Source organism: Nocardia sp. NPDC005366 (assembly GCF_040606855.1).
Taxonomy (GTDB): Bacteria; Actinomycetota; Actinomycetes; order Mycobacteriales; family Mycobacteriaceae; genus Nocardia.
The window spans coordinates 57157-108421 of the sequence record NZ_JBEXFQ010000027.1 but is presented as its reverse complement, the minus strand read 5'-3'; the positions used below and the strand labels follow the sequence as shown (position 1 = coordinate 108421).

The 51265-nt window shown below is 67.0% G+C and carries 50 protein-coding genes and 3 pseudogenes (1 of these 53 cut by a window edge); 18 read left to right on the top strand and 35 right to left on the bottom strand.

The genetic code is table 11. The features are described 5' to 3' along the window. The first annotated feature begins 201 nt into the window (after positions 1 to 201). The 3 genes from ABZS43_RS26955 to ABZS43_RS26945 all read left to right on the top strand — a co-directional run bounded on the left by ABZS43_RS26955 (position 202) and on the right by ABZS43_RS26945 (position 2913). On the top strand, positions 202 to 1170 hold the full coding sequence (locus ABZS43_RS26955) for an AraC family transcriptional regulator (protein ID WP_355038756.1): 969 nt from the start codon (positions 202 to 204) through the stop codon (positions 1168 to 1170). 146 nt (positions 1171 to 1316) lie between these two features. Beyond that, a complete protein-coding gene (locus ABZS43_RS26950) occupies positions 1317 to 1697 on the top strand; it encodes a peptidase inhibitor family I36 protein (RefSeq protein WP_355038755.1) in 381 nt (126 codons plus the stop codon). Between the two features lie 547 nt (positions 1698 to 2244). Beyond that, on the top strand, positions 2245 to 2913 hold the full coding sequence (locus ABZS43_RS26945; RefSeq protein WP_355038754.1) for a class I SAM-dependent methyltransferase: 669 nt from the start codon (positions 2245 to 2247) through the stop codon (positions 2911 to 2913). A 27-nt stretch (positions 2914 to 2940) separates the two neighbouring features. Here ABZS43_RS26945 and ABZS43_RS26940 read toward each other — a convergent pair whose 3' ends face one another. Next, positions 2941 to 4035, bottom strand: a complete 1095-nt coding sequence (locus ABZS43_RS26940; RefSeq protein WP_355038753.1) for a hypothetical protein — start codon at positions 4033 to 4035, stop codon at positions 2941 to 2943. Between the two features lie 298 nt (positions 4036 to 4333). On the opposite strand from ABZS43_RS26940, the gene ABZS43_RS26935 reads away from it, so the two are divergent. Then, entirely contained in the window at positions 4334 to 5131 is a 798-nt protein-coding gene (locus ABZS43_RS26935) for a DUF2470 domain-containing protein (protein WP_355038752.1), read from the top strand. Positions 5132 to 5163: 32 nt separating this feature from the next. Here ABZS43_RS26935 and ABZS43_RS26930 read toward each other — a convergent pair whose 3' ends face one another. From ABZS43_RS26930 to ABZS43_RS26915, 4 genes are all read right to left on the bottom strand, one after another. Further along, positions 5164 to 5550, bottom strand: coding sequence for a VOC family protein (locus ABZS43_RS26930; RefSeq protein WP_355038751.1), 387 nt, complete (start codon positions 5548 to 5550; stop codon positions 5164 to 5166). A 50-nt stretch (positions 5551 to 5600) separates the two neighbouring features. Beyond that, the gene (locus ABZS43_RS26925; protein ID WP_355038750.1) at positions 5601 to 6137 is read right to left on the bottom strand and encodes a hypothetical protein; all 537 of its coding nucleotides are present in this window, start codon (positions 6135 to 6137) and stop codon (positions 5601 to 5603) included. A 45-nt stretch (positions 6138 to 6182) separates the two neighbouring features. Beyond that, a complete protein-coding gene (locus ABZS43_RS26920; protein ID WP_355038749.1) occupies positions 6183 to 7535 on the bottom strand; it encodes a hypothetical protein in 1353 nt (450 codons plus the stop codon). 254 nt (positions 7536 to 7789) lie between these two features. Continuing rightward, positions 7790 to 8629 (bottom strand): hypothetical protein, encoded by an 840-nt coding sequence (locus ABZS43_RS26915; protein ID WP_355038748.1) that lies wholly within the window; start codon positions 8627 to 8629, stop codon positions 7790 to 7792. A gap of 355 nt (positions 8630 to 8984) precedes the next feature. On the opposite strand from ABZS43_RS26915, the gene ABZS43_RS26910 reads away from it, so the two are divergent. Next, positions 8985 to 9509, top strand: coding sequence for an OmpA family protein (locus ABZS43_RS26910; protein ID WP_355038747.1), 525 nt, complete (start codon positions 8985 to 8987; stop codon positions 9507 to 9509). A 16-nt stretch (positions 9510 to 9525) separates the two neighbouring features. Here the strand turns inward: ABZS43_RS26910 and ABZS43_RS26905 are convergent, their stop codons facing one another. Then, positions 9526 to 9723: a hypothetical protein gene (locus tag ABZS43_RS26905; protein WP_355038746.1), complete on the bottom strand. Its 198-nt coding sequence runs from the start codon at positions 9721 to 9723 to the stop codon at positions 9526 to 9528. 85 nt (positions 9724 to 9808) lie between these two features. Then, positions 9809 to 10456, bottom strand: coding sequence for a PadR family transcriptional regulator (locus ABZS43_RS26900; protein WP_355038745.1), 648 nt, complete (start codon positions 10454 to 10456; stop codon positions 9809 to 9811). Between the two features lie 90 nt (positions 10457 to 10546). Between ABZS43_RS26900 and ABZS43_RS26895 the strand changes: the two genes are divergently transcribed. Beyond that, positions 10547 to 10963, top strand: coding sequence for a nuclear transport factor 2 family protein (locus ABZS43_RS26895; protein ID WP_355038744.1), 417 nt, complete (start codon positions 10547 to 10549; stop codon positions 10961 to 10963). Here the strand turns inward: ABZS43_RS26895 and ABZS43_RS26890 are convergent. After that, entirely contained in the window at positions 10935 to 11588 is a 654-nt protein-coding gene (locus ABZS43_RS26890) for a TetR family transcriptional regulator (protein ID WP_355038743.1), read from the bottom strand. The two genes, ABZS43_RS26895 and ABZS43_RS26890, sit on opposite strands and share 29 nt — an antisense overlap. A 167-nt stretch (positions 11589 to 11755) precedes the next feature. On the opposite strand from ABZS43_RS26890, the gene ABZS43_RS26885 reads away from it, so the two are divergent. The 3 genes from ABZS43_RS26885 to ABZS43_RS26875 all read left to right on the top strand — a co-directional run bounded on the left by ABZS43_RS26885 (position 11756) and on the right by ABZS43_RS26875 (position 14396). After that, positions 11756 to 12262, top strand: a complete 507-nt coding sequence (locus tag ABZS43_RS26885; RefSeq protein ID WP_355038742.1) for a VOC family protein — start codon at positions 11756 to 11758, stop codon at positions 12260 to 12262. A gap of 89 nt (positions 12263 to 12351) precedes the next feature. Further along, complete coding sequence (locus tag ABZS43_RS26880; RefSeq protein WP_355038741.1) at positions 12352 to 13227, top strand: LLM class flavin-dependent oxidoreductase; 876 nt, start codon at positions 12352 to 12354, stop codon at positions 13225 to 13227. Between the two features lie 185 nt (positions 13228 to 13412). Then, positions 13413 to 14396 (top strand): fructosamine kinase family protein, encoded by a 984-nt coding sequence (locus tag ABZS43_RS26875; protein ID WP_355038740.1) that lies wholly within the window; start codon positions 13413 to 13415, stop codon positions 14394 to 14396. Positions 14397 to 14412: 16 nt separating this feature from the next. Here ABZS43_RS26875 and ABZS43_RS26870 read toward each other — a convergent pair whose 3' ends face one another. From ABZS43_RS26870 to hypA, 16 genes are all read right to left on the bottom strand, one after another. Beyond that, complete coding sequence (locus ABZS43_RS26870) at positions 14413 to 15192, bottom strand: helix-turn-helix transcriptional regulator (protein ID WP_355038739.1); 780 nt, start codon at positions 15190 to 15192, stop codon at positions 14413 to 14415. A gap of 57 nt (positions 15193 to 15249) precedes the next feature. Beyond that, positions 15250 to 15987 carry a DUF6390 family protein gene (locus tag ABZS43_RS26865; protein WP_355038738.1) on the bottom strand — a complete coding sequence of 246 codons (738 nt, stop codon included), beginning with the start codon at positions 15985 to 15987 and terminating at the stop codon, positions 15250 to 15252. An 8-nt stretch (positions 15988 to 15995) separates the two neighbouring features. Continuing rightward, positions 15996 to 17081, bottom strand: coding sequence for a hydrogenase expression/formation protein HypE (gene hypE, locus ABZS43_RS26860; RefSeq protein WP_355038737.1), 1086 nt, complete (start codon positions 17079 to 17081; stop codon positions 15996 to 15998). After that, positions 17074 to 18186, bottom strand: a complete 1113-nt coding sequence (hypD, locus tag ABZS43_RS26855) for a hydrogenase formation protein HypD (RefSeq protein ID WP_355038736.1) — start codon at positions 18184 to 18186, stop codon at positions 17074 to 17076. The genes hypE and hypD overlap by 8 nt, the downstream gene beginning before the upstream one ends. Continuing rightward, a complete protein-coding gene (locus tag ABZS43_RS26850; RefSeq protein WP_355038735.1) occupies positions 18183 to 18524 on the bottom strand; it encodes a HypC/HybG/HupF family hydrogenase formation chaperone in 342 nt (113 codons plus the stop codon). The genes hypD and ABZS43_RS26850 overlap by 4 nt, the downstream gene beginning before the upstream one ends. Before the next feature lie 15 nt (positions 18525 to 18539). Further along, entirely contained in the window at positions 18540 to 20813 is a 2274-nt protein-coding gene (gene hypF, locus ABZS43_RS26845; RefSeq protein WP_355038734.1) for a carbamoyltransferase HypF, read from the bottom strand. Beyond that, complete coding sequence (locus ABZS43_RS26840) at positions 20810 to 21052, bottom strand: HypC/HybG/HupF family hydrogenase formation chaperone (RefSeq protein ID WP_355038759.1); 243 nt, start codon at positions 21050 to 21052, stop codon at positions 20810 to 20812. Before ABZS43_RS26840 ends, hypF begins: the two co-directional genes overlap by 4 nt. A 2-nt stretch (positions 21053 to 21054) precedes the next feature. Beyond that, positions 21055 to 21558, bottom strand: coding sequence for a hydrogenase maturation protease (locus ABZS43_RS26835; RefSeq protein WP_355038733.1), 504 nt, complete (start codon positions 21556 to 21558; stop codon positions 21055 to 21057). A 135-nt stretch (positions 21559 to 21693) separates the two neighbouring features. After that, entirely contained in the window at positions 21694 to 23040 is a 1347-nt protein-coding gene (locus tag ABZS43_RS26830; protein ID WP_355038732.1) for a hypothetical protein, read from the bottom strand. After that, the gene (locus ABZS43_RS26825) at positions 23037 to 23696 is read right to left on the bottom strand and encodes a DUF6084 family protein (RefSeq protein ID WP_355038731.1); all 660 of its coding nucleotides are present in this window, start codon (positions 23694 to 23696) and stop codon (positions 23037 to 23039) included. The genes ABZS43_RS26830 and ABZS43_RS26825 overlap by 4 nt, the downstream gene beginning before the upstream one ends. Next, on the bottom strand, positions 23693 to 24328 hold the full coding sequence (locus tag ABZS43_RS26820; protein ID WP_355038730.1) for a DUF5947 family protein: 636 nt from the start codon (positions 24326 to 24328) through the stop codon (positions 23693 to 23695). Before ABZS43_RS26820 ends, ABZS43_RS26825 begins: the two co-directional genes overlap by 4 nt. Beyond that, a complete protein-coding gene (locus tag ABZS43_RS26815; RefSeq protein WP_355038729.1) occupies positions 24325 to 25323 on the bottom strand; it encodes a NifU family protein in 999 nt (332 codons plus the stop codon). Before ABZS43_RS26815 ends, ABZS43_RS26820 begins: the two co-directional genes overlap by 4 nt. A gap of 4 nt (positions 25324 to 25327) precedes the next feature. Further along, on the bottom strand, positions 25328 to 27124 hold the full coding sequence (locus tag ABZS43_RS26810; RefSeq protein WP_355038728.1) for a nickel-dependent hydrogenase large subunit: 1797 nt from the start codon (positions 27122 to 27124) through the stop codon (positions 25328 to 25330). An 11-nt stretch (positions 27125 to 27135) separates the two neighbouring features. Then, positions 27136 to 28191, bottom strand: coding sequence for a hydrogenase expression protein HypE (locus tag ABZS43_RS26805; protein ID WP_355038727.1), 1056 nt, complete (start codon positions 28189 to 28191; stop codon positions 27136 to 27138). Positions 28192 to 28279: 88 nt separating this feature from the next. Continuing rightward, the gene (gene hypB / locus ABZS43_RS26800; RefSeq protein WP_355038726.1) at positions 28280 to 29119 is read right to left on the bottom strand and encodes a hydrogenase nickel incorporation protein HypB; all 840 of its coding nucleotides are present in this window, start codon (positions 29117 to 29119) and stop codon (positions 28280 to 28282) included. After that, entirely contained in the window at positions 29077 to 29454 is a 378-nt protein-coding gene (hypA, locus tag ABZS43_RS26795; RefSeq protein WP_355038725.1) for a hydrogenase maturation nickel metallochaperone HypA, read from the bottom strand. The genes hypB and hypA overlap by 43 nt, the downstream gene beginning before the upstream one ends. 175 nt (positions 29455 to 29629) lie before the next feature. Here hypA and ABZS43_RS26790 point away from each other — a divergent pair, with 175 nt between their 5' ends. Then, a complete protein-coding gene (locus tag ABZS43_RS26790) occupies positions 29630 to 30430 on the top strand; it encodes a thioesterase family protein (protein WP_355038724.1) in 801 nt (266 codons plus the stop codon). Between the two features lie 23 nt (positions 30431 to 30453). Here the strand turns inward: ABZS43_RS26790 and ctaD are convergent, their stop codons facing one another. From ctaD to ABZS43_RS26770, 4 genes and pseudogenes are all read right to left on the bottom strand, one after another. Then, complete coding sequence (ctaD, locus tag ABZS43_RS26785) at positions 30454 to 32256, bottom strand: cytochrome c oxidase subunit I (protein ID WP_355038723.1); 1803 nt, start codon at positions 32254 to 32256, stop codon at positions 30454 to 30456. 292 nt (positions 32257 to 32548) lie between these two features. After that, positions 32549 to 32794: pseudogene (locus ABZS43_RS26780) on the bottom strand (DUF3099 domain-containing protein); the annotation flags it as partial. Between the two features lie 1512 nt (positions 32795 to 34306). Continuing rightward, positions 34307 to 34411 (bottom strand): annotated as a pseudogene (locus ABZS43_RS26775) (ABC transporter ATP-binding protein); the annotation flags it as partial. 1342 nt (positions 34412 to 35753) lie between these two features. Further along, positions 35754 to 36470 (bottom strand): annotated as a pseudogene (locus ABZS43_RS26770) (BTAD domain-containing putative transcriptional regulator); the annotation flags it as partial. A 109-nt stretch (positions 36471 to 36579) separates the two neighbouring features. Here ABZS43_RS26770 and ABZS43_RS26765 point away from each other — a divergent pair. Beyond that, complete coding sequence (locus tag ABZS43_RS26765; protein ID WP_355038722.1) at positions 36580 to 37587, top strand: NADP-dependent oxidoreductase; 1008 nt, start codon at positions 36580 to 36582, stop codon at positions 37585 to 37587. 17 nt (positions 37588 to 37604) lie between these two features. On the opposite strand, the gene ABZS43_RS26760 is transcribed toward ABZS43_RS26765, so the two are convergent. Continuing rightward, a complete protein-coding gene (locus ABZS43_RS26760; protein WP_355038721.1) occupies positions 37605 to 38492 on the bottom strand; it encodes an alpha/beta hydrolase in 888 nt (295 codons plus the stop codon). A 158-nt stretch (positions 38493 to 38650) separates the two neighbouring features. On the opposite strand from ABZS43_RS26760, the gene ABZS43_RS26755 reads away from it, so the two are divergent. Continuing rightward, entirely contained in the window at positions 38651 to 40840 is a 2190-nt protein-coding gene (locus ABZS43_RS26755; RefSeq protein WP_355038720.1) for a molybdopterin-dependent oxidoreductase, read from the top strand. Positions 40841 to 40853: 13 nt separating this feature from the next. Here the strand turns inward: ABZS43_RS26755 and ABZS43_RS26750 are convergent, their stop codons facing one another. Further along, positions 40854 to 41738: an alpha/beta hydrolase gene (locus ABZS43_RS26750; protein ID WP_355038719.1), complete on the bottom strand. Its 885-nt coding sequence runs from the start codon at positions 41736 to 41738 to the stop codon at positions 40854 to 40856. A 167-nt stretch (positions 41739 to 41905) separates the two neighbouring features. Between ABZS43_RS26750 and ABZS43_RS26745 the strand changes: the two genes are divergently transcribed. Then, positions 41906 to 43768 carry a Na+/H+ antiporter gene (locus ABZS43_RS26745; protein WP_355038718.1) on the top strand — a complete coding sequence of 621 codons (1863 nt, stop codon included), beginning with the start codon at positions 41906 to 41908 and terminating at the stop codon, positions 43766 to 43768. A gap of 42 nt (positions 43769 to 43810) precedes the next feature. Here the strand turns inward: ABZS43_RS26745 and ABZS43_RS26740 are convergent, their stop codons facing one another. Next, positions 43811 to 44359, bottom strand: coding sequence for a TetR/AcrR family transcriptional regulator (locus tag ABZS43_RS26740; RefSeq protein ID WP_355038717.1), 549 nt, complete (start codon positions 44357 to 44359; stop codon positions 43811 to 43813). Between the two features lie 202 nt (positions 44360 to 44561). Between ABZS43_RS26740 and ABZS43_RS26735 the strand changes: the two genes are divergently transcribed. The 3 genes from ABZS43_RS26735 (at position 44562) to ABZS43_RS26725 (ending at position 46593) form a co-directional block, all read left to right on the top strand. Continuing rightward, positions 44562 to 45170 (top strand): helix-turn-helix domain-containing protein, encoded by a 609-nt coding sequence (locus ABZS43_RS26735; RefSeq protein WP_355038716.1) that lies wholly within the window; start codon positions 44562 to 44564, stop codon positions 45168 to 45170. A gap of 53 nt (positions 45171 to 45223) precedes the next feature. Continuing rightward, positions 45224 to 45880, top strand: a complete 657-nt coding sequence (locus ABZS43_RS26730) for an enoyl-CoA hydratase-related protein (protein WP_355038715.1) — start codon at positions 45224 to 45226, stop codon at positions 45878 to 45880. A 224-nt stretch (positions 45881 to 46104) separates the two neighbouring features. Continuing rightward, positions 46105 to 46593 carry an FBP domain-containing protein gene (locus ABZS43_RS26725; RefSeq protein WP_355038714.1) on the top strand — a complete coding sequence of 163 codons (489 nt, stop codon included), beginning with the start codon at positions 46105 to 46107 and terminating at the stop codon, positions 46591 to 46593. 24 nt (positions 46594 to 46617) lie between these two features. Here the strand turns inward: ABZS43_RS26725 and ligD are convergent, their stop codons facing one another. After that, complete coding sequence (ligD, locus tag ABZS43_RS26720) at positions 46618 to 47637, bottom strand: non-homologous end-joining DNA ligase (RefSeq protein ID WP_355038713.1); 1020 nt, start codon at positions 47635 to 47637, stop codon at positions 46618 to 46620. Between the two features lie 85 nt (positions 47638 to 47722). On the opposite strand from ligD, the gene ABZS43_RS26715 reads away from it, so the two are divergent. Together ABZS43_RS26715 and ABZS43_RS26710 are read left to right on the top strand one after the other, a co-directional pair. Beyond that, complete coding sequence (locus tag ABZS43_RS26715; RefSeq protein WP_355038712.1) at positions 47723 to 47929, top strand: hypothetical protein; 207 nt, start codon at positions 47723 to 47725, stop codon at positions 47927 to 47929. Between the two features lie 90 nt (positions 47930 to 48019). Beyond that, the gene (locus tag ABZS43_RS26710; RefSeq protein WP_355038711.1) at positions 48020 to 48694 is read left to right on the top strand and encodes a GAP family protein; all 675 of its coding nucleotides are present in this window, start codon (positions 48020 to 48022) and stop codon (positions 48692 to 48694) included. Between the two features lie 78 nt (positions 48695 to 48772). Here ABZS43_RS26710 and mshC read toward each other — a convergent pair whose 3' ends face one another. The 3 genes from mshC to ABZS43_RS26695 all read right to left on the bottom strand — a co-directional run. Then, positions 48773 to 50008 (bottom strand): cysteine--1-D-myo-inosityl 2-amino-2-deoxy-alpha-D-glucopyranoside ligase, encoded by a 1236-nt coding sequence (gene mshC, locus ABZS43_RS26705; RefSeq protein ID WP_355038710.1) that lies wholly within the window; start codon positions 50006 to 50008, stop codon positions 48773 to 48775. Positions 50009 to 50276: 268 nt separating this feature from the next. Further along, positions 50277 to 51083 carry an SCO1664 family protein gene (locus ABZS43_RS26700; protein ID WP_355038758.1) on the bottom strand — a complete coding sequence of 269 codons (807 nt, stop codon included), beginning with the start codon at positions 51081 to 51083 and terminating at the stop codon, positions 50277 to 50279. A 37-nt stretch (positions 51084 to 51120) separates the two neighbouring features. After that, positions 51121 to 51265, bottom strand: the 3' portion of a protein-coding gene (locus ABZS43_RS26695) for a DUF3090 domain-containing protein (RefSeq protein WP_109525945.1). 440 nt of this gene lie beyond the right edge of the window; the window shows 145 of its 585 coding nt (coding positions 441-585); its start codon lies beyond the right edge, outside the window — the gene reads right to left on this strand; it ends in the stop codon at positions 51121 to 51123.

The window sequence follows — 51265 nt, the reverse complement described above, 5'->3', positions numbered from 1 at the left end:
CACACGGTATGACAAGTTGGCCATCACCTACCGCGCCGGAGTCGTCCTGGCCCTGATCGTGGAGTGGCTCAGGTCATTGGGAGACAGAACCTAGCGGAATGCGAAACCGATTGTGTGCCCGCAGGTGTCGACGGACAATACTTCGACATCCACTGATCCAGGCCCGTTCGCGCGGTGCCTGCTGCTTGGAGGGCAGTCGGAATGTTCGTTGAACCGCTGTCGGGGCATCGCTATTTTCGGACCGCTGACCCCGAGGTGGCCCGGGCGGGGATGAGCGGCATTCTGCGTGAGCACCGGCTCGACCCGGGCGCCTCCACCATGGAGGCCAGCTGCAATGTCGTCCGGTACGGCGATGTCGGCCTGGTCTACAAGCATTACGGGGTTCAGGTGCGGATCCGGACCGAACCCATCGAAACCTTCCGCCTGGTTCAAATACCGCTGACCGGGTGGGTCCGGGTGCTCAACGGGACCGCGGATATTGCCTCCGACCCGGCGGTGGCCTCGGTTCCGGACCCGGACGCGCCCCTGGACATGAACTGGCACGAGAGCAGCAGGCAACTCCTCGTCCGATTCGACCGTGCCGCGTTGGACGACCATTTGCGGCGGATGCTGGGCCGGCCGCCGGATCGTCCGCTGCGGATGGCCATCGCCATGCAATTGCGGTCACCGGCCGCCCGGACCTGGTTCGAATCGCTGCGCATGCTGCGGGCCGACGCCGAAGGCCCCGGCCTGTTCCTGGATCCGCGGCTGAGGCCGCAGGTCGAGCAGCTGATGATGTCCCAATTCCTGCTGGCCCAGCCGAACAGCTACTCGGAGCTCCTGCTCGACGGCGCCCCCGGAAAGTCGACGCCGCGTCCCATCCGCCTGGCCGAACAACTCATCACCGACCATGCGCACGAAATGCTCACCATCGCCGATATCGCAGAGGCAGTGGGACTTTCGGTGCGGACCCTGCAGGAGGGCTTCCGGCGATACCTCGACACCACACCGACGGCGCGATTGCGTGAAGCCCGGCTGGTGGGCGTGCACACCGCGCTGGCCGCCGCGGACCCCACCATGACCACGGTCGCCGCGGTGGCCGCAGACTGGGGGTTCTGGCATCTGGGCCGTTTTTCGGCCCTGTACCGGCGGCGATGGGGTGTGCCGCCATCGGTGACGCTGCGCGCCTGACCCGCCGCGCAGCGGCGAACCCGCCGCGCAGTCCGGACAGAACTCGCGCGAGGTGGATAGTCGCGGGTGGTCCGGTCCACCCATCATGAGTGCGGCGGATTTCCGCCGCACCGATACCCGATCCCATCGGCTTCGAAGGGTCAATCATGTTCTCACTCACACTGTTTCGCCGTCTCAGCGTCGCGGCGGCGGCCACCCTCGCGGTCGCCGGGTACGGCGCGGCCCTCGCGCCCGCGCCGGCGTCGGCGGCCTACGACTGCTCGGGCGGACTGTTCTGCGGCTACGACCACCGCGACGGCACCGGCATGTTCGTGCAGGTCGACAACAACTGTCTGTTGCACGACATCGGCAACGAAGGAAACGGAGATCGTCTGAGCTCGTACTGGAACCGCACGGGAAAGACGGTCGGCGTCTACAACTGGACCGGTCGGGAGTGGCAACTGCTCGTCTCGGTCCCCGACAACAGCAGGGGCAATGTGCCCGCCAACGGTGACAACAAGGCCGATGCCCTGTGGGTCTGCCACTGAGGGTTGCGGTACTCGGTAACCCCTCCCGGCGCGCAGCCGGGAGGGGTTCTGTCTGTCGGCGGATTCGATCCTGACGGAGCTGGCTGAGTCGAGTGCTGATCTAGCGCCGGAAACTCCTGTCTACGTGTGGTTTCCAGCGGAATCGGGAGACTCTGGGGTACAGGAGTATCGGGGAGAAGACGTGCGAGTCGGGTCAGTGATCAGGTCGGGTATGCCACTCCGGCCGCGGCGAGGCCGTCCAGAACTCGGGATCCGTGGCGCGAGAAGTCGCGCTGAGCCATCCTGTGCGGGTCGGATTGCCCGATTCGGTTGATCGATCACTGAGTATCACTGAGTATTGTTGCGGTGCTGATGATTTCACGAACGGCTGTGCGGGATGAGGTGCGGCGTCGGGGTATGGTCGGTTCCGAGCGTTGTCCCGGGTCGAGTTGGAGCGGTTCTTTCCATAGCCCGGCGAGGCGACACGGACTTCTTCGGCTTGCGCCCCTTGGAATTCCGCGCCACACCCTCCCACTCCGACGGCCCCGCATGGTCCTATCGTTGGCTGATGCCCGCACACGATATCGACCGCCCAGCTGATCTCGACGTGGTCCGTGAGTCCTACGACCGGGTGGCTGACAACTATGCCCACATGGTGGTGACGACGGGAATCGGCGACATTCGTCGCCATCCATGGCTCAAGGCATCCATCGACGCCTTCGCTGACACGGTGAGCGAACTCGGGCCGGTCCTCGACGTCGGCTGCGGCCCCGGCACGGTGACCGCCTACCTCGCCGAACGCGGACTCGACGTGTCCGGAGTCGATCTCTCACCCCGCATGATCGAGAACGCGCGCCGTCTTCATCCGCAATGCCGCTTCAGCGTCGCCTCTGCCACCGACCTCGACCTCGGTGAAGCGTCGCTCGGCGGCGTACTCGGGTGGTGGTCGCTGTTCAACCTCCCCCGCGATGTCCTTCCCCAGGTTCTCGCCCTGTTCGCGCGTGCCCTGAAGCCAGGTGGGCACTTCATCACCGCTACACACGTCGGCGACGAAGACACGGTGCTCACCCAGGCATACGGCGGTGTACCCGTTCGTTGGACGACCCACAAATGGCAGCCGGAGCGACTCGTGGACCTGATCGAGCAGGCCGGACTGCGCCCGGTCGCCGAACTTCGGCTCCCCGCAGATGAACACAGCGGACCGGGTCTGGTCGTCATGGCCCAGCGCCACGCCTGAGGACCAGGAGCGGTAGGCGGCACAAGGTCAGAACAGTTGGTCGGAGTGCGCTTCCGCTTCGGCGCGCACATCGATGGCGAACTGCTCCTCGATTTCGTCGTCCTCCCCCGCGCTGTGCACGGTGTACAGCAGCAGGCAGCCGCGGATGCCGTCGAGCAGATCTTCGAGCAGGTCGAGGGCGGGACGGACCGGGTCGAGCCTGCTTATCCGGAATTCGGCGAGCATCGCGGCGCGGGTGGTGCTGTCGACCTCGTATTTGCGTGCCTGCTCCTCGATTTCGGCGACCCGCGCGACAACGCCCCACGGTGAGGGCACATGTCCTTCGGACACCGCGATGGCTTCGGCGATGAGGTCGACGACGATCTCGGTGGGGCTCTCCCCCGCGACCGAGCGTTCCAGGACCAGGGTGGGGGTTTCGACCTGCAGCGCCTCGATATCGTCGGCTTCGACGACGACTTCGGCGGTCGGCACCTCGGCGAGTTCGGATGTCACTTCCGCGGCGGCGAACAGCCAGTGGGCGGCGGCGACCGACGCCGAGGCCGGGTCGAGTTCGGTGAACAGCTCGAGGGACCCGAGCGGGTCCGCGCGCAACAGTTCGTGGGCGGCCTGGACCTGGGCGGGGGAAACATCCGGGCGTGACATCTCGACCGCCTGCCTGGAGCGGCCGGACAGATCCCCCAGCTCGGCGGATTCGATGGCGGCCTGTTCCCGGCCGACCTCGGCGACGATGACGTCGGTCAGCGTGTCGACGTCGATGCCGTGCAGTGCGCGGCCGACCCGGTGCGCGGATTCGACGACACCGCTGTAGGAGACGATCAGTCCCTCTTCGGTGGGTAGGTGCGGGGCGCGTATCCCGGCCTCGACCTCCTTGAAGTTCCGGCGTTCCTCGGCCCGTCGCCATGCCTCGCTGTTGGGCACATCCGGATCGCCCGCGGCGCTGGCGGGATGGGTGTAGGTGCGCCATTGGAAGCGCGAGAGAGTGGTCAGATTCGACGCCAGACTCGTTGCCTGGTCCGAACTGACCGGCGGCAGCACGGCTACCGTCTCGGACAGGTCGCCGCGTCCGGTCGCCCAGATTGCGACGAGTGCGTTGCGGCCGGCATCGAATGCGTATCGGGTCACGCCGCTCAGTCTTGCCCATATACCGCCGCCGCGCCTGTGCAATACGTCCCATTTGCGACACGGCGCCGGGCGTTTTCGCATGCCACCTCGGCAAACCCCGCTGGGGACGCATTTTCGGTTACTCGCGCAAGGTACTGCCGGGTGGGGCGCTGGATGGGTCACATCGGTGTGGACGAGGCGGAGCAGACGATCCGACATACGGTATGCGCCGATGGCACCCACCGGGGCCGAGATGGACGCGGTGCGACAATCTACGCCAAGCGCCGGGCGTGTCCGCTCGGCGGGATAAGGATGTCAGATGACTCTCGATCACGGTGACCCGGGCGACGCGCCTTCGATCCCGGTACCGACGGCACCGGTCGTGAATCCGGCGCGACCCGCGGCGGCCGAGGAGGCCAGGACGATCGCGGCGTCGACGAATACCGCGACACTGGCGAGTCTGAGCGAGGACGGGACGCCGTGGGCGTCGTTCGTCACCTACGGCCTGCTCGACGGTCAGCCGGTGCTGTGTGTGTCGCGGATGGCCGAGCACGGACGCAATCTGGCGGGCGACCCGCGGGCCAGTGTGGCGGTGGTCGAGCCGAATCCGCCCGCCGATCCTCTGGCGGGATCGAGGATCACGTTGGCCGGGGTCGTCGAGTTGCCCGTCGGAGACGAGGCCGTCGCAGCGCGCGAGGCGCATCTGGCGGCGGTTCCCGCGGCAAAGCACTACATCGATTACAGCGATTTCTCGCTGTGGGTATTGCGGGTGCGGCGGGTGCGCTGGGTCGGCGGCTACGGGCGGATGGATTCGGCGAGCGCCGAGGATTACGCGGCTGCCGCACCTGATCCGGTCGTGCCGGACGCGGCGCGGGCGGTCGAACATCTCAATGTCGATCACGCGGATTCGCTGCTGTCCATGGCGCGGGTTCTCGGTGGCTATCCGGACGCTACGGTCGCCGAATGCGAGCGGGCCGACCGATACGGGCTCGATCTGCGGGTGGTGACCCCGCGCGGGGTCGCGCGCACCCGGGTCGGGTACGCGCAGCGGCTCGACAGTGTCGACCAACTCCGAGGCGCGACAGTGGAGTTGGCGCGCCGCTCGCGCGGGGCCTGAGCCTGGGCGGTGCCGCCCGAACCCGCGCCCGTTCAGATCTCGTACAGTTCCAACGGCAGGTCATCGGGATCGAAGAAGAAGGCCATCCTCTTGCCGGTGGCGTCGTCGGTGCGCAATTCCTCGGTGCGGACGCCGAGGGCGTCGAGTTCGGCCAACGCGGCGGCGACGTCGCGGACCGCGAACGCGAGATGCCGCAATCCCGATGCCTCCGGTCGCGTTCTCCGAGGCGGGGTCACCGGGAAGGAGAACAGCTCGAGACGACCGCCGCCGGGTACCGCGAGATCCAGTTTGTACGAGCCGCGTTCGGCGCGGTATTCCTCGGCGATCACCGCCAGGCCCAAAGTCCGCGTGTAGAACTCCTTCGATGCCAGGTAGTCCGAGGCGATGATCGCGACGTGGTGGATCCCGAGGAACTCCATGGGCGCAGACTGTATCGGAGGAGCTGACCGACGACCGGATTCACGACGAATCAGTGTGTGAGAACGATCTTCACGATGACCACGGTCGTGGCCATCGTGGTGAGCGACACGGCGGCGAGCACCGAACCTCGGGTGGGGCGGTCACCTTTCAACCGCCCGATGACGAAGACGATGCCCCCGATGCGGACGAGGATGGCGAATTCGGCGATAAGTTGCGCGGTCCTCGGTTCCAGCCACCCCACCAGGCCGGTGGCGAGGACGGCACAGGGCAGCACCGCGGAACTGAGGATCGGCACGGAGTTGCGCAGTCCACGCAATTTCTCGGCGCGGGTGGCGACGCCGCCGTCGCCCACACTGTGGCCGACCGCCTCGGCGAAGATGTGGGCGACGAAGGTGGACAGTGCCGTACCGAGCACGATCAGGATGCCGACGTGCACATCCGTCGTGACGACCGGAACCAGTGCCGCGAGCACGAGAATGTTCCCGTAGATGTAGGCGCTGATCCGGCTCGCGGCGTTCTTGCGGTCGAGCGGCGCACCGCGGGAGAACAGCGGACCGTGTAGCAGCGTATGCAGTTCGGTATCCATCCGACCTCATTCCGGCCACGCTCGGGCACACGCGGGAGCGGCGCGTCACGTCGTGCCGTGGTGCGCGGCGACAGCGGGCCGGGCGATCAACTCCACCAGCAGCAGTGCCGCGACCGCGATCAGCACGGTGACGATGACGACGAGTCCGGACGGGTATTTCCAGAACACGACGGTCATCGCGGCGATCGCGATGATGATCACGCGCAAGGCTGTTCGGTGGGTGGCGACGGCGATTTCGACGGGGCGCGGGGCCCGGCCGTGCGCGGAACCCCGGACCTGGTTCACGACCGAGCTGTACCCGCGGCGCACCGCCACCGCCGATTTCGACGGGCCCGCGAGATATCCGATGGCCGCGACCACCACCGCGAGCACGAATACCGCGCGCATGGCCGTGCGCAGGGGCAGGGCCAGGGTGTCGAACAGTATCGCGGCAGCCTCCCGCGACAGGTCCTCGGACGGCACATCTGCGAGGTAGACGGCGCGTCCGACGCTGAGCGCGACGACCAGCAGCATCATGGCTATCGCGACACTGATGCCGACCAGTGAGAATGCCCGCAGACGAGCGCCTCTCGGTGCCAGCAGCACGGCCGCGACCGCCGCCAGCAGCACCGCGAGCGGCAGCACCGTGGACGCCTTGTCCACGGCGGATACCGCCCGTTGGGCTTTGACGAGGCCAGGCGATTCGAACAGCACGAAGGAGGTGTCGATATCGGGGAGGCTGTCGACGAAGGTGAATCCGCGTTCGTCCAGTTCGGCACGCACGCCGTCGATGATCGGTTTCAATTCGATGGCGACGGTGCCGTCGTCGCCGACGCGCACTCCCGGTCTCGTCTCCCCCGTCACGACCGCGACCATCGTTCGGTGGGCTCCCCGGTTGGCCCGTATCCACAGCGCCTCGAATCGGTCCGAGGCGACGAACGCGTCCACCGTGTCGTGGACGAAGGAGCGGGCCTGGTCCGCGAGCGCCGGCGCGAGGCCGATCACGGCGGTCGGCACGCGGGGCGCGTTCTCGGTGAGCGCGGTCAACGCCTCGGTGGTCACGCGCTTGATGTCGACGCGGGTCATGATCTGATCGGTGATCCGATCCGACAGTTCCGCCTGGAGGACCGGGTCCGCGGCGAGCGGCGTCATCGTCTGGACGTAGCGGTCGGTATCGAGTATTTCGGCGCGGACGTAACGCGCGGGCACCGCGGCGAACGCCAGGATCGCGACGAGTACCAGCAGCGCTCCCGCACCCGTCCAACGCCATACGCGGTGGCCGGAGGCGCGCGACGGGCCGATCTCCGATGACACGTCCCCCGCTTCGGCGGCACGGATTTTCGCGACTTCACGACGCAGGCGCTCGAGTTCCGCGCGTTCTTCGGCGTCCAATGGCGCGCCGGCTTCCGGAGAATTCATGGAGGTATCCAGATCCGTTCGATTCGGACTGATAAACACGGAGGTCATAGAATCGAGCCGTCGCATATTTTAACAGAATCGACCCCACCGCCCCGGGAACATTCTGAAGGTTCCATGGTGAACGATCGTGATATCGGGTAATTCGGCCCGTCGAGTATTCGATAGTAGAATTCCGGCCGGCAACCGACGGTTCGCTTTCCGTGGATACCTCGTCGGGACTCTCGGATCGAGCCGAATTCGCGTCCGCCACGGCATCATTCGTTGTCGTCGTGCTCGCGGCCCCGCAGATAGCCGCCGATGGCGGTCTCGTCCAGGGCGAACGCCTTGACGACCGCCGCCGCGCCGACGATCACCAGCGACTGCACGAAGAGCCAGCTGATCGAGGTGAAAGCCAGTCCGAGCGGACCGAACTGCTCACGCGCGTTCGCCGCGATATGCGGCAGCACGATACGGCTCGCCACGTGGACGGCGCTCAAACCGATCGCGGTCAGCACCCCGGAAATCCAGAGCAGACGGCCGTTCAGCGCGCCCTTGGTGAGCAGGAAGGGCGCGAGCATCCACACGAACGACCAGATCAGCACCTCTATCAGCAACGCCAGCGGCGGTCCGGCGTATCGGATCCCGGTGAGTTCGCGGGCCTGACCGATCACCCCCACCGCGGTGGCGACCAGCAGCAACGCGGCAAGCCAGCGCCAGGCGTCACGCCCGCCGATAGCTGGAACCTTCCAGACGGCCTGGTAGACACGCCCGAGAGCCCGCGCGAAGGAGGTGCCGCCGAGAAGGACCACGAGCAGTCCGACCACACCGAACGCGGCCACCGTCGGATCGGTCGGCGTGGCGGCGGTGTCGGCGCCCAATGACCCCGAGTCGAATCCGAACTGATCGCGAATCGTATTCGCCGCACCGTGCCGGCCGCTGATGACGGACGCGGCGATCATCACCGGCAGAACCGACGTGAATATCTGCGCCGCCAATGCCAGCGAACGATCGGCGATCTGGATTTCCGCGAAACCCTCCAGCGTCCGGCGCAGCGTACGACCGTACGGTGTTCCGCGCAATCGACCTGTCACCGCCTGGGTTCGGGCGATCGACATTTCTCGGGCCAACGACACCGATAGCTTTACGGACCGCACCCTGTCTCACCACCCTTCGCTCGCGAATGGGTTCGGAATTACGCGCTGACCTCGGTGAAACCGACGCTACGCTGTCGCGGCGACCAGCACACGCCGACCACTTCCCATTATCGCGGTGCGAACCCGGACATATCCGCCACGAAACCCGTGCGGCGGTCGAAAAGACACCTCGCGCCGGGCGCGTGTGCGAGGATCGGGGCACCGGCGCATCGGTCGACCACATCCATCCGTCGGTACGGGATGTCTCGACTCAATTCCAGGTAGCGCATCGACATGATCGCCCAACGGATTCTCCACCGAATTCAGGAGCACACCGATGATATCCAGGAAGAGTGTTTGCGGAATCGCCGCGACGGCGGTCGTTCTGACAATGATCACCGCATGCGGGTCCGACAGCGATTCGGACTCCTCGGCATCGTCGACAACGGCGAGCGCCACCAACGACATGCGCAGCAGTATCGCCGCCACCGCGTCCTCCGCGCTGAGTTCGGCCCGGAATACCGCGCAGCAGGGGATCCAGGAGGCGATCAACGTGGCGCTGGCCGCCGCGCCGATCACCTTCGACAGCGGCAGTTCCGATCTCGGCGCGCTGGATGTGGCCACCATCAACGCGGTGGCGCTGCCGCTGAAAGGTAACGACACCAAGATCCGGATCACGACCTACGCGCAGGATTCCGATAAGAGCGCCGCCGAAGCGCTGGCGAAATCGCGCGGCGACAATATCGCGGCCGAACTCGAATCCGCGGGAATCGACAAGTCCCGCATCACCGTGAAGGCCGAAGTCGACCCGAAGGACCAGAACGTCGTCGACAAGGCGAAGATCGAAGTCGTTCCCGATTAGCTCCGCGCCGCCGAACTCAGCGGTGCGAGACGACATCCGGGAACCGGCGCTGGAGCCGATCCATATAGCGGCGCACATCCCGTAGTTCGGTTTCCAGCCGCTGGGTGGCGGAACTACCGAGGCCGGTCAGGGCGATCTCGCGGGTGATGCGGCTGGCCTGTACCGCCAGCAACTGCAGGAAGACTCGGGCTTGGGCGCGGTCGGCGTCGTCCATCGATCAGGGCCGATCTGTCGGTTGTCGTATCGGGTATGCCCGGGTTCTACGGCCGCGGTCCACGGCCGGAGAACCGATTCGGACGCTACCCGGTCGGACGCGGCGCGACGGGCGAATCGCGTGGAATCGCAACGTTGTCGAGTCGTGTGCCGACCGTCCCCGCGGGATCGTGCGCGGTCGCGGCGCGGCGCCGGTCGATGGTGGCCGCCGCGAGGTCGGCCCAGCGGATGTTCTCCTGTTCGAAGGCGATACCGCGCAGCAGGGTGAGATAGGGCCCGACGGATTCGGCCTCGAGCAGGTAGGACTGTTCGGTGCGGCCGCCGAGCATCCTGGCCCGGAGTCGTTCGTAGCGGGCCAGTTTCGTTTCGGCTCGGCGCTTGCTCTCGGCGATGGCGGCGCGCACGGACGGCGCGTCTCCGACATCGAGCGCCCTGACCTTGACCAGTAGTTCGTCGCGGATCGCGGTGGGTTTCGGACGCTGGGCGGTGAACGCGCGCAACGCTTCCCAGCCGGCCGGGGTCAATGCGTGCAGCCGTTTGTTCGGCCTGCGTTCCTGCTCGACGAGCCGGGTCCGGATAAGTCCTTCCTCTGCCATCCTGTCCAGTTCGCGGTACAGCTGCTGCGGGGTCGCCGTCCAGAAGTTGGCGACCGACGCGTCGAAGTCCTTGGCCAGGTCGTAGCCGGAGGCCTCTCCGTCGATCAGCGCGGCCATGACCGCGTTGCGTAGCGCCATCGACCCAGGTTAGCGGCATCTGGACATCGGCGCGGAACCTGATTACCGTTCTGGGGACATAGTCAACAAATTGAGTAGTCGAGGTGTGGGATGCATCCTTTCCGCAAGGCCGTCGAGGACCGTGACATAGCGGCCATCGAGGCGCTGCTGGCCGACGATGTGGTGTTCACCAGCCCGGTGGCGTTCACGCCGTATCCGGGCAAGCCGATCACCGCGGCGATCCTGCGCGCGGTGATGCGGGTCTTCGAGGACTTCCGCTACGTGCGTGAAATCGCCGACCAGGGTGGTCGCGACCACGCCTTCGTCTTCGAGGCGACAGTCGCGGGCAAACGGCTCACCGGCTGCGATTTCCTGCATTTCGACGATGACGGCCGCATCGATGATTTCACGGTGATGGTGCGACCACTCTCGGCCGCCACCGCATTGGCCGAAGCGATGGGCGCGCAATTCGAGCGCATCAAGAGCGAGGCCGCCGCCGCTATCGCGAGCGGCAGCGCGGGGGCATAGCGGAGTCCGCGGCAGCGGGTACCGCGACCGTGATCATGGCGACGATCATGTCGACGATCTCGTCGGAATCGGCCGGGTCGGGTGTGCGCGCTCCCGCTTCGAGGGTGCGTTCATAGTCGGCGATGAGGGCGAACATCACCGTCGCCATGGTTTCCAGGCGCTGACGCCGACGGCGCGGGGACAGTTGCGGCAACGCGGCCGACAGCCGGGTGGCGATGATACGTACGGCGGCGCGGTCGGAGCCCGCCAAACGCCGGGCGTCGGCGATCACCGGGTGGGCGCGCACCACCTCGAGGAAACGGCCGTAGTGGCTGACCCCGGAGCGGTCCAGAAGTTCGAGGATCGGTCCGGCGAGCATGGCGACCAGCGCGCGCACCTCGTGTGCGGTGCCGTCGGCCTCGTGGGTGGCGAGCAGTTCCATGCGACGGTGTTCGAGCCAGTTCATCCGCCGGTCGACGATGGCCTCGATCAGCCCTGCGCGGGAGTCGAAATAGTAGTGCACGGCGGAGTTGTTGCGCTGGCCCGCGGCTGCCGCGATATCGCGCAACGGCACTTCGACGCCGCGTTCGGCGATGAGTCGTTCGCCGGCGTCGAGCAGTGCCGACCGCGAATCATCGTTGTGCATGGCCGAACTGTACTAAACCAGAGCCTTGACGATATTAAGCGCTGATGATTAATTGAACTCGTGCGATTAGAACGCGTTGCAGTCTTGCCGGACGCCGCCGACGGCATCGCCGTGGCGCGGCGGCGGCGCGCGCGAGAACTCGCGATCAGCCCCGGCGGTGCCCGCCGATGAGTATCGCGGGCGGACCGATTTTCCAGCTGGGCTGGGTGGTGCCCGATATCGCCTCGGCGACAGCGGAATTCGCCGAGCGCTACGGCGTCGACGGATGGTTCACGATCCCCGAAGTGCGGTTCGGTCCGCCGACGTGCCGCTACCGGGGCTGTCCCGCCGAGTACACGAGCGCGGTGGCACTCGGTTACGCGGGCGGTCAGCAACTCGAACTGATCGAGCCGCGCTCCGGTGACAGCCCCTACTCCGACCATCTGACGCGGTTCGGGGCGGGACTGCACCATATCGCCTACGTGCCGGATGATTTCGATGCCGCGCTCGCGGGGGCGCGCGCCGCCGGAGTCGAGATCGTCGCCGAAGGCGGCTTCGAGGAATTCGGCATGGAATTCGCCTACCTCGACGGCGGGTCGATCGGAACCTGCGTCGAATTGATGCGACTGTCTGCGCGGATGAAGGCCGTGTTCGACCGGCTCGTACCGGAAGGGCACGCGAATCCATGGACGTAGGGGTCGGACGAACGCGCCACCTCTGCGCGGCACGGCCGCGCCAGCGGCACGAAAATCCACGAAGAATACTGGGATGAAAGGCAATCGAGATGCGATTCACCTATGCCGAGGCAATGACCGATCCGTCATATTACGTGCCGTTGGCACAGGCCGCCGAAGCCGCCGGATACAGCTCCATCACGGTCGCCGACAGCATCGCGTACCCGAAGGAATCCGATTCGACCTACCCCTACACCCCGGACGGCAACCGCGAATTCCTCGAGGACAAGCCGTTCATCGAGGCGTTCGTGCTCTCCGCCGCGATCCTGGCGGCGACGACCACGCTGCGAGTGACGCCGTTCGTGGTGAAACTGCCCATCCGACCACCGGTTCTGGTAGCCAAGCAAGCCTCCTCGCTCGCGGCACTGAGCAATAACCGGTTCGGCTTCGGCGTCGGCATCAGCCCGTGGCCGGACGACTTCGACATCATGGGCGTGCCGTTCGAGAAGCGCGGCGCCCGCATGGACGAATGCATCGACATCGTGCGCGGACTCTGCGCGGGCGGCTACTTCGAATTCCACGGTGAGTTCTACGACCTTCCGCCGATCAAGATCAACCCGATTTCGACCGAACCGGTGCCGATCCTCATCGGCGGCCACAGCAAACCCGCGCTGCGGCGCGCCGCCCAGCGCGGCGACGGCTGGATGCACGCGGGCGGCGACCCGGCCGAGTTGGACCGCCTGCTCGGCGAACTGGACACGTTGCGGGCCGAATACGGCACCCGCAAAGATTTCGAGCTGCACGTCATCTCGCTGGACGGTTTCACCGTCGACGGTGTCAAACGGCTGGAGGACAAGGGCATCACCGATGTCATCGTCGGCTTCCGCAATCCCTACACCACCGACCACGACACCGAATCCCTCGATACCAAGATCGCGAATCTGAGCCGGTTCGCCGAACGGGTGATCGCCAAGACCGGGAGCTGAGCGACAGCCGGGCCGGACCCGCCAGGGTGCGTTGAGGTCCATAGCCGGGACATGGCATCGGCGGCGTGCGTACGCTCGGCTTCGGCGCTGCGCGGCGCGTTCCGCACGCGTTCGACGCGGGTGGCAGGCGGATCGGGTGGCGGAGGCGGCATCACCCGGTCGGCGAACACATCTACGGAGGTGTCATGACTTTGGCGGTGCGGCTCGGCGAGCTGCTCGGGGGGACGGTACGCGGGATAGCCGACCTCGGTCCCAGTCACGGATGGACCCTGCATCGGGCGATTCTGTCCGACGGCCGTGACGTATTCGTCAAATCCGCACCGGACCACGCCGCCGTGCTCGCGGCCGAAGCCGCCGGACTACGCTGGCTGGCCGAAACCGCGCCGAACGCGGTGCCGCCGGTGCTGGCCGTCGATGACCATCTACTGGTCCTACCGTGGCTCCCGGAAGCCACCCCGACTCCCGCCGCCGCCGAACAGCTCGGCCGCGACCTCGCCGATCTGCATGCGAACTCCCCGGGCGTGTTCGGAGCCCCGTGGCCCGGCTGGATCGCCGAACTCCCGCTGGACAACACTGTTGTCCCGGATATCGAGGCAGCCGCGGACGCGGATGGTCACGGCGACGACGGCGTTGTCGGTGCCGCCGAATTCGGTGAAGTCCGCGACCGCACGGAGGCCACCGGCTCCACCGTCGGCGAATCCGCGAGCGGATGGGCGCGGTGGTATGCCGAGTACCGGCTCGCGCCCTTCCTGCCGGATGCCGCACGCCACCTCGGGACCGAGGGAACCCGGCTGGTGGAACAGGTCATCGACCGTGTCGAGACGCTCGCGGGCCCGCCCGAACCGTCCGCGCGCATCCACGGCGATCTCTGGTCGGGCAATATCCGCTGGAGCCGCGACCGCGCCAGGCTGATCGACCCAGCGGCTCACGGCGGGCATCGGGAAACCGATCTCGCGATGCTCGCACTGTTCGGAGCACCGCAACTGGATCGGATCGTCGCCGCCTACCACGAGGTTCGTCCGCTCGCCGACGGCTGGCGGGGACGCCTCGCGTTGCACCAACTGCATCCCCTGCTCGTGCATACCGTCCTCTTCGGCGGCTCCTACCGCGAGCAGACACTCGCCGCCGCGACCGCGGCGCTCTCGGCCAGGCACGGTTCGCCGGGCTGAGAAGTCCGCCTGCCCCTCACCGGTTTCCAGCGGTGAGGGCGCTGCGCGTGGCCTCGTCGGCGGGGAAGAACGATTCGATGGCCAATTCGGCGACGGTCACGTTCATCGGTGTGCCGAATACGGTGGTAACGCTGAGGAAAGCCAACTCCCCTGCCTCGTGACGCAGACGTAGCGGGACGACAGCCTGGTCCGGTTCGGGCAGGACGAGTTCGGTTTCGCCGCCGGGATAGGCGCGTAGCTCGTCGCGCAGTTCGACGAGCGAGGCAGCGCCGGTGACCTCGATCTGACGTGCCAACCGCGCGAAGAGATGCCCACGCCATTCGGCCAGGTTCACGATGCGGGGCGCCATCCCGGCGGGGTGCAGGCTCAGCCGCAGGGCGTTGACGGGCGGCGTGAGCAGGGCCGGGTCTATTCCGGTGAGCAGCAGCGCGACGCCGGAGTTGGCATCGATCATGGTCCAGTTCTGATCGATGGCCAATGCCGGATACGGCTGGTGGCCGACGAGGATCTGACGCATGGCGGTGCGGACCGCGTCCATGGCGGGCGTGTCGAGCGCGGGTTCGGCGTAGGCGGGGGCGTAACCGGCGGCGAGCAGCAGGCGATTGCGTTCGCGCAGTGGAATATCCAGGTGTTCGCACAGGTGGGCAAGCATGCCCCGACTCGGGGTGGCGCGACCGGTTTCGATGAAACTCAGATGCCGCGCCGAGGTCTCCGCGCGCCCGGCCAGTTCGAGTTGGCTCAGTCTGCGTTCGAGTCGCCACTGTCGCAGCAGGTCACCGGCGGTGCGATTACTCATCGTCCCGATCCTAGGAAGCCGCGGTCGTCGAGGCGATTACCTCCCGGGTAATGCGGGCTATGCCTCGGCGAGCCGCAGATTCGTGACCCGCAGTTGACGTTCGGTACCGGCCGCGAGCGCGCGCACCTGGTCCTCCTCGAGCCGCCCGCACACCCTGCCCCAGTGCAGCGCGACCTGATCTCCGACGTCTGCGTCGGCCGCGACGCGATGGTGTCCGCCTTCGATGACGGCGGGCTGAATCCCGGGCTCGGACAACAGCAATCGGCGTCCGTCCCGGATCAGGCGACGGCACTCGACGGTGATGTCGTCATCGCGGCGCGAACGCACCACCCCCCAGGTGATTCGGCAACTGTCGAGGATCCGCAGCGGGTGCTCGCCGGGGCCGACGCCGAGCAACCGGGACCACGGATACACGCCGAATACGTGGAAACAGTGATTCGGGGCCACCTCCCGCGCCAGATCCGGGGTCAGGTACTTCCAGTAGTGCCCCGCGACGGGACCGATCACCGCCAGGAGTTCACGCGCGAACGTCTCGCCGTCCAACTGCGCGCCGATACCTCCGCCCAGCCAGTACGACTCGACCAGGTGACGATCGAGCGGATCGGCGATTCCGGTCATCCGCGCCATCACCCGCAGGTACGGCCACGCGCCGGAGAACCGTCGCGCGACCTCGCGCACCTGCTCGGGCGTGCCCTCGCGCAACGCCGTCGCATCCGGTGGCCCGCAGTAGCCGAGATCATTGGGGGCATAGGCGAATCGGGCGAACAGATCCGCGCCGTCGTCGCTGGCTCGCACCGCGTCCCTCAACAGATTCGCGGCAGCTGCTCGCCCGCGGGCAGGTCGACGACCCTCGTGCCGCCGAGCGCCGTGCGCGCGACCACCATGCCGGGGTGCTGCGCCACGCAGACACCGATGGCCTCGGCTTTCGCGCCGAGGGGATGCGCGCGCATGGCCGCGAGGACAGCGTCCGCGTCACCGGGGGCGACGAAGGCGATCAGTTTGCCCTCGTTGGCCACGTACAAGGGGTCGAGGCCGAGCAGTCCGCAGGCGTCACGGACCGCGGCGGGCACAGGAAGCGCGCGTTCGTCCAGCGACACACCGACCTTCGCGACGCCCGCGATCTCGTTGAGGGTCGCCGCGACCCCGCCCCTGGTGGGGTCGCGCAGTACGTGGATATCGGCCCCGGTGGCGAGCATGGCCGCCACGAGACCGTGTAGCGGCGCGGTGTCACTGCACACCGTAGTACCGAATTCCAGACCTTCGCGGCAGCTCATCACCGCGATCCCGTGGACGCCGATCTCGCCGCTGATCAGCACGACATCGCCGGGACGCGCCCGCTGCGGCCGAATATCGACGCCATCATCGACCACGCCGATACCCGCGGTGTTGATGAAGATTCCGTCGCCGTGCCCGGAATCGACCACCTTGGTATCGCCGGTGACCAGCGTGACCCCGGCCGCGAGCGCCGCCGTGCCGACCGCTTTGGCCACCTGCGCGATATCGGCGAGCGCGGTCCCCTCCTCGAGAATGAACGCCGTGGAGAGCACCATCGGCCGGGCTCCCGACATGGCCAGGTCGTTGACCGTTCCGTTGACCGCGAGATCACCGATCGATCCGCCCGGGAACAGTAGGGGTTTCACCACGAAGGAATCGGTGGAGAACGCCAGGCGTACCCCGCCGAGCGTGACCACCGCGGAATCGCCGAGGGCCGCGTCGGCGGCGGGCCCGAAGGCGGGCAGGAACAGGTGCTCGACGAGTTCGCCGGACATCGCGCCGCCACCGCCGTGTCCCATCACGATATTCGGCGAATCACGCAGTGGCATCGGGCAGACCCACCGGTCCATATCGATGGCGGATTGCACGGCGGGCGCCGCCGCCTCCTCACGCATGGGCCACCTCCGCGGGCAGATCGAGCCGCCGGTACAGGTAGTAGGCCGCGCAGGCGCCTTCGGAGGAGACCATGGTGGCCCCCAAGGGATTCCGCGGTGTGCACTGCTTGCCGAAGGCGGCGCATTCGTGGGGTTTGATCAGCCCCTGCAGCACCTCGCCGGAGCGGCAGATCGAGGATTCCTCGGTACGCAGATCCCCGACGGCGAACCGCTGTTCGGCGTCGTAATGGCGGTAGCGCGGCGAGAGGCGCCAGCCGCTGCGCGGGATGACGCCGATCCCCCGCCAGGCGCGGTCGGTCACCTCGAAGACATCCTCTAGCATGGCCTTGGCCGCCGGATTGCCTTCGGCGCGCACCGCCCGGGGATAGGCGTTCTCCACCTCGTACCTGCCCTGCTCGAGTTGGATCACCGTGCGACGGATCCCTTCCAGGATGTCGAGCGGTTCGAAACCGGTCACGACCATCGGCACCCGGTATTTCTGTGCGATCGGCGGATATTCGGCGGTGCCCATCACACTGCAGACGTGACCTGCGGCCAGGAATCCCTGGACGCGGCAGTCCGGTGACTCCATGATCGCGGCGATGGCGGGTGGCACCAGCACGTGTGAGACCAGTAGCGAGAAGTTCTCGATACCCAGTTTCTTCGCCTGGTAGACCGTCATCGCGTTGGCGGGCGCCGTGGTCTCGAAGCCGATGCCGAAGAACACCACTTGCCGGTCGGGATTCTCCTTGGCGATGGTGAGCGCGTCCAACGGGGAGTACACGACCCGGACGTCGCCGCCTTCGCTCTTGACGCGGAACAGATCGCGTTCGCTGCCGGGAACCCGCAGCATATCCCCGAAGGAGCAGAAGATGACACCGGGCCCGGCGGCGATCTCGAGCGCCTTGTCGATCACTTCGAGCGGGGTCACGCAGACCGGGCAGCCGGGTCCGTGGATCATCTCGATCTCGTCGGGCAGTAACTGGTCGATACCGTGCCGGATGATCGAATGAGTTTGTCCGCCGCAAACTTCCATGATCGACCAGCGGCGGTTGGTGGCCGCGTGGATCTTGTCGAGCAGCTTCTCGGCCAGCCCGGGATCGCTGAACTCGTCGAGATATTTCATGATGCCTCCGGGTTGTCGTCGGTGGGCTCGGTGGACTCGGATGCCGGGGCCGAGGGATCGGGAAGTCCCGCCTGTCTGGCGGCGAGGGCGAACCCGTCGCCGAACTCCTCGTTCAGCACACCGAGGTGTTCGAATTCGGCCAGGGTGCGCAGCGCGGATTCCTCGTCGAGGCGCTGGATGGCGAAGCCGACGTGGACGACGACGTAATCACCGACCGCCGCGTCGGGGATGTATTCGAGGCACACATCCTTGTGCACGCCGCCGAAGTCGACGACCGACATCAGAGTACCGTCACGCTCCTGCAGGCTGAGTACTCTTCCCGGAACTGCCAGGCACATCGTTGCCTCCTTCGCTCATCCCGCGTTGCCCGCGAGCAGTTGCCCGAACGACAGACCCCCGTCGTTGGGTGGTAATCGGCGATGACAGAGGACGTGAAAACCTCTGGCGCGCAGAAGTGTCGTCGCACTCGACAGCAGTAGCGCGTTCTGGAAAACCCCGCCCGACAGCGCGACAGCGCTCACGCCGTCCGCGAAATCGACCGCGAGGTCGACGATCAGCGCCGCGACGGCGGCGTGGAAACGCGCGCCGATCACGCCAACGGGAACGTCGGCGACCGCGTCGGCGACCACGCGGGCGATCACCGGCGCGGGGTCGATCACCGCGGGGTCGGTCGAACGATCCAGCGCGAAGCGGTAACCGCTCGCGCCGCCGTCGATTCCGCGCGAGAGTCCCTCGAGTTCGATCGCCGCCTGCGCCTCGTAATCCACGCTGTGGCGGACACCGGCCAGTGAGGACACCGCGTCGAACAGCCGGCCCATGCTGGAGGTCGGGGTGCAGCCGAGCCCGGTCCGGAACTGGTGCGCCAGGATCTTCCGTTCGACATCGGGGCAGGCGCGGACCGACGGAATCCGCTCCGACCAGTCCAGCCCGGCGGCCCACAGATGCGCCAGCGCCATCCGGTACGGCCGGTGCACGGACGTATCGCCCGCTGCCAGCGGCACGTACCGCAGATGTGCCAGCCGCCGATAGCCTTTGTATCCGGCCGCGAGAACCTCCCCACCCCAGATGGCGCCGTCGGATCCGTATCCGGTGCCGTCGAAGGCGATTCCGAGCACGGTGTCCTCGAGGCCGAGACCGTGCTCCCCCATGACGGCGGCGATATGCGCGTGATGATGCTGGACCGTGTGCACCGGTCGATCACCGGCATGTGTGCGCGCCCACAGCGCGGAGCGATAGCGCGGGTGCGCGTCGGCGATCAAGTGCACCGGGCGCACGCCGGTCAAGGCGGACAGGTGCTCGGTCGCATCGCCGAAAGCGCGCAGGGTCGCGAGATCGTCCATATCGCCGACGTGCTGGCTGAGCCAGGCGTAGCGGCCTTCGCCGACGGCGCAGGTGTTCTTCAGATCGGCGCCGACGGCCAGGGTCGGCGCAATGGGGGCGGGCAGGGTGAGGGGTAGCGGCGCGTATCCGCGCGAGCGACGGACCGGGAGTTCGGCGCCGTCGACCAACCGCACCACGGAATCGTCGCACGGCACCAGGATCCGCCGATCATGCGACAGCCACGCGTCCGCCAGGTCGGCCAGTCGAGCGCGCGCGTCGTCATCGTCGTAACAGATCGGTTCACCGCCGCGATTGCCCGAGGTCATGACCAGCGTCTGCGGGCCGGGCTCGTCGCCGGGCAACCCGAACAACAGCAGATGCACGGGGGCGTAGGCGAGCAGGACCCCCAGATCCGGAATACCCGGAGCCACCGATCCGGCGACCCCGGCGCGACCGCGGGCGAGCAGGACGATCGGGCGTTGCGGGCCCGCGAGCAGCGCCGCGGCCGTGTCGTCGACATCGGCGACGGCGCGCGCGGCATCGAGATCGGGCACCATGACGGCGAATGGTTTGTCGCCGCGCCGCTTGCGGTGACGCAGCCGCGCGACGGCATCCTCATTGGTCGCGTCACAGGCGAGGTGGTAGCCGCCGATACCCTTCACCGCGAGAATTCCGCCTTCGCGCAACAGATTTCGCGCGGCGGTCAGCGGTTCGCCGACTCCGGGACCGTCGTAGGACAGGCGCGGGCCACAGTCCGGGCAGGCGATGGGCTGGGCGTGGAATCGCCGATCGGCGGGATCGCGGTACTCGGCGGCGCACCGTCGGCACATGGCGAAATCGGCCATCGATGTCCGGTCGCGGTCGTAGGGAAGGCCGGCGATGATGGTGAAGCGCGGACCGCAGTTGGTGCAGGTGATGAACGGGTGACGGTAGCGCCGGTCGGCCGGGTCGCGCATTTCGGCGGCGCAGTCCGCGCAGATTGCCATATCCGGCGAGGCCAGGGTGCGGCCACCGCCGGCACAGGTGGAATCCGCGATATGGAAGCCGGTGCCGCCGCGCACCGGGATCGCGCTCTCCTCGATCGCTTCGATCACCGCGAGCGGCGGTGGCCGTTCCCGGAGCCGACGGCAGAATTCGTCCAGATCGGCGGGGTCGCCCTCGATTTCGATGATCACCCCGGCACTGTCGTTGCACACCCGACCGGCCAACGCGAGTTCGGCCGCGGTGGTGTAGACGAACGGCCGGAACCCGACGCCCTGCACCACGCCCCGAACCAGCAGCCGCCGACGCAACCGATGCCCGGTCACGGCTGCTCACCTCGCCCCAGCAGCCGCAGCCCCGCCAGTGCGGCTCGCGCGCCCGCCTCGTCGGTCTTCTCCACCACGAAACCCATGTGGATGATGACCCAGTCCCCCGGCCTGGCCGGATCATTCTCGAGCAGACCGATATTCACCTTGCGGCACTCACCGGAGACCTCGACGAGTGCGACCTGATCGTGGTAGCCGTCGGGGATCTCCACGACACGACCCGGAATTCCGAGACACATGGTCATACCTCCGGCGTTGTCAGTGGTCGACGCTGAACCGGCTGCGCCGCGAGCAGATCCGCGAGCACCTCGCCCACCGCGTCGACCGCGGGGCCCACTGCCGCGGCGACCGGCTCGGACAGACCGATACCCGCCGCGACGGTGGCGATCCGGCAGCCGACGACGACCGTCGGCGGCACTGTCCCGCCCAGCGCGCGCACCCCGGCGAATACCGCGGCCGGATCCATCGCGTGCGCGTCGAGATTCGCGTCCGCGCTGGCTTCGGGATCGGCCGCGAACACCGCTATCCGTCCGGGCTCTCCCCGCTCGGGCAGCGCGTCGACCAGTACCAACGCCTCCCACGGGTCGAGCAGGTCGTAGGCCAAGTGCATCCCCCTGATGCCGTAATCGACGACGCGCACGGCATCGCTCGGATAGCACGGTAATCGCCGCACCACCTCCGGGCCGAACCCGTCGTCACCGAGGAAGATGTTGCCGATTCCGGCGACAAGCATCCGCGCTGTCATCTCACATCCGACGAATCTTCATGTACCGCCGGACATCCGGTATCGAACGCACGCCCACTATCAGGCCGAACGCGGCCACGGCGGCGACGAGAACGATCGCGATCATCCCAACCGTTTGCATGACGGACCTACCTTTCATATTTCCGGGCCGTCGAGCGGCTCGATTTCATCGGGCGCGAAATAGAGATAGCGGCCATACCATTCGTGCAGTTCGGCGGCGGGATCGTCCTCGATGACCACGCCGACGTGGGAATCGCCGTCCACGTCCTCGTGCACTGTCACCACCCGGGCCGCCCGGCCGTCGTAGAACAGGTCGTGAGCGTCGGCGCGCCGGGACGGACGCAACCGCACCCGGCTGCCTTTGCGCACGAGAACCCCGCCGACGGCCACCGCGTCGGAATCGGGCCGTACAGCCGTGTCGGCGCGCGGATCCCACCAGTCGAGGCCCTGCGGCACTTCCGGCACCACACGCGGGTCATCCAGCCGGTGCGGGTCACGCAGGACGCCGTGCAACCGCCCCATGCCGTCGGAGGTCATGGCATCGCAGCGGTCGATGATCGCGGCGGCGCGCGGATCGGTCGCGCGGGCCTGTTCCTTCTCCTCGTCGGTCATCGTCATCACGCGCAGGGTGAGGATCTCGTCGATTTCGGTGGAATCGAACAGCGGGCCCTCACTCTGCTCGGCGATCTCGGGGTGGTCGTAGAGGATGATCGGCGAGATCAGCACGAGGCGGCGCTCGCCGGGCGGGCCCGCGAGAACCGGGAAGCAGCGGTGATGCGCGCAGTCCTTCGCGGCTCGCTCCGCCTCCGGCGGCGGCTCCAGCAACGAAAGGAAACGACTGCCAGCGACTTCGGCGATCACGTGCGCGCCGATCAGCGATCGGGCGATGGCGTCCTGGCTGTCGGTGGCCTCGGCCCCGGTATTGGCGACCGCGACGGTGATCCGAGCGAATCCGTCGACCGGTTCGACCGCGAGCGTCAATTCCCCTACCAGCGGATTCCGGCTGCGCACCACCCGCCCGGCCGCAGCGCCACGCCGATGCGCCAGCATTTCGATATCGGCGCCGCCGGGTATCGCTATCGGCGTCGACATCGCGGCCAGGGGCACCGGACCGATGACGACTTCCCTTTCGACAGCCTCGTCCCAGGTGAGCCACGACCGCGTGCCCACCGTCAACTCCGGCACCGGTACTCCTTCGGCATTCTCCACCTGCCGCCGCTGCAATTGCAGGAACCGGACGGTCAGGGTGAGCGCGGCGTCCTCGGCCGCCTCGAGTAGGCATTGCGCGGTCAGTCCGGTTTCCTCGCCCAGCCCGGCCGCCGCGGCACCGGGGGGTCCGAGCACCCCGAACTGCCACCTGGACTGGTTCTTGCGCGACGTCGCGCGGTAGGGATAGAGCAGGTAGCCCTCGTACAACACAGCGTCGGCGACCGCTCGGGCCCTGGCCCGCGCCGCCGTCGTCCCCGCGAATTCCGGCGTCACGTCGGCTCCCCTGCCGGGTCGGTGGCCTCGGCGAGCAAGCGGGTGACGGCGCTGTCGAAATCGAGCATTCCGTGGCTCGACTTGTACGCCGCCAGCGCTGCGATGGTGCCGTCCTGCAAGCGCAACCAGCCCGAATCGGGGAAATTCGCGGCGACCAGCTCGCGCCAGACCGATACCGGCATCTGGTATCTGTCCTCGCGGTCCCAGGGAATCTGCTGCACGGCGAAACCAGTCGAACCCCTGATGAAGACGGTTCCGCTGAACAGGAAGAGCAGGGGTACGACGCCCTCGCGCAACGCGTGCAGATATTTCGACGCGCTCACCTCGAGGTCGTAGGTGCACGGCATCGGCAGATCCACCTCGGTGCCGCCGCTGAATCCGGGAACCGCGGTGGCGCACTGCATCCAGAGGAACGAGCGTTGGGTATCGCGCCACCGTTCGCGCGGCCCGAACAGGTCCGCCATGCCCGCGCCCTCCTCGTCGCTGTAGGGCCTGCGATGCGGTTCTATGCGCACCTGGGCGCGCAACACGATGGCGTGCACCGGTTCCTCGCCGACGGCGGCGATTCCGATGCGCGCCGACAGGATCGGCGTCACCGCGTAGGGCTGCGGGGCCATTCCGAGCACGGCGAAGGTCGTCGCGTATGCCGGACTCACGGCGCACCGCCTGGCCGGGCGCGCGCGGATACCGCGCGGAAGAATTCGTCGAGGTAACGGTGCACGTCCTGGCCGCCGTCGAAGCCGCGCCACAGCATCCGCATCCGGCCGACGAATTCGTAACAGGTATCGATGGGTAACAGCACGCAGGCCGCGTGGGCGGTGCCGCGCTCCGGCACCCGGATCATCAGAGCCTCGACGTCCGCGGCGATCACATCGAGTTCGGGATGTTCCTCGAGCAGCGTGCGCCACTGTCGCAGAGGTAACTCGGATTCGGTCGCCCCCGCCGGGCCAGGGTAGAACGCCACGGTGCGGCCCAACGCGGAATTGACGAAGAAGAAGGCCAGTCCCACCGGAATCTCGAGCGCGTCCCACTCCGCCTGACCGATGGTGAAATCCGGGAAGGACAGGTAGCGGTCCGGGACCGCCCGGTAGCGTAGCGCCGCGTCTGGATCGGTGAACAGCAGGTAGCAGCCCCGGCACACGCACATCAGCTGCCGCCCTTCGATATTCACGACATGCTGGTGTGCCTCGGCGATGGGTTCGGCGCACATCTCGCAGTGTTCGCCCGCCGCCGCGACCGGGGTGCGATCGGCGGTGATCCTGCGCAGCACCCGCAGCGGCGAGGTCACCCGCTCACCCCCGCGGGAACCGCCACCGACGGCTGACCGCCGCGCATCAGCACCGGCAACGGTTCGAGATGGCCGTCGCCGTCGACCCGCGCGCCCGCGCGCACCACGTCGAAATGCGCGTGACAGGAGGGGCAGCGCAGCACCGCGTCACCGACGGGGAATCCGACCCTGCGGTGCAGTGCCGCCCCCGCGAGCGAGTTGTCGCACGCGGGGCAGTGATCGCGGTAGACGAACAGGTCGTCACCGACCAGGCAGGCCAGCACATCCAGTCCCGCGACGGCGAATCCGCCGACCTCGCCCTGTGCGAGCGCGCCCAGTTCCGGGACCGCGACCCAGTTTCCGCCCTGATGCGGGCCGGTGTGAGTCTCCGCGTGTACCCGGGAGAACAGCGAGTCGGCGGAGAACACGCCCGACGACGACTCCTTCGGCGCGGCGGCCACATCGATGGCGTCGATCTCGGGCGCGGCGGCCCGTACCGCCTCCTCGACCGCGAGTTCCAGGGTCACCGCCGAGGACGGGCAGGTCCGGCAGCTGCCCGTCAATTCCAGGCGGACCACACCGTCGGCCACACCGAGCAGTGTCACGTCGCCGCCGTGCGATCCGAGGTAGGGCCGCACGCTGTCCAGTGCCGTCTGGACCCTGGTGTGGACATCGTGCGGGTGCAGTCCGTGCACGAGTAACAGACTCGCCACCAGATCGTCGCGGGCCAGCCGGTCGGCCGAGGCCGCGTCGAGCAGCCCCAGGATGCGCCGCAATCCCGTGCCGTAGAGATCGGAGACCTCACGGACCAACTGTTCGGCGCGTTCGCGGGCCATCGGGCCGCCCGCCGCACTCGCGTCGAGGAGCGTCTCGATCCGATCTCCCGCGCCGCGCCAGTGGTTGTCGTCGGTGACCTGTCTGTCCTCGTTGTGGATCGCTGTGGTGTGGATCGCTGTGTTTTGGATCGCTGTGTTATGGATCGCTGCCCCGTCCCTGTCCAACGGACGAACCTCCATCGGCCTACTCCGGCGTCGCTATCTGGGTCGGCGAATGCAGCGTGTTCAGCGACTTTCCGTTACCGAGATACATGTGCACGCCGCACGGCAGGCAGGGATCGAAACTGCGCACGGTGCGCATGATGTCGATGCCCTTGAAATGCTCGCGATCGTTCTCCTCGAAGATCGGCTGTCCCTGCACCGCGTCCTCGTACGGGCCTGGGGTTCCGAAGTTGTCGCGGGGATTGGCGTTCCACGGTGTCGGCGGATACGGGTGATAGTTCGCGATCTTGCCGTCCCTGATCACCATGTGATGCGACAGCACGCCGCGCACGGCCTCGGTGAACCCGCAGCCGATCCCTTCGTCGGGCACCTCGAACGTCTCCCACGTCTTGGTGCGACCCGCCCGGATCTCCTCGAGTGCCTTCTCCGCGAAATGCAGGGCGCACGCCGCCGAGTACGCCTGGAAATAGGTTCTGGCGCGGTCGCGTTCGATGGTGTTGCTGCCGCGCTCGGGAATCTTCCACTCGAACGAGACCGGACCTTTCAACGCGGTCTTCGGCAAGTTGATCTGCACACTGCGGCCCGTGGATTTCACGTACCCGATGTCGACGAGTCCGGCCAGCGCCGTCGACCACAGCCGGGCCAGCGGTCCGCCGCCGGTATCCAATGCCAGATGATCGGTGCCGTCGAACCAGCGCGGCGACATCACCCAGCTGTACTTGTCGTCCATATCGCGTTTCTGCGGTTTGGGATTCGTGTGCTGATTCCAGGGGTGACGCCGATCCACCGGATTGCCGAGCGGATCGGTGGTGACGAACATTTCCTGGTCGGTCCAGTCGTCGTAATAAGAACTGCCCAGCATGATCCGGATGCCGAGATTGATATCCACCAGCGACGTGGTGATCAGGCGTCCGTCGACGACGATGCCGGGGGTCACGAACATCTTGCGACCCCAGTCCTCCATATCCCGATAGGCGAAATTGCAGACTTCTGGATCCTGGAACGAGCCCCAGCACCCGAGCAGAGTGCGGCGCAGGCCGACCTGTTCGTACCCTGGCAATGCCTCGTAGAAGAAGTCGAAGAGGTCGTCGTGCATCGGCACGACCTTCTTCATGAATTCGACGTAGCGCATCAGCCGAGTCATGTAGTCGGTCATCAACTGGATCGTGGCGACCGTGCCGACACCGCCTGGATACAGCGTCGACGGATGGACATGCCTGCCCTCCATGAGACAGAACATTTCCCGCGTATACCGGCTGACCTGCAACGCTTCCCGATAGAAGTCACCGGTGAACGGATTGAGGGCGCGCATGATGTCGGCGACCGTGCGGTACCCGTGCGCGTCCGAATGCGGTGCCAGGGTTTTCTCGGCCTGGGCGAGCACACCAGGATTCGTCTCGGACACCATCTTCTCGCAGAAATCCACGCCGACCAGATTCTCCTGGAAGATGTTGTGGTCGAACATGTATTCGGCGGCCTCGCCCAGGTTGACGATCCACTCGCCCAGATGCGGTGGTTTCACCCCGTAGGCCATGTTCTGGCAGTAGCAGGAACAGGTCGCGTGGTTGTCCCCGCAGATCCCGCAGATACGGCTGGTGATGAAATGCGCGTCGCGCGGATCCTTGCCCTTCATGAAGATCGAGTAGCCGCGGAAGATCGACGACGTGCTGTGGCATTCGACGACCTCACGATTCTCGAAATCGATTTTCGTGTAGATGCCCAGGCTGCCGACGATGCGCGTGATCGGATCCCAGGCCATCTCCACGAGGGCATCGGGGTCGATCTTCTTGTGCGACGGCTCGGGGATGATGGCTGTCATCGAAGATCCTCCTACCAGGTCCGGGTCGCGCCGGATTCCAGTCGTTCGCCCTTGTGCCGCCAGCGCGGCTCTTTGTCGACCGTGCGGCCGGTGATGTTGCGCAGGCTGCGGATCACCGACCCGTAGAGCCCCGACGCCGTGGACGAGAGCTTGCCGCCGGGCGGCTCGTCCATGAACGGCATGAATTTGTCCGGGAATCCCGGCATCGTGCACCCGATGCAGATGCCGCCGACATTCGGGCATCCACCGACTCCGTTGATCCACCCGCGTTTGGGCACATTGCATTTCACCACCGGACCCCAGCAGCCCAGTTTCACGATGCATTTCGACGAACCGTATTCGGTCGCGAAATCGCCCTGTTCGTAGTAGCCCGCTCGATCACAGCCCTCGTGGACCGTGGCGCCGAAAAGCCATTTCGGTCGCAGCGCCTCATCGAGCGGAATCATCGGCGCCTGGCCGGTCGCCATATACAGCAGGTAGGTCAGTGTCTCCGACAGATTGTCCGGCTGAATGGGGCATCCCGGCACGCAGACGATCGGAATCCCGGCCTTGCTCTTCCATTCCCAGCCGAGATAGTCCGGCACACCCATCGCACCGGTGGGATTACCGGCCATGGCGTGGATGCCGCCGTAGGTCGCGCAGGTGCCGACCGCGACGACGGCGGTCGCCTTGGGCGCGAGACGGTCGAGCCACTCGCTCGTCGTCATCGGCTGGCCGGTCGCTGGATCGTTGCCGAAACCGCACCAGTAGCCGTCTTCGTGGAGTTTCTCGTTCGGGATGGACCCCTCGACGACCAGGACGAAGGGGTCGAGTTCACCCCGATCCGCTCTGAAGAACCATCCGAGGAAGTCGTCGGCTCCCCCGCTCGGACCGCATTCGAAATCGATGAGCGGCCAGTGGACGGCGATCTTGGGCAGGCCGGGGAGCGCGCCGAGCGCGATCTCCTCGATGCTGGGCTGGGTGGCGGCCGTCAGCGCCACCGAATCACCGTCGCAGCTGAGGCCCGCGTTGATCCAGAGAACATGGATCAAGGTCTCTTCGGCCTGTAATGCTTCCTGTGTTGGCATGGGCTGTGCCACTTCCTGAAATCGAACATTCGGCTGTTCCCGCCGGTTCCGAAGAACGGGCATCGAATGTGATCCTGATCACGTCAGTTTAGGTCCGTGGAGATAGATCATCAATAGCTCCACGATTGCTGAGGGACTGCCTCGCGCGCAGCCACTCGTACCACCGCGCGAGGCCCTCGCCCGTCGTCGCGGAGACGGGGATGATCTCGATCCCCGGATTCACCGAATTCGCGTACTGCTCGCATCGCGCCGGATCGAAATCGACGTAGGGCAACAGATCGATCTTGTTGAGAAGTACCAGTTGAGCGGCGGCGAACATATGCGGATATTTCAGTGGTTTATCGGTCCCCTCGGTCACCGATATCACCACGACCTTGCCGCTTTCGCCGAGATCGAACAGCGCGGGACAGACCAGATTGCCGACGTTCTCGACGAACAGCAGGGTGCCCGGCGCTGGATCGAGTGCGTCGAGCGCGCCGCTCATCATCTGCGCGTCCAGGTGACACCCCGCGCCGGTATTGATCTGGACGACCGGTCGGCCTGTCGCCCGTATCCGCTCGGCATCGAGCAGGGTGGCCTGATCGCCTTCGATGACCGCCGTCGGCACCTCGGCGAGTTCGCGTATCGTCCGCTCCAACAGGGTGGTCTTCCCCGCGCCGGGTGAACTGGTCATATTCAGCGCGAGGATGCCGAGGCGCGCGAGCCGGTCGCGATTCCGCGCGGCCAGTTCGTCGTTCTTCGCGAGAACCTTCTGTTCCAATGTGACGGTTTCGGTCACCGGCAGATGCAGGTGATCGTGATCGTGATCGTGCGGATGCGCGTGGTCGTGGCGGTGGTCGCCGTCGAGATCACCGCCGTGGCGCCGGTGCTCGTGCGGGATCGTGATCACCGCTGCCGCGTCGTCCCCACATCCACAGGTTGCGCACATGCTGGACTCACTTCCATCGAGGTGATTCGAAGTTCCTGCCCGGCCCGCACGTCGACGTTCACGCCACCGCATTCGGGGCACAGCAGTATCGGATCGGTCAGAACGAATTCCGCGCCGCAATCGCGGCATTGCGCGGCCCCCGGCACGTCCACGATCTCGAGAGACGCGCCTTCGGCGACGGTCCCCTCGGCGGCGAGTTCGAAACAGAACCGCATCGCATCGGGAACCACCGCGCACAGCCCGCCCACCGCGACGGTGACACTGTGCACCCGTCGACCCGCCGCGTGCTCGCACACCGCGTCGATGACACTTCGGGTGATAGCCATTTCATGCATCACGGTCTCGGTTCGACGAAGGGGAACCCGGATATGAGGCTACTCCCGCACACCCCCGTCCGAGACCGCTTCCCGACCGTCGATCACCACTGGGGGCCAGCACCGCTTACCCGCCCGGTAATCGACAGCGCGGACGGGCGAGGATGATCATTCGCGTAACGAAAGGATCGACCGGATGACCACGACGACGCGCTACGCCTTCGACACCGACACCGCGAACACGGCCGTCGGCGAACACGAATACGCCCTCGACCTGTCCGAACGCTGGACCACCATGGCCGGCACCGCGAACGGCGGCTATCTACTCGCCTCCTGTCTACAGGCATTGCGCAGGGAGATCCCCCAACCCGATCTGCTGTCGGCGTCCGCGCACTACCTCAGGCCCGGCGTGATCGGTCCCGCGCGCATCCGCACCGAAGTCGCGCGCATCGGTCGGCGCACCGCGACGGGAACGGCGCTCCTCACCCGGGACGACCGCGAAATCATCCGCGTCCTCGCGACTTTCACCGACCTCGCCAAGGCCGAAGGGCAGACGGTCGAACGTGGTGAGCCGCCGGTTCTTCCGCCGCCGGACCGCTGCGTGAACCCCCTCGAGGCGATGGGCTGGTCGGCCGCCACCATCGCCGGTCAGGTCGAATTCCGCACCGCCGAAGTGCCGGGGTTCTTCCGTGGCGAACCCGGCGGCACCGCCGCGGCCGATTTCTGGCTGCGTTTCGCCGATGGCAGGCCGGCCGATCCGATCGCCCTCGCGCTACTGGTCGACTCCGCCGCGCCCGTCGTCTTCGATCTCGGTGTATCCGGCAGTTCCACCATCGAACTCACCGTCCACATCCGGCGCAGGCCCGCACCGGGCTGGCTGGCCTGCCGGGTGCGCACCAATCACCTGGTCAACGGATTCCACGAAGAGGATTTCGATATCTGGGACAGCACCGGCGCGCTCGTCGCCCAGTCCCGTCAGCTGGCGTTGATCCCGTAGCGCCGGTTGTCGCGGCCGGTAGGTCACCGGTCGGCGGGGCGATCCGGTTCGGCTCCCGGTGTGGCATCACCACGGTCGCTGGGCGCATCTGCGGTCGCACCGACGGGTACGGAGAGTTCGGCGCTGGGGCGGGAGATTCGACCGGCGTGCGACTCGGCGCGTATCCGCTCGGCCATGTGCGGGTAGTGCAGTTCGAAGGCGGGGCGCTCGGACCGGATGCGCGGCAGCTCGTAGAAGTTGTGCCGCGGCGGCGGGCAGCTGGTCGCCCACTCCAGCGAATTGCCGTAACCCCATGGATCGTCGACGGTGACGACCTCGCCGTAGCGGTAACTCCTGAAGATGTTCCACACGAACACGATCATCGAGGCGCCGAGCACGAACGTGCCGATCGTCGAAATCGTGTTGAGTGTGGTGAATCCGTCGGTGGGCAGGTAGTCGGCGTAGCGCCGCGGCATACCCATGTTGCCGAGCCAGTGCTGCACGAGGAACGTGCTGTGGAAGCCGACGAAGGTCGTCCAGAAGTGCCACTTGGCCAGCCGCTCGTCCAGCATTCGGCCGGTCATCTTGGGGAACCAGAAGTAGATGCCGGCGAAGGTGGCGAACGCGATGGTGCCGAACAGCACGTAGTGGAAGTGCGCGACGACGAAATAGGTGTCGGTGACATGCCAGTCGAGCGGCGGGCTGGCCAGGATGACGCCGGAGAGACCACCGAACAGGAACGTGACGATGAAGCCGATCGAGAACAACATCGGCGATTCGAAGGTCAGCTGACCGCGCCACATGGTGCCGATCCAGTTGAAGAACTTCACGCCGGTCGGCACCGCGATGAGGAAGGTCATCAATGAGAAGTACGGCAGCAGCACCGCGCCGGTGGCGTACATGTGGTGCGCCCACACCGCCATCGACAGCGCCGCGATCGCGAGTGTCGCGTACACCAGCGCGACATAGCCGAAGATCGGTTTCCGGGAGAAGACCGGGAAGATCTCCGAGACTATCCCGAAGAACGGAATCGCGATGACGTAGACCTCGGGGTGCCCGAAGAACCAGAACAGGTGCTGGTAGAGGATCTGGCCGCCGTTGGCGGTGTCGTAGATGTGCCCGCCGAGGCGTCGGTCATAGGCCAACGCGAACAGCGCGGCGGTGAGCACGGGGAAGACCATCAGCACCAGGATGCTCGTGACCAGAATGTTCCAGGTGAAAATCGGCATCCGGAACATCGTCATCCCCGGCGCGCGCAGGCACACCACCGTGGTGATCATGTTCACCCCACTGAGGATGGTGCCGAGACCCGAGACCGCGAGTCCCAGAATCCAGAGATCGGCTCCCACGCCCGGCGAATGTTCGATGGTGCTCAACGGCACGTAGGCCGTCCAGCCGAAATCCGCGGCCCCGCCCGGTGTCAGGAAACCGGATACCGTCAGCGTGGCGCCGAACAGATACAGCCAGTAGCTCAACGCGTTGAGCCGGGGGAAGGCGACGTCGGGAGCTCCGATCTGCAACGGCAGGATGGCGTTGGCGAAACCGAAGACCACCGGAGTCGCGTAGAACAGCAGCATGATCGTGCCGTGGATCGTGAACAACTGGTTGTACTGCTCGGGTGACAGGAACTGCAGACCCGGCCGGGCCAGCTCACCACGCAGCAACAGCGCCATCAGCCCACCGAGCATGAAGAATGCCGTCGCGGAGAACAGGTACATCATGCCGAGCAGTTTCGGATCGGTGGTGGTGATTATCCGATACAGCGCCGAACCCTTCGGCCCGACCCGCTGTGGATACGGCCGGACGGCCTCCAGCTCAGGAACACTGTGAGAAGGTAACGCAGTCAAGGCTCCTCCTTGGCCGATTCAGCCGACCTGCGGCGATTTACCCGGTACCCCGAGACTTCCGGCATGTCATGTCGAGCAGCACTGTCAACCCTACTTCCGATCGCGGGTGAAAGGGATGACCTTTGCCCAGAAAGCGGTACATGTCGGTCGGCTCCATCGTCATCGACCGCAGCGGTTCGGCCCGAGTAGTTCGACCGTCGGTGCGGTCCGTTCCGGGAGTTGCGGTCCGCACGCGTTTCGGGAAATGCCGCGTGCCGTTCGCCCACCGACTGGACCGCGTTGCCGTTTTCCGGCGCGGGGGGCGGTCATTGGCGATCAGGACGGCCATCCACGGAAGCGGCACCGACGCCACGAGAATGCCGACAGCCAGCCAGGCGATACCGGTCAGGCCGTATATCACGGATGCCGAGATCAACGCGGGTAGCCGGAAGGACATCAAGGTCACGTATCTGCGCACACGCGCCCGATGCTGCTGCTCGTAGGACGGTCGCGCGGCGGTGACCAGACCTGCTTCTTCGCCCCGACGCCATCGGCTCATCCCGTCGGTACTGTGCACGGCATCCCGCCGGGGCGGGCGTGAGCGTGTCATTGTCGCCGCGTACCCGTGACGCACCTTCGGTAATCAGGGAGCCTGCGGAATATTCGAATTGCAGTCGCGATCGCAATCATTCGTGTGCGCGGCTGTGACCTTCACACCCCTCACCGATGCCCGAGGCCGCGCCCGCGGGCGGATCCGCCTCCCAGCTCGGCGAAATCGCCTCGCATACCGTCACGTCACGTGACGGTATGCGACTAGCGCTCTCCCTTTTCCCTGTCTCCGAGGACCTTCGACACCACACGAATGACGCCGCACGGGGATCGCAGCGCCCGCATCCGCTTCGACCTCGAAGTCCCCACCCTCTGCTATGTCATCGAGAATGCGTGGAACACAAGAAGACTCGACGATCCCACAGCGCTGAGATCGAACGACTGATCAATCAGCACCGCGCCGAGGCCGTCGATTCGACGCCCGCGCCCATGCGGGTCACTCCGAAGTAGCCACGAACGTCACGGGAACGGCATTCACCTACGCCCGAGCCGCTCCGACCGGAGTCGCACACGCACTGCCGACCTTCGCCCGTGCGCCCCATCCGACGGCGGCCACCGATCCGCAAGCCACTCACCGCGAAACCAACTGCGCCCGCAGCGACGTCGAACGGTAAGGTGTGAGCCTATGAGCCCGCCGACATCGCGAATTCGCCGCGGTTCGGGTGTCGGTTACGATGATGCATCATGATTCACCGTCAGATATCTGGCATTTCGATTGCCAGGTGTTTACGGTGAATAGTGTTGGTAATCCAACGCTGCTCGATCTCTCGAAAGGAGGGCTTCATGGTCTTCACCCTTCGTGTACCAAGCGCCATCGCCCAAGGGCCAACTTGGGCGCGTGTCGTCTCGATCCTGGGGAATGCGACGACGCCCCCGACGCAGACGCCTACCGGCGAAACCGCCCACGTCACCGTCGGTATTCACGAGGCCGCCGCCCACTGACGCCGCGCCGAACGCCGGCACCTGCCCGCGATTCGCGCGCGCCCCAGCCGAACTCGATGTCGATCGAATCGACGCGCCGCCCGGTTTTTTTCGCCACCGGCGGAACACCCGGGCGACACCGTAGGGCACGGCAACTTCGTTACGTCGACGCCACCCCACGTGCGGCCCCGCAAAACGCGGGGCCGCACGCGTGATTCGTGCGTGGTATCGGCCGGCTTCCCACGAGGCGGCCGATACTCGCACCGGCACCGCCACCGGCCGCCCGGCACGATTCCGTAGCCGTCCGGGCGAACTCAGCCCACACGCCGTATTACGGCCCCGAAAACGGCGCATTCGACGTCACATTCACGGCACGACGCGCACGGTTGCACTCGATGCGCCGATCCCCCTGCTACGTATTGCGCCCCCGCGAACCCATGGCCGCCGGACCGTTCGCGAAATGCCGAAACGATACCGATACGTCACAATTCGGCATCGCACCTGTCTCGCGCGGTCGCCCCGGCCTCGCGAGGACATCCGGCATCGGCTCATCGAGGGTCCGCACCGCCGGATCACCCAGCAGCGCCGCCGCGATTCCGAGGCGCCGCCGCATACCGAGGAAGAAGCCGCGCACCCGCCTGCGCGCCACCGAGGTCGATTCGGCATTCGCGCGGCGCATGCCCCGGGACCGTGGCACTGCCCGGACCGAATTCGGTCAGTGCGTCCACCAATGCGGCGGCGGCATCGTCCACGCGCAGGCTCACGGCGCTGTCGAGCGCGGCGCGTAGGTTCCCCAGTTCGGGTTCGAGAACGGACAGCCGGTGCCGCCGGGCCGTGCCGTGACGCCGGGCACGGAGAGACAGGTCGGTGTAGTACCGCATATGCCGCTGCTGGACATCGGTGAGTTCACCGGCCTCGCCGAGACGTTCGGCGGCGTAGGCGCGGACCGATTCCAGCAGGCTGTAGCGGGGACCGGCGGCGCTTTCGGTCATCTGCACAAGCGAGCGCTCGACCAGACGCGCCAACGCGGGCAGCACATCCGATTCGCCGTCCGCCGTGACGGCGGCCACCGCCGCGATCGTCGCGCCGTCCACATGTACCGCTGTCCGGCGCAGCACGAGTTGTTCACGGGGCGTGAGCAATTGCCAACTCCAGTCGATCGCGGCGCGCAGGCCCCGATGCCGGGCTGGTCCGCCGCGACGGGTCGCGCCGAGCAGCGTGAACCGGTCATCGAGCCGCGCGGCCGATTCCGCCACACCGAGAGTGCGCACCGTCGCGGCTGCCAGCTCGAGGGCGAGCGGAAGACCATCGAGCCGACGGCAGATCTCGGCGACCGCGGCGGCGTTGTGTGAGTCGAGCCGGAAGCCGGGCGCGGCGGCCCGCGCGCGGTCGGCGAACAGTTCCACCGAGGCGTAGGAGTTCACCTCCTCCGCCGGGGTATTCGCTGGCGGTATGGGCAGTGGCGCGACCACCCATACCCGTTCACCGGCGACCGCAAGCGGTTCCTGGCTCGTCGCGAGAATGCGCATTCGGTGGGCGGCGCGCACCAGTGCGTCGACCACGACCGCGACGGGCTCGATCGCGCGTTCGCAATTCTCCAGCACGATCGCCATGTTCCGATCGGCCAGCGCGGAGGTGAGATGTCGCAGCGCCGCACCGTCCGCGTCGGGCAGCGCCAGCGCACGGGCGATATGCGCGGCGACCGTCGACTCATCGATATCGGGCCCTTCGAGATCGGACAGCTCCACCGACCACACCTCGTCGACTCCACCGCAGCCGAGATCGTGGATCGCCCGCAGGGCCAGCGCCGACTTTCCCACGCCGCCGGGACCGGTGAGGGTCAGCAGACGGGTCGTCGTCATCGAGTCGCGAATCTCGAGCAGATCGGCGGACCGGCCGATCAGCGGGTGCGCCGCGGCAGGCAGATTCGTCACCGGACGAGTCGGGCTCGCGGCGCGCAAAGCGGGTGCCTGTTCGAGGATCGCCTGGTAAAGGGCGGTCACCTCGGGACTGGGATCGATACCCAGTTCATCGGCGAGCCGGGTGCGATGCTCGGCGTAGGCGGCCAGCGCTTCGCTCTGCCGCCCGGATTGATAGAGCGCGCGCAGTTGTACCGCGCGCAGACGTTCGCAGAAGGGATGGCGGGCGACCAGTTCGCCGAGTTCACCGGCGAGCGTGTGATGTTCACCGAGGTCGAGGCGTGCCTCCGCATGATCGCCGAGGGCGGTCACCCGTTCTTCGTCGAGCACCGTCGCCACCGATCGGGTGAAGGCGCTGTCGGTGAAGTCGGCGTAGGCGGGCCCGCGCCACAGGTCGAGCGCCTCGGCCAGCAGCGCTGCTCGCGCACGCGGGTCCTCGACGTCGCGAGTGCGTGCGACCAGCGCGCGGAATCGGCCCGCGTCGACGGCGTCCCGGCCGACCGCGAGTCGATAGCCGGTCGGCTGCCACATCACCAGATCGCGCGCGCCCGGTTCGGCGGCGTCGAGGGCACGGCGTAGTTGGGATACTCGCGTCTGCAGGGTCGCTACGGGATTGCGCGGAAGTCGCTCGCCCCAAAGATCATCGATGAGCCGGTCGACGGGGACGGCACGTCCCTCTGCGGCGAGCAGATCTGTCAGTAGCGCCCGGACTTTCGCTTCCGGAATCGGCACCGCGGCGCCGTCCTCGGCCCAGACGGCCAATGGGCCGAGCACCCCGAAACGCATACCGCAACCGTACTCGGACCGCGTACCTACAGCGGATCCGAAGCACACCTGAAGCGGCCTTCGGCACCGTTGCGGCATCACCCCGTTGCCAGTACAGGAGTCGATCAGATTGACCGTATTCGTGAGTCGTGAAGTCCGCCTGACCTCCCGCCCGGTCGGTGCGCCGGTCCCGCAGAATTTCCACGTGGTCGACACCGAGGTGCCGGAGCCGACCGCGGGCCGGATCGTGGTCCGCAACACCTGGATGTCGGTGGACCCGTACATGCGCGGGCGGATGGACGACGGCGCGTCCTACATCGAACCGTTCCGGATCGGCGAGGCGCTGGAGGGGCATGCGATCGGTGTAGTCGTCGCCTCGGCGAGCGCCGATATTCCCGTGGGCGCCACCGTCGTCCATTTCGCCGGATGGCGGGAATACGCCGTGCTCGACGCCGCCGAGGCGACCGTTGTCGACACCTCGCGCCCCCGTCCGCAGGACCATCTCGACGCGCTGGGACAGACCGGGTTCACCGCCTACCTGGCGGTCACCGAGATCGCGCGAATCCGCACCGGCGATGTGGTGTTCGTATCCGGCGCGGCGGGCGCCGTCGGCAGTGTCGCCGGTCAGCTGGCCAGGAGATTCGGTGCGGCCCGCGTGATCGGTTCGGCGGGTGGTCCGGTGAAAGCCCGCGTCCTCACCGAGGAATTCGGTTTCGACGCCGCCATCGACTACCGCGCCGGATCGGTGGCAGAACAGTTGGCCGTCGCCGCTCCCGACGGCATCGATGTCTACATCGATAATGTGGGCGGCGATCACCTGGAAGCGGCGATCGGCGCGCTGCGCATGCACGGTCGCGCCGCCCTGATCGGCATGATCAGCGGCTACAACGCCGCCGCACCCGCCCCCGGCCCCACCAACCTCTACGACATCGTCACCAAACATCTGACGTTGCGCGGACTGCTCGTCACCGAATACGCCGACCGCGCCCCCGCCTACGCCGCCGCTGCCGCACGCTGGCTCGCCGACGGGAGCCTGCGCACCAGGCAGACCGTGGTGGACGGCATCGACAACGCGCCGCGTGCGTTTCTCGGTATGTTGAGCGGCGCGAATACCGGAAAAATGCTCGTGCGCTTGTGACGGTCGGGGCTCGAGCCTCAGACCGCTCCGAAATGCGCCAGCAGGTATTCCGCGACGGTCCCCGGACGTTCGGCCTGCAGGAAATGGCCGCACCCGGGGATCCGCACCGCGTGCGCGCCGACGCTGTCCGACAGCGCACGTTGCAGACCCGGGTGCAGGCAGCCGTCCTCGGCTCCCGCCAGGGCCAGGGTGGGCAGTGCGGCGGCCGGGGCGGTCAACACCCGGTAGAACTCGCGGGTTTCGGGTCGGTGCGCGCGAAACAGCGCCCGGTAGTACCTGGTCGCCGCCCAGCCGAGTCGCCGGTCGGTGAATACGGCGCGCACCGGAGCGAAATGGTCCTCGGTGAACGCCCACCCGGGCGACCAGCACGACCAGATCTCGCGCACGAACGCCGCGTCCGAGCGCGCGAGCAGCCGCGCGGACGCGCCGCACTGCATGAGGCCGATATAGGACGACATCACGGTCTGTCGCGGCAGATACGGCAAGGCGGACAGCGCGCTCGCCCGGCCGCCGAACGGTGGAATCGCCAGCAGACTCAGCGAACGCCACAGCCGGGTGCGCGTTTTCGCGAGATGGATGGCAGCGAAGGCGCCCCAGTCGTGTCCGACCAGATGGGCGGGCGCACCGCCGAGAAACTCGTGCCAGATCGCGATGTCCTCGGCCGCGGCGGGCACGTCGTAGCGCGCGGCGGGGTCGTAGCTGCCGATCGTGTAGCCGCGCAACCACGGCGCGAGCACCTGATATCCCGCGGCGACGAGCGGCGGGATCACCTCGTCCCAACTGTGCGGGGTGTCGGGGAATCCGTGCAGCAGGATGACCGGCGTCGCGCCGGGATCACCGAATCGACGCGCCGTCAACGTCAGCCCGTCGCGTGACCACGTCGTTTCGGTGCGCGCCGATGTCATCGCGGAATCCTCATGGGTATCACCGTAGTGCCGATGGCGTGCGAAGACGGGCATTCTCGCGGCCACCCGAGCAGATCATCGACCGATTCCCGGTCCGGGGAACTGCGTGGGCGCGGTAGCCTGTCTGCAAGTGAATCCTGAAGAAGAGGCAGTAACTTATGGGCGCCACGACCATTGCGCGACAATGCACCCTGTGCGAAGCGCACTGCGGAATTCTGGTGAGCGTCGAGGACGATCGCGTCACCCGGATCGAAGGTAACCCCGACGACGTCCTGTCCAAGGGCTACATCTGCCCGAAGGCGACGGCGATGGGCGGACTGCACCACGATCCCGACCGGTTGCGCACGCCGGTGCGACGAGTCGGCGACGCCTTCGAGCCGATCGGATGGGACGAGGCGTTCCAGGAGATCGGTCGCCGCCTGCGCCGGGTGCGCGCCGAGTACGGGCCCAGCGCCATCGGCATGTACCTCGGAAATCCGGCGGCGCACAGTTCCTCGGTGATCTACGGGGGTCTGCTGCGCGCCGTATTGCTGACGAAGAATTTCTACACCGCGTCGTCCATCGATCAGTTCCCGCAGGAATTCGTCGCGTGGCGGATGTTCGGATCGAATGTGCTGATGCCGATCACCGATATCGACCGCACCCACAGGCTCGTTGTGATCGGCGCGAATCCGGCGGTGTCGAACGGGTCGATCACCACGATGCCCGGCGCGAAACAGCGCATCAAGGATATCCGCGAGCGCGGCGGCACCGTGGTGGTCATCGATCCTCGGCGCACCGAGACCGCGCGCCTGGCCGACGAACACGTCGCGGTGACACCGGGCGGGGATCCGTATCTGCTGCTCGCGATGCTGCACGTGCTCGTCACCGAGAAACTGTGCGACGAACGCGCGATCGCCGCGTCGTGTTCGGGCTGGGGTGAGATCAGGGCACTGGTCGCCGATTTCACCCCGGAACAGGCGGCGGCGCACGCCGGCGTCGACGCCGACACGATCCGTCGCTTGGCGCGCGAACACGCCGCGGCGCCGTCCGCGGTGATGTACGCCCGGATCGGGGTCTGCCAGACGGTGACAGGCACCCTCACCCACTGGCTGATCAACACCATCAACGCCGTCACGGGAAATCTCGACCGGCCGGGCGGGCAGATGTTCGCCACCGCCCCGGTGGACGCGACGCGATTCGGTAAATACCTGCCTGTCATGCACGGGGCGTGGACCGACGATTCGGGCACCTTCAAATCGTTCCGGTCCGAACTGCCGGTGGGAGCGCTCGCCGATCAGATCCTGAGCGACGGTGCCACCAAGATCCGCGCCATGATCACCTATGCGGGGAATCCGGTGCTGTCGACACCGCAGCGCGGGCGATTGGCCTCGGCGCTGGACACGCTGGATCTCTACGTGGCCGTCGATATGTATGTCACCGAAACCAGCAGGCACGCCGACATCATCCTGCCGCCGATATCCCCGCTGGAACGCGAAGACCTCGACATCCTGATGCCGGTCTTCAGCGTCCGCAACAACCTGCGCTACAACGCGCGCGTCTTCGAGCCGCCCGCCGATGGCCTGGAGGATTGGGAGATCATGGCGCGGCTGGTGAGTGAAGTGCTGCCGCTGCCCGCACGACGGCTGACCACCCGGGTCGTGAACGCGCTGTTCGACAAGATCAGTCCACTGCGATTGGCGGCGTTGGGTATCGCCGCGGGTCCGTACGGGGTACTGCGGCGCGGGCGTTCCGGTCTGACCGTCGCGAAGGTGCGCGACAGCGCGGGCGGCATCGACCTGGGTCCGCTGCGACCGAGGCTGCGCACGCTCATCGGCACCCGCGATCGCAAAGTACGGTTGGCGCCGGAGGATTTCGTGGCCGCGGCCGCGGCGTTGATCGATGAAGCACGCAGCGGGCCGGGCGCGCACGCGGCAGAGGGATTCGACCTGAAATTGATCGGTCGCCGCCACCTGCGCAGCAACAACTCGTGGCTGCACAATCTGCCGTCCATGATGAAGGGCCGCGACCGCTGCACCGCGCTCATGCATTCCGGCGACGCGGCCGACCGTGGACTCGACGATGGCGCACCGGTGACCGTCACGTCGAAACACGGATCGATCGTGGTACCGCTCGAGGTCAGCGACGATATCCGGCGCGGCACCGTGGCGGTTCCGCACGGCTGGGGTCACGCCGAACCGGGCGTGGGCTGGTCGGTGGCCGCCGCGCGGCCGGGCGCGAATGTCAATCTGCTGCACGATCCGGCGGTGGTCGACACCTTCTCCGGAAACGCGGCGGTGAACAGCACCTGGGTGACAGTGAGCGCCGCACCGACGTCGGCCGCCGTCGCCGCGGCGGTCACACCGTAGCGGCGCCGCAGGATTACCGCACGCTGGTGCCGTGGAACTCCAGGAATGCCCGCAATGTCTCCTCGGCGGCCTCGAGTTGGGGGTAGTGACCCACTTTCGGCAGTTCCACCACATCCGGATTCGGGATCAGCTCTCGATAACGCTGGACCATATGCGCGCCGGAGACCGGATCGAGCAGTCCGTCGACCAGCCGTACCGGCACGGTCGTGTCACGCAGCGCCCCCACCCAACGTTCGCGATACTTCCTGCGTTCGGCCATGTAGCGGATCAGCTTGTGCCCGTTACGTTTTCCGTGCTTGCTGCACCACAGGATCCAGAACTGGCTCATGGCCGCCGCGTCGGGTTCGGTCTCGGGCCCGAAAACACTCGCCAGGCTGCGGGCGAAGGTGCGTTCCGAGCCGAGCGCACTCACCATCGGCCCGAGCGGGCTCGCCAGCAGCCGCTGGATGAAGCGCGGACGATGCGCTTCCGGGAAGAGTCCGCCATTGAGTAGGCATACCGATTCGACGACGAGGGATTCGTCGCCGACCCGGGCGCGGTCGGCGGCGCGGGCCAGCAGCTCCTGAGCCACGGTATCGCCGTAGTCGTGCGCGAGGATGTGGTAGCGCCGGATCCCCTGTTCGCGCAGCAGTTGCTCGTGCAGATCGGCGATCGTGTAGTCGTAATGCCGCGGTTTCGCCGACCAGCCGAAGCCGATCATGTCCGCGGCGATCACCCGGGCGAAACGGGCGCACAGCCCCGGCCACATCGCGTGCCAATCCCAGGACGCGGTCGGGAAGCCGTGGATACAGAGCAGGACGTCGCCGTCGGATCCGGTGCCGCCGTCGCGCCAGAAGATCTGATGGCCGCGATGGGTGAACCGCCGTCCGGTGGCCCGCCAGGATGCGAATTCCTCCATTCCTACCTCCTTCGTATACCGACCAGCATCGCGCTCCCACCCCGCCGTCACAGCGGTTCGGGACGACGCGGGACGTGTCATCTACCGGATCGAATGCGCGAGCGAGTATCCGCCGGGTTGCCGCGCACCACCGTCGCCGACGGGCGAAGATCATCAACTCTGGAAGAATGCGACCGGTGCATGTCGCGATCGAGCTGGTTGCCCTCATTGCCACGGCGACCGCTCTGGCAGCGCTGGCGCGGCGGTCCGGGGTATCCGAACCGCTCGTGCTGACGCTCGCCGGGGTTGCCGCGTCCTATGTGCCGTTCGTCCCCGAGGTTCATCTCGATCCGGAGATAGTACTGCTCGGGCTGCTGCCCCCGCTGCTGTACACGGCCGCGATCCGAACCTCCCTGGTCGATTTCCGCGCCGACATGCGAAATATCGCCCTCCTGTCCGTCGGATTGGTCTTGTTCAGTGCCTTCACGGTGGCCACCGTCGTATGGTGGCTGCTGCCGGTGCCTTTCGCGGTGGCCGTCGCACTCGGCGCGGTGGTGGCGCCACCCGACGCGGTGGCCGCGACGGCGGTGGCGCGGCGCATCGGCATGCCGCGGCGCATCGTCACCATTCTCGAAGGCGAGTCGCTGTTCAACGACGCGACCGCGTTGGTGACACTGCGCACCGCGATCGCGGCCGCGGCGGGCACCTATGAGATCTGGCGCGCCGGACTCGACTTCCTGGTCGCCGCAGGCGGCGGCGCCCTCGTCGGCATCGCGGTGGCCTACCTGCTCGCGCTGTTGCGGCGGCGGATCAGCGATCCGGTGCTCGACACCACGCTGTCGTTCCTCGCCCCGTTCCTGGCCTACCTACCGGCCGAGGAGATCGGCGCGTCCGGGGTCATCGCTGTGGTCGTCTGCGGCATCATCCTCGGACACGGCGCACCGGTCTGGCAGAGCGCGGCCTCGCGCATCGCCGAACGCACCAACTGGAGCACCATCCAGTTCATCCTGGAATGCTCGGTATTCCTCATCATCGGTTTGCAGGTGCGCGCCATCCTGGAAGGCGCGTGGAGCAGCGGGCTCGATCACGGCACCCTCGTCCTCACCGCGGTCGCGGTGCTGGGCACGGTGCTGGCGTCCCGTCCATTGTGGATATTCCCGTGGGCGATGCTGTTGCGCTTGACCGGCCGCGAGGACACGCCGCTGAGTTATCCGGCGGTCGTGTCGTGGGCGGGAATGCGCGGTGTCGTCACCCTGGCCGCGGTACTGCTACTTCCGCAGGACACCCCGCAGCTTCCGGTGCTGAAACTGCTCGCCCTCGTCGTGGTGGCGGGAACGCTACTGCTGCAAGGCACTTCGCTGCCGTGGCTGGTGCGCGCGATGAAGTTGCGCGGGCCGAGCCGGGCCGAGGACGCGTTGCAGAAGGCGAGTCTGTTGCAGCAGGCGGTGTCGTCGGGCCTGGCGGAATTGGATAAGCGGATCACCCCCGATACGCCGGAGGCGGTGGTGCAGTCCTTGCGCGACCGCGTCACCTGGCAGACGAACGCGGCATGGGAGCGATTGGGCCGCTCCGAATCCGAACAGGCGACACCGACCGCCGAATACCGGCGTCTACGGTTGGCGATGTTGCGCGCCGAACGGGAAACCGTACTGCGCGTGCGGGATTCGGGAACCCTCGACTACGAGATCCTCCAGCATGTGCTCGCCCGCCTCGACCTCGAGGAATCCATGATCGACCGAATCGACGAGGCCGACGAGGAGAATGCCGAAACGCTCGCGCTGCCCGGTGAGGCGGACAATTGCGACCACCTGCGCGCCGCGCCGCTGTTCCGGGAGCAGACCGGCCCGGACGAATGCGCCGAATGCCTCGCCGAGGGGTTGACGTGGGTGCATCTGCGCATGTGCCTGACCTGCGGGCATATCGCATGCTGCGATTCCTCACCCGGCAACCACGCCTCGAAACATTACGGCGACACCACGCATCCGGTGATGCGCAGTGTCGAGCCGGGCGAAGCGTGGCGGTGGTGCTACGTGGACGAGCTGCTGGGCTGATTCATCCCGAAACATGTTCCACGACAGCAGTTTCCGTTCGGGTCAGCGGCGCGCGTACGAGTAGATCAGCCGGGCGTACTGCGCGAGCAGTTTGTCCAGGGAGACGTCTTCGCCGCCCGCGGCGATCTGCTGGTATCCGATCAGCATCGCCATTCCGAGGGACGTGACGACGGCGGTCGTGTCGTCGTCGCCGACGACTCCCTTGATGGCCTTGTGCACGGTGCGGCGGCGGGATTCGTCGACCCGCTTGAGCGCGAGGTTCACCGATTCATCGTTGGCGGCCCACGCCCGGATGGCCGCCTCGGCGGCGTGGTGCAGCCCCGAGGCCAGATCGGACATGGCGCGAATATCGTCGTCGGGATTGCCCTGGTTGAACCGCAACGTGCGCAGGATGACGACCTGACGGTTCTCCCAGTGTTCGAGCAGGGCGTCGACGAAACCCTGCCAGCTACCGAAGTGGTGGTAGAACGAACCGCTGGTGACACCGAGCCTTCGGCACAGCACGCCGATATTGAGACCTTTGAAGCCGAGTTCGGCCAGCACCGCGAGCGCGGTGTCGAAGTACTGCTCCTTGGTGACCACTCGTGACATTCGGATGCCGTTCTGTGCGTGCGGACGGGGGGCAGAGGTCCGAACAGTACCGCATCGTATTGTCCGCGCAGGCGCGCATGACGAAATCACCCGCGCGCCGATCGCCCTGAAAAGATAGCTGTAACCGAATGAAATACGCAGTGCGCGTTGACAAAAGAGTTCCGCTTGTATAACAGAGCATTTGCTCTGTTATAGTCGTGACATGCCCCGCCCCCGGATCCACGACCTCGACGGCGTCCTCGACGCCGCGGAGTCGATCGCCGCGCGATCCGGACCCGCCGCCGTCACGATCCGCGCGGTCGCCCAGAGCGCCGGGATATCCAACGGCGCCATGTACCACTCCTTCGGATCGCGCGCGGAACTGCTGGGCCGCACCTGGCTGCGCGCGGCGCGGCGATTCCTCGCCGTGCAGACGGAACTGGTCGAGAAGGCCGAGGCGACAGCGGATCTCGATGGTGTCGACGCGATCGTCGCCGCGGCGCAGGCACCGGCCGTCTTCACCGAGCGCTACCCGGATTCCTCTCGGCTGCTGCTCACGGTGTCGCGCGAGCAACTCCTCGGCGAGGAACTGCCCGACGCGCTCGCCGCCGAACTCGCCGGGGCCGACAAGGCGCTGGTTCGACTGATGGTCCGGTTGGCGCGCCGATTATGGGAGCGCGGCGACCGACGCGCCGTCGAGATCGTCACCACCTGCGTGGTCGACCTGCCCACCGCGATTCTGTTGCGCCGCGACCGCGTCACCGACCCGCTCGCCCTCGAACAACTCCGCGCGGCGGTCCGCGCGGTCGTGGCCATCGGACCACCGCCGTGATCCGAACCACCTGTCCCCGAAAAACTTTCGCCCCCGAATAGTGAGGAACACAGATGCCTGATCTCGACTACCACGACAAGATCGCCGTCATCGACCTCGGCGGCGAGGAGAACCGTTTCTCGCCGGAGTTCCTCGACGAGGTGAACACTCACCTCGACACCGCCCTCGCCGACGGCGCCGCCGGTCTGGTGACGACCGCGAGCGGCAAGTTCTATTCCAACGGACTCGATCTGGATTGGCTCGGCGCCAACGCGGACCGCACCCCGTGGTACGTCAGCCGGGTGCAGGCGTTGTTCGCCCGCGTCCTCACCCTGCCCATCCCCACCGTGGCGGCGCTGCCCGGCCACGCGTTCGGCGCGGGGGCGATGCTTGCCATCGCCCACGACTACCGGGTGATGCGCGCCGACCGCGGCTACTTCTGCTTCCCCGAAGTCGACATCCGCATTCCGTTCACTCCGGGAATGGCCGCACTCGTGCAGGCCAAGTTGTCCCCGAAGACCGCCGTCGCGTCCATGACGACCGGCCGCCGCTTCGGCGGATCAGACGCGTCGGCTCTCGACATCGTCGACGCCACAGCCGCCGAAGGCGAGGTCACCACCGCCGCTATCGCGATGCTGGCGCCGCTGGGCGAGAAGGATCAGGCCACACTCGGCGCGATCAAGAACACCATGTTCGCCTCGGCGGTGGCCGCGTTGACGGCCGACGCCTAGGGTCACCGGTGTTCACCGGTGCTGGTGCGCCGGTGCGCCACCGAACCCAGGCCCCTGTCTCAGACATGTACGGCAACACGAGACCCGGGATCGCTGACGGTACCGGCTCCCGGTTGCGTCGGACCTGTTCCCGGCGACGCGATCCGGGAGAAAAACGCGTTGTGCCGGGGCCACCCCGACCGTAACGTCCGTGGGGTTTGTCCGCCAGGAAAGGATCTGCCCCCATGGAACCCGTCACCGAACACGACATCAGGTCGTCGTTCGTCAACTGTTCGAAGGGTGACGCGAAGCGATTGCCGGTACCGAGGGATCTACCCGATCGCCCGTGGGACGATCTGGATTTCCTCGGCTGGAGTGACCCGTCACTGCCCGGCCGCTGCTATCTGGTCACTGCGCGTGCGGATAGGCTCGTCGGAGTCGCATTGCGTTACGAGACCGGTGGAAACGGCCGGACGCAGATGTGCGCGATCTGCCTGACCAGCCACACCGGCGGTGGCGTATCGCTGCTCACCGCATCCAAAGCCGGTGAATCCGGGCGGCGGGGTAATTCGATCGGCACCTATATGTGCACCGATCTGGCTTGTTCGCTCTACGCCCGCGGCATCAGGAAGCCCGCGCTCGGCAACCGCTATCGGGAAGATCTGACGCTCGAAGCCAAAATCGACCGCGTGGTCGAGAATCTGAACGCCTTCCTCAGCCGGATCTACGCCTGACCCGACCATGCCCACAACGGAAAGTCAGGGTGAGGGATCAGCGGAGATCTGCGTGGGAGTCTTGTCCGGGCGCAATCCGCGCCACGTGGGATGACGGAGGCGGCCGTCGCGAGTCCACGCGGCAAACGCGACCTCGCCCACGTAATCCGGTTCCACCCAAACCACACCGGCAACGTCGGCCACGGCATCGGGGTCCGCGATCGGCGCTGTCCTGCGTTGCCGCGGTTCGAGTTTCGCCGACAGATCGCGCAACACGGCGTAGGTGAATCCGGTCCCCACGTTGCCGGCGTAGACGAGTTCCCCCGCCCGGTCCGGGATCGCGAGGACCAGCGAGCCGATCCACCCGGCCCGGCTGCCGGTCCCCCGGCGCCAGCCGACGATCACCACCTCCTGGAAGTCGAGATTCTTGACCTTCGTCCACAGCGTGCTGCGGCGTCCGGGCAGATACGGTCCGTCGAGGCGCTTGCACACGATGCCCTCGAGGCCGAGACGTTTCGACGCGGCGAGTAGGTCGGCGCCGCGGCCGTGCAGTTGCGGCGAGATCCGCCAGTGTGGCCCCCGCAACCCGATCTGTTCGAGCAGTTCCCGCCGCTGCCAGTAGGGCAAGTCGATCAGCGGCCGGTCCCCGATGTGCAGCAGGTCGAAAATGACGAACGTCGCGGGCGCGGTCGCCGCCAGCGCGCGGATCGCGGACGCGTTGCGCTGATGCATCCGCGGCTGCAACGCCTCGAACGAGGGACGGCCGTCCCGGGTGAACACCACGATCTCCCCGTCGACGACGAACCCTGGCATCGCGGGCGCCAGCGGCGCGAATTCCGGCCACGCCGCGGTGATGTCATTGCCGTTACGCGACAGCAACACCAGCCGGTCGGTGACATAACCGCCCGCCCGGATGCCGTCGAATTTCACCTCGTACGCCCACGAGTCATCGTCGCTGGGCAACACGCCGGGCGCTGCCAGCATCGCCGCGTACCGCGGCAGACTCGTCACCGTCGCCCCGCCGCCATCGCCGGTCCCTTCGGATGCGCGAACCTTATCTGGCAAACTTTCAGCATAGTGTCACCGAGGGCCGGCAGGGGGTTCGAATATCGTTCACCGAGCGCGCATAATGGAAAACAGAAAGGTCGTCATGCGAGTGATACAGGGCCTGCTCAACGTGGTGTTGGGGATCGTGACGGCCGTGCTCGGCACGGTAGTCGGATTGCTCGCGGCCGTGGTGTGGATCCTCGGTGCGGTGTTGTGCGCGACGATCCTGCTGATTCCGTTGGGGCTTCCCGTCATCAAGCTCGGCAGCCGTCTGTTCGGCCTTGCTCGACAGCTGACGCATCTCCCCTGACGCATCTCCCCTGGCGCACCTCCCCTGGCGCACCTCCCCTGACGCACCTCCCCTGACGCACCTCCCCCTTTCGCATAGGCTGGCCGGGCCATGCTGACTCTCTTCCTGGCCCTCGCAGGCTTCGCCTTCCTCGATTCGCTCGATGTACTGCTGGTGGGAGTGACAACGGCGGTCGTGGCAGACAGCAGGTTCGCGCGACGATCACCGATTCCTGGCGGTGCGAGTTTCCTCGGCGGGGTCTTCGCTGTCACGACGACCTTCGGCCTGTGCACGGTGCTCGGCATCACCTTCCTCACCGACCTGGTCGACTTCGAATTGACGCCGACACTGCGGTACTGGGGCGAATTGGTCATCGGCCTCGCCCTGATCGGGCTGGCCTGCGTGCGTGTCACCGCGAGCGCCGAACCACCCCCGTGGGCACAGCAAGTGCGGCGACGGCCGTGGGTGCTCGGATTGGTCGGCGTCGGCATCGGACTCGCGCAGGCGCCGACCGCGGTCCCGTATCTCGCCGCCCTCGCCATGATCTCGGCCCGCCACCCACCGCTGTGGCCGCTGATCATCGTCGTCTACTGCGCGCTGGCCCTGGTGCCGCCCTTGCTGGTGCTGATCCTGTCGGTGCGCCGAACGCCGAGGGCCCGCCGCGTCTATCGCGCCGTCGTCCGGTTCTTCACCCGATTCGGACCGCTGTCGGTCCGAATCCTGTTCGCGCTCTTGGGGTCGGTCCTCGTCGTAGATGCTCTCAGGCACGCCGGGCACCTGTGGTGACCGGACGCCGCGTCAGCGATACGCGTCGAGCGCGGGCCGCCCCGACTCACACCACGACGGCTGCGGAGCCTGCCAGGGTCAGCGCCGGATGCCGAGCAGGGCATCCACCGCCGTGGCGATCAGTCGCGGCGCGGCGGTATCGGGGCCACCGTAGTGGAGCGCCTGCTCGGCCCAGTTGTCCACGGCGGCAAGCGCCTTCGGAGTGTCCAGATCGTCGGCGAGGTGTTGGCGCAGCCGGGCGACGGTATCGTCGGCGGCGGGTCCGGATGGTAGTGCGGTAGCCCGACACCACAGGTCGAACCTGCGCTCGGCCTCGGCGAGAACCTCGTCGGTCCACATCCGGTCCTGGCGGTAATGGCCAGCGAGCAGGCCGAGGCGGATCGCGTTCGGATCGGTGCCCGCGCGACGCAGCTTCGAGACGAACACCAGATTGCCCTTGGACTTCGACATCTTCTCGCCGTCGAGCCCGATGAGTCCGGCGTGCACGTAATGCCGGGCGAAGCGGCGTCCCGTCTCCAGCGCTTCGGCGTGGGCGGCCGAGTATTCGTGGTGCGGGTAGATCAGATCGCTGCCGCCGCCCTGGATATCGAATCCGGCGCCGACACGATTGAGGGCGATCGCCGCGCATTCGATATGCCAACCGGGCCTGCCGGCGCCGAACGGGGCGGGCCACGACGGCTCACCCGGGCGGGCGGCACGCCACAGCAGGGCGTCGATGGTGTCACGTTTGCCGGGGCGATCGGGGTCGCCGCCGCGCTCGGCGAACAGCCGTTCCATGGTGGCCCGGTCGTAACCCGACTCGTAACCGAACTGCTCGTTGGCATCCACGCGGAAGTAGATATCGGAGTACTCGTCGTCGACGACGTAGGCGGCTCCGGCGACGAGCAACTTCTCCACCAACTCGACGACCTCGTCCACCGATTCGACGGCGCCGATGTAGTCGCGCGGCGGGACGATCCGCAGCGCGGTCATATCCTCGCGGAACAGGTTGATCTCGCGGGTGCCCAATTCCCGCCAGTCGATGCCGTCTCGGGCGGCGCGCTCGAACAGCGGATCATCCACGTCGGTCACGTTCTGCACGTAGTGCACGTCGTGACCGGCGTCGCGCCACACGCGGTTGACCAGATCGAAGGTGAGATAGGTGGCCGCGTGTCCGAGATGGGTGGCGTCGTAGGGTGTGATCCCGCAGACGTACATGGTGGCTGTCGGACCCGGGGCGACCGGACGAACCTGCCGGTCGGCGGTGTCGTACAACCGCAACGGCGGCCCTGTTCCGGGAACGGTCGGTAGGGCGGTATCGGACCAGGACTGCATGGTTCGAGGGTAAAGGTCCGGTCGCGCTCATCGCCTGCCGCCCCGGTCCGGACATCGCGCACCGCACCGGAAGCGCCCGTGCGGACCTGCGTGAATGCGGTGTTTCCGCAATGTCAACCGTTGCGGTCCCGACGAACCGAAGATCGCGACGCCCGCGGCGAACGGTCGGCCGACCCGCCGAAACCCGCTGGACGCGAAGCGGATTCCATCAACCTGCCGCAGACCCCGCCCGCCCGCAACCCCGCCGGGGAGTGACCTGCGCCACGGCTCAGAACGCGGGCCAGGGTATCGGACGTGAGGTGTGCGGGAACGGCATTGTGCGATGTTCCAGCAAATCCTCGGTCCGTCCGAGGAGGGCATCGATTTCGGCATCGGTGATATGCGGCGACAGCGAATCCGCCACGGCCCCCGGCAGGATCTTCGCGAAGGTCTCGATATCGGCGATCAGTCCGTCCGGCACGGCACGGCCCGCCCAGCCCCACAGCACGGTGCGCAATTTGTCCTCGGTGTGCAGGCAGATACCGTGGTCGACCCCGTACACCTGTCCGTCACGCCCTTCGAGCGCGTGGCCGCCCTTGCGATCGGCGTTGTTGAGCAGCACGTCCAGAACCGCCATCCGCTGTAGTCGCGGGTCGTCGGCGTGGATCAGGCAGACTTCGTTACCCGCGGGGTCGAGGGCACGCAGCACTTCGGTGAAACCTTCGGGGACCGCGCCCGGCTCGCACAGGTCGACCAGGTCGCGCCGGTTGCCACGATCGGTGTGATTGTCGGCGGATTCGATCCAGCGCTGCACCATTCCGGGGCCGTACGGACCGTCACGCAGGATCGTCTCCGGGATGACGCCCCAGCCGAGCGCGTCGGAGATCAGGTAGGACGCCACCTCACGACCGGCCAGAGTGCCGTCGGGAAAGTCCCACAGCGGGCGCTCACCGCGCACCGGTTTGTACACCACGCGTAGCGCGAGGTCGGCGGAGTCGGATCCGTCCTCGATATCGCAGACCAGGGTGACGTTACTGGCGACGTCGACGCGCCCGATCACCGTCATATCCCCGGTGCGCAGCCGCGCCCCGTCCATGGCGCCCTCTCCCCGCTCATGCCCGACGGCCACGCACTTACTCCTCTAGTTCGGCCGTGCCGAAGATCTCGCCGCGTTTGTACCCGTTGGTGCGCACACACATATGGCCCCGCGACGAGAGCGGCTCACCGCACAGCGGGCACGGCGGACGTCCGGCCGCGATCACGCGGGTGGAACGCAGG

What these genes read in the sequence shown, in the direction of transcription:
- ABZS43_RS26725 (WP_355038714.1), top strand. Translation starts at nt 46,105, where the DNA reads ATGGAACCCGTCACCGAACACGACATCAGGTCGTCGTTCGTCAACTGT.
- ABZS43_RS26715 (WP_355038712.1), top strand. Translation starts at nt 47,723, where the DNA reads ATGCGAGTGATACAGGGCCTGCTCAACGTGGTGTTGGGGATCGTGACG.
- ABZS43_RS26760 (WP_355038721.1), bottom strand. Translation starts at nt 38,492, where the DNA reads ATGACATCGGCGCGCACCGAAACGACGTGGTCACGCGACGGGCTGACG.
- ABZS43_RS26805 (WP_355038727.1), bottom strand. Translation starts at nt 28,191, where the DNA reads ATGCCAACACAGGAAGCATTACAGGCCGAAGAGACCTTGATCCATGTT.
- ABZS43_RS26945 (WP_355038754.1), top strand. Translation starts at nt 2,245, where the DNA reads ATGCCCGCACACGATATCGACCGCCCAGCTGATCTCGACGTGGTCCGT.
- ABZS43_RS26870 (WP_355038739.1), bottom strand. Translation starts at nt 15,192, where the DNA reads ATGAGTAATCGCACCGCCGGTGACCTGCTGCGACAGTGGCGACTCGAA.
- ABZS43_RS26930 (WP_355038751.1), bottom strand. Translation starts at nt 5,550, where the DNA reads ATGGAGTTCCTCGGGATCCACCACGTCGCGATCATCGCCTCGGACTAC.
- ABZS43_RS26700 (WP_355038758.1), bottom strand. Translation starts at nt 51,083, where the DNA reads ATGGACGGGGCGCGGCTGCGCACCGGGGATATGACGGTGATCGGGCGC.
- ABZS43_RS26900 (WP_355038745.1), bottom strand. Translation starts at nt 10,456, where the DNA reads ATGGCGCTACGCAACGCGGTCATGGCCGCGCTGATCGACGGAGAGGCC.
- ABZS43_RS26810 (WP_355038728.1), bottom strand. Translation starts at nt 27,124, where the DNA reads ATGACAGCCATCATCCCCGAGCCGTCGCACAAGAAGATCGACCCCGAT.
- ABZS43_RS26755 (WP_355038720.1), top strand. Translation starts at nt 38,651, where the DNA reads ATGGGCGCCACGACCATTGCGCGACAATGCACCCTGTGCGAAGCGCAC.
- ABZS43_RS26880 (WP_355038741.1), top strand. Translation starts at nt 12,352, where the DNA reads ATGCGATTCACCTATGCCGAGGCAATGACCGATCCGTCATATTACGTG.
- ABZS43_RS26835 (WP_355038733.1), bottom strand. Translation starts at nt 21,558, where the DNA reads ATGACAGCGCGGATGCTTGTCGCCGGAATCGGCAACATCTTCCTCGGT.
- ABZS43_RS26710 (WP_355038711.1), top strand. Translation starts at nt 48,020, where the DNA reads ATGCTGACTCTCTTCCTGGCCCTCGCAGGCTTCGCCTTCCTCGATTCG.
- ABZS43_RS26920 (WP_355038749.1), bottom strand. Translation starts at nt 7,535, where the DNA reads ATGAATTCTCCGGAAGCCGGCGCGCCATTGGACGCCGAAGAACGCGCG.
- ABZS43_RS26745 (WP_355038718.1), top strand. Translation starts at nt 41,906, where the DNA reads ATGCGACCGGTGCATGTCGCGATCGAGCTGGTTGCCCTCATTGCCACG.
- ABZS43_RS26895 (WP_355038744.1), top strand. Translation starts at nt 10,547, where the DNA reads ATGCATCCTTTCCGCAAGGCCGTCGAGGACCGTGACATAGCGGCCATC.
- ABZS43_RS26885 (WP_355038742.1), top strand. Translation starts at nt 11,756, where the DNA reads ATGAGTATCGCGGGCGGACCGATTTTCCAGCTGGGCTGGGTGGTGCCC.
- mshC (WP_355038710.1), bottom strand. Translation starts at nt 50,008, where the DNA reads ATGCAGTCCTGGTCCGATACCGCCCTACCGACCGTTCCCGGAACAGGG.
- ABZS43_RS26950 (WP_355038755.1), top strand. Translation starts at nt 1,317, where the DNA reads ATGTTCTCACTCACACTGTTTCGCCGTCTCAGCGTCGCGGCGGCGGCC.
- ABZS43_RS26910 (WP_355038747.1), top strand. Translation starts at nt 8,985, where the DNA reads ATGATATCCAGGAAGAGTGTTTGCGGAATCGCCGCGACGGCGGTCGTT.
- ABZS43_RS26750 (WP_355038719.1), bottom strand. Translation starts at nt 41,738, where the DNA reads ATGGAGGAATTCGCATCCTGGCGGGCCACCGGACGGCGGTTCACCCAT.
- ABZS43_RS26730 (WP_355038715.1), top strand. Translation starts at nt 45,224, where the DNA reads ATGCCTGATCTCGACTACCACGACAAGATCGCCGTCATCGACCTCGGC.
- ABZS43_RS26815 (WP_355038729.1), bottom strand. Translation starts at nt 25,323, where the DNA reads ATGGAGGTTCGTCCGTTGGACAGGGACGGGGCAGCGATCCATAACACA.
- hypB (WP_355038726.1), bottom strand. Translation starts at nt 29,119, where the DNA reads ATGTGCGCAACCTGTGGATGTGGGGACGACGCGGCAGCGGTGATCACG.
- hypD (WP_355038736.1), bottom strand. Translation starts at nt 18,186, where the DNA reads ATGAAATATCTCGACGAGTTCAGCGATCCCGGGCTGGCCGAGAAGCTG.
- ABZS43_RS26925 (WP_355038750.1), bottom strand. Translation starts at nt 6,137, where the DNA reads ATGGATACCGAACTGCATACGCTGCTACACGGTCCGCTGTTCTCCCGC.
- ABZS43_RS26935 (WP_355038752.1), top strand. Translation starts at nt 4,334, where the DNA reads ATGACTCTCGATCACGGTGACCCGGGCGACGCGCCTTCGATCCCGGTA.
- ABZS43_RS26840 (WP_355038759.1), bottom strand. Translation starts at nt 21,052, where the DNA reads ATGTGTCTCGGAATTCCGGGTCGTGTCGTGGAGATCCCCGACGGCTAC.
- hypA (WP_355038725.1), bottom strand. Translation starts at nt 29,454, where the DNA reads ATGCATGAAATGGCTATCACCCGAAGTGTCATCGACGCGGTGTGCGAG.
- ABZS43_RS26915 (WP_355038748.1), bottom strand. Translation starts at nt 8,629, where the DNA reads ATGTCGATCGCCCGAACCCAGGCGGTGACAGGTCGATTGCGCGGAACA.
- hypE (WP_355038737.1), bottom strand. Translation starts at nt 17,081, where the DNA reads ATGCGTGAGGAGGCGGCGGCGCCCGCCGTGCAATCCGCCATCGATATG.
- ABZS43_RS26850 (WP_355038735.1), bottom strand. Translation starts at nt 18,524, where the DNA reads ATGTGCCTGGCAGTTCCGGGAAGAGTACTCAGCCTGCAGGAGCGTGAC.
- ABZS43_RS26790 (WP_355038724.1), top strand. Translation starts at nt 29,630, where the DNA reads ATGACCACGACGACGCGCTACGCCTTCGACACCGACACCGCGAACACG.
- ABZS43_RS26875 (WP_355038740.1), top strand. Translation starts at nt 13,413, where the DNA reads ATGACTTTGGCGGTGCGGCTCGGCGAGCTGCTCGGGGGGACGGTACGC.
- ABZS43_RS26735 (WP_355038716.1), top strand. Translation starts at nt 44,562, where the DNA reads ATGCCCCGCCCCCGGATCCACGACCTCGACGGCGTCCTCGACGCCGCG.
- ABZS43_RS26955 (WP_355038756.1), top strand. Translation starts at nt 202, where the DNA reads ATGTTCGTTGAACCGCTGTCGGGGCATCGCTATTTTCGGACCGCTGAC.
- ABZS43_RS26890 (WP_355038743.1), bottom strand. Translation starts at nt 11,588, where the DNA reads ATGCACAACGATGATTCGCGGTCGGCACTGCTCGACGCCGGCGAACGA.
- ABZS43_RS26740 (WP_355038717.1), bottom strand. Translation starts at nt 44,359, where the DNA reads ATGTCACGAGTGGTCACCAAGGAGCAGTACTTCGACACCGCGCTCGCG.
- ABZS43_RS26905 (WP_355038746.1), bottom strand. Translation starts at nt 9,723, where the DNA reads ATGGACGACGCCGACCGCGCCCAAGCCCGAGTCTTCCTGCAGTTGCTG.